Source organism: Gemmobacter caeni (assembly GCF_003054195.1).
GTDB lineage: Bacteria > Pseudomonadota > Alphaproteobacteria > Rhodobacterales > Rhodobacteraceae > Gemmobacter > Gemmobacter caeni.
This window is the reverse complement of the sequence record NZ_QBKP01000021.1, coordinates 1-52904: the sequence shown is the minus strand read 5'-3', so window position 1 is coordinate 52904 and position 52904 is coordinate 1. Positions and strand designations below refer to the sequence as shown.

Below are 52904 nucleotides of genomic sequence, written 5' to 3'. Positions count from 1 at the left end.
CTCTGGACGCGTTTAGCAGAATTTACCCGCCAGAGGCTTTCGAACTCAAAGAAACTTGCCTTCGGATCAATAAGACTCTTGCGGGCGGGGCCACCTGCGTAACAGCAGCGATCTCCACCGCCGTGACACTACAATCGCACCTGCCCGATGGCACCGATCTCGATGATCCCTTGTTTTCCTCCATATCGTCCCCTCAGGACGAGAGTAAGTTAAATGCCGAAATTTCTGATGCCAGACGAGACTTCCCGGACCAGCCGCTTTGGGGGCTGATCCGTTACAGTCCCTTTAAAAGGTGATCTATCTCGCAAGACATCAGGTATTTGGCGATCTCTCGGCGGGGGCAATGACCATAGCATCATTTCGCGCTTCATCATGTGCAGAGCAATAGGCCCTGCACATGTGAAACAGGATACCCATGTCCGTGCCGTCCTCGACCGATCCCGTGCTGATCGCGAAGGCGAGGATGTCGGGCCACTCCAAAGGAATGGCTCCGGCAAAGCCCGACTTGCTGATACCGCACTCCCGGAAGGCGACAATCAGGTTGCGGTCATTCTCGCCCAGTTCCGGCAGGCCCAGTTCATGCCCAAGACGCAACCTCAGAGCACGATTTGTAACGCCCCGAGGCTGCTTTCTTTTCTCATTCACAGGATCCGCATCGAGCCACCCTGACTGCGCCGCCCAGAGTATTAGGCGGTCGCGTCGATCCGCAAAAAACGGGTACGATCCGCGATAAACTCATTCAGCTGATCAAACGCAGGACGATATGCCTCCAGGAACATGAGAAGATTGTCGTCGGTAAACGACAGCAGATAGCCCTTGTCTGCATCGGACCACGGGATATTCTTCCAGCCCACCACCCCGGCAGCGACCATCTTCATTGCTTCTTGCTCGGCTTGAGCCGATTTGATGCTCCGCTGCCGGTTACGCATCGCATCCACCATTTCATGACGACGACGCCGATAGGTGCGGCTGTCCTGCCCGACCACAGTCATGATGCACGGCACCGCACCTTTCGCTTCCGCATCCACAGTCACAATCCAGCCGCGCTGCGCATCCTCAACGGCAAAGAGCGGCGTGAAGCCATCCGGGCCGACCAGATGGACCTCGGTGCCCTCGTTGCTGGCCAGCACCTTACCCATAGTTGCAAACGTCGTGAAATCCATGATCTTCATCCTTCAGGTTCTGGTTCAAGGGATGGGCGGCACCGGCTGAACCACGACCGGCGCCGCCCGGCTTACCTGCCCGACTGGCCTACATGTCGCAGGCCATGCACTCGGTCAGGAAAGATTTATGCACACTTATATACACACTCCCTTGACGAACGGTCAGAGAGTGTGTATATAAATACACATGAAAGGAGGGGCGATGGAGCTTGAAACGAATTCAAGAAAGCTCCTGAAAGTCTTGAAAGCAGAGGGTTTTGAGGAAGTGTCCAAGAAGGGTTCACACCTCAAGCTTCGGAAAGGGGATCGCACCGTGATCCTGCCGCATCCGAAGAAAGACCTGCCGCTCGGGACCGTCAGGAGCATCTACGAACAGGCCGGGCTTCTTTAGCCCGGCCACCCCATCGCCCCTCTACGAAACAACCACATGGGGTACTGCCATGCGCTACTACATCGCTATCGTTCACCAGGAAGGTGACAGTGCCTTCGGCCTGACCTTCCCCGACCTTCCCGGTTGCCATGCCGCTGCGGACAACTGGGCGGGCATCTCTGCCGCCGCGACCGAGGCTCTCGACCTCTGGTTCGAGGATATGCCGGATGTCGATCCCGCGTCGCTCGACCAGATCCGGGCCCGCGCCGATGTGGCTGAAGCCATTGCCGACGGCGCCGTTTTGCTGCCCGTGCCCTATATCCCGGCCGACACCGCCCCGGAGCGGGTCAATATCTCGATGGAACGTGGCTTGCTGCGCGCCATCGACGAAACCGCCAAGGCACGCGGCATGACCAGATCGTCCTTTCTGGCATCTGCGGCGCGCCGGGAACTGGTAGGCACGGTTTGAGGATCAGGCCCGCATGACCGAGGAAGAGGAAACCGAGTTCCAGATGATGCGCGCAGAGGCTGCAATCTACAAAGCCATTGCCGAGATTTCGCTTCAGAGGCTTCCCCAAGGCCAGGCATTCAGCCTGCTTGAAGCCTTCCGCGCGCATACTATGGCTTCGTCACCAATCCAATCGCTCGGGCCAAGCGCTTCAGAGCGCCTTTACCGCTTGCTTGATGAACTTCAGGGGAAGTATCCGCCGCCATCTCGCGGGTGATCCTCTTCAGTTCACCCAGAAGCTCGTCCACGATTCTCTTCAGCGAACGGTTCACTAGCCTTCCCTCCTGTACGGGCGCATAGGCGCTTCTCGTTGAGGATCAGGCCCGCATGGCGGCGGGCCTGACACCATATCAGACGCGGACGGTCGCGCTGTTGACGCGGAATTCGCCGGTCTGGCCTTTCATGGTCGAGGCGGTGCGCTGACGATCCTTCAGGTTCGCAACCTTCCCGAAGAAATAGGTGATCTGGCCATCGGGATCGGTGATCTTCACCGACACCTCGTCATTGGTGTTGTTCTTGGTCTTGAGGATCGTCAGGCCCGCATCGGTGCCATTGCTCAGGATGGTGAACGCAACCGATCCGCCGTCCAGCGCGCCATTGGCGTGGTAGGTGCGACCGGCCAGCGTGGTCTCGGTCACATCCTCCGAACTGTCGCCCACCTCGCCCCATTCGGTGATGCTGCCGACGGCAGTATAGGTCAGTGCCGCGAAACCCGCCTGATCGACGGTCGCGGGCACGGCGGCGGAAACGGCGACGGTGCCGCCGATATAGGTGATGAGTGCCATGGAAATCAGCCTTTCGATTTGCCCGCAGCGGGCGATTCAGGTTGGGAGGAAAGTGTCGGGGCGACCTTGGGCGCCTCGGGCGGCTCCACAGGGTCGGGATCGAACTGGAGGGTGAGCGCACCCGACAGTTCCTGACCGCGCAGGAAGGCCACGTTGTCAGCACAGCGCAGCACATCATTGGTTGTCACGAGTTCGCCCTGCCTCGGAACCACATGGCCAGTCGGCAGCGGGATCGGACGCAGACCGGGATTGAGGATCTTCGCCATGATCACGCCCCCAGCAGCATGGCCACGAGGCCGGTTCCGGTGACATTGATCGTGCCCTGCAAATAGGCCGAGATGCTGTCGAGCGGTACCAGGCGGGATGCACCGGCAGGGATGGAGCCGACCGCATATCCGGCAGAAACATCGACATTGCCGATGCCCGGTGCCGGAACCACGGTTCCGTCAGCCCCGTCGATGATGCAGGAAACGGCACCAGCCGTAGGGTTGCGCAGGATGAGAATCTGCCCGGTGCCCGCCTCGTACGCGAAGGTGTTGCTGGAGGTCAGCGTCACCTCGGTCACGTTGCGGGCACCGGGACCGCCCATCGTCGTCTTCGTGATGGTTGCCATGTGGAGCCTTTCGGACATGGAAAAGCCCCGCCGGATGGCAGGGCCGGATTAACCCGCTGATCCTGCGGGCCAGGAGGTTCGTGGTCAGAGCAGCTGACCCGCCAGTGTGCGCTGCCAGGTCACGCGAAAGTCGGCTGTGATGGTGGCGATCTTCTGTTCGCCCTCACCGTTGAGGGTGAAAGTCACTTTTTCGGGCAGCAGCATGATGCCCTGCGCGGCGAAAAACGGGCAGAGACAGGCCTCGATAGCGTCGGCGTCGTCATCCAGATCGGCCTCCGGATCTGCACCGCCCAGCCGCTTCACCACGACCTGCAACAGCGTGGACCGGGAGAAATGTGACAGGGATTCGGGCTGAACGTTTTCCTGCGCGGTCACCACACCCAGCACCGGCAGGACATCGGCCGAGATATTCCCTGCCCAGGCCGAGATTTGCGTGACATCCCCCATGCGAGGATCAGCCGCGAGGGCCTGCCGGGCCAAGGCCCGAAAATCGGAACGACGGCTCATTCGATGATCCTCTCCAGTTCGCAGATGACATGCGCGTCTGATGCGGTTGATCCTGAGGGCACCACGTTGAACACGGCGTAGATCTTACCGTTGCCCGGGGCGATCCGGTCTCCTGTGGCAAGCTCGGGCGCCAGATTGTGCCGCACCCGCCAGCTGGGCGAGGTGATCAGCACAGGATGGCCATCCGGATCGATGGCCTCGACCGGCGTTTCCCGAAAGATCGATTGCACGTCACGGGGCACCCCGCCCTTCGGCGTATAGGCAACCGGGGCGCCCAGCGTTTCCGCCAGCACCCCGGCCATGCCGTCAAACACGCTCGCCATGTCAGCTGTTCAGCCGGATACGGCCCGTGGTTTCCCCGGCACCGCTGCCGACAGCCGACACGGCCTTGCCGATCAGCGTGTTACCGCTGGAGGTCGTGGTGCAATACTTGTTGGTATTGTCCCAGTAGATCGCGGCGCCCACCGTCCAGGCCTGCGACCCGACCTTCAGGATATCAACGACGCCTTCGAGCTGCGTCTCGACATCCGCACCGCTGACCGCATCGTGGACAGCAACGCCGAAGATGGTCCCGACCAGAAGGCCTGCGCCCGAGGCCACGTCATAGGGCGCGGGAAGCGTGATCCGCTCGCCGCGCTGCACATAGTTCTTCATGTTCCGATCCTTTCGGTTGGCGATTGCACCCGGCATTCATGCAGGGCGAATGACGAAGGGCGGCCCGAAAGCCGCCCTTTCGTCAGGTCATGTCGTCGCCCGATCAGGCGCCGGCGTTCTTGTAGCCGCCGCGGAAATCAATGGCGCCGCAGCCGAAGTCGTGTTCCAGCGAGAACTTGGTACCCTGCACACCGAAGGGATCTTCCATGCGGAAGCGCGGCGCTGCGTAGCCTTCCAGCAGGCCCCATTCGAAGCACGGCGCCTCATCGACCGAGGCGAAGACATACCAGGCGTTGCCGGTGATCTTGGCGGTGATGACCGGCGACATGACCCCCGAGAACGGGTTCACGTTGCCCGCCTGCTGTGCCTGAATCGGCGCGAGGATCTGCTGCGCCTCGGTTTCCTTGTCCGGCCCGCACAGCAGGATCGCGGCGGTCAGTTCCAGTTCGGCACCATCCAGCGACTTGCGTTTGCGCAAAGCGGCGCGCGCAAGGCTCAGCGAGGCGATGTTGATCGCCGCCGCCGTCCCGGCCTTGGTGCCATCGGTCGTATTGAACACCTGCCGGGTGGTTTCGAGCAGCGTCGGACCATCGGCATTCGAACCGCCCAGCATCATGGTGTAGAAGGTCCGGTCTTCGAACCGCGCCACCGCATTGCCCCGGTCGTTCAGCACCTGCATGATGCCGTCGAGGCTGTCATTGACCAGCAGTTGCCGCGACAGCAGCACCTGCACACCATAGGCCAAAACCTTGGTCTTTTCCTTCGACTCGCTGAAGCTGCCCGCCTTCAGCTCGCCCGCCTCGGGGCTGACCGGCTGAAGATCCGGGAAGTCACCCACGCGCACGGTGGTGTGGTCGCGGAAATCCACATAGGTCCGCTGCCGGGCGATGCGGCGGTAGGTCGGCTGTGCCTGCGCATAGCGCGCGGCCAGCGAACGGTTCATCGCGTTTTCCAGCAGCGCCGGGAAATCGCTGGTCGAATGGAATGCCATACGCAGCGTTTCCTCGCGCCCCGCGAAATGCCCCGGCACCCGGCGCTGGCTCAGCCGTTCGGCCGCCATTTCGACGATGGAGAAATCCATATACTGCCGCGACACGTCCGCCGGTTCGGCGCGGGTCAGGCGGGCGACAAGCGCACCTTCCATGCCCAGACGGCGGGTTTCGGTTTCATCGCGGCCGCGTTCGGTCACCCGCATCGGGCCGGGCGCCGGTTCGCGCTGCGCCATGGTCGCCATGAACCGCGACCCGGCCATATCGGCCGCCGTGCCGTCATTGATCAGCGCGGTCACATCCGCGTCGGTCAGGCGACCGGCCTCCACGAACGGACGCGCCATGCTCTGGATCATGGTGACGCGGTTGCGCTCCGCCATGATTGCCGCCTGCGGATCGGGCGCGGGCGACGGCGGGGTCTGGATTTGCGTCGGCGCCGGGGTCTGTACCGGCGCGGTGGGGTTGGTCGGATCGGGCATCACATGCTCCATGGTTGCGGCCACCGGGGCCGGGACACCGCCGGGGGCGGCAGGGTTGCGGGGCGCGGCAGTGCCACGGCCCGGAGATTTGTCGCGCATCATCGCGGCATAGGCGGTCATGTCGCGCTGCATGCGGGCGCGCAGCGCATCGTCGAAGCTGGGCGGGGCTGCGTTCGCGTCAGTGCCATCGGCCACCGCATCTGCGAATCCCGCCTCGATGGCGGCCGAGGCGCTGTAGAAGGTTTCGGCATTCATGATGGCAAGAACGGCTTCGATGCTCTGGCCCGACCGATCTGCATAGACCTGGGCGTAGACCCGGGCCAACATGTCGAGGAAATCGGCCTGCGCACGGTGATCCTCTGCCCCGCCATAGGCATAGCCGGAGGGGTTGTGCAGCATGATGAACGACCCGGCGGTCATCTCGCGCTGCGCGGCCCCCATCAGAAGAAGCGAGGCCGCCGAGGATGCCTGCCCCTCGACAATGACACGGCAGCCGCCGGGATGGCCTTGCAGCGCCGTGCGGATCGCCTCGCCCGCCACCGGATCGCCGCCGCCAGAATTCAGGCGCACGGTGATACGCCCCTCACCCATGACCAGAAGCGCCTCGCGGACCATGGCCGGGCAGAAGAAGATCTCTTCCTCCCAGGCCCATCCCGCCGCCTCATCCGACATCACATAGCCCGACAGCACCAGCTCGCCGCCGATGATCAGGTCCGCCCCGCGTCGTCTCATACCACAGTTCCTTCGGGATTGGCCTTGGCCCGGCTTTCGCGGGCGGTCGGCAGGTTGCTTGCCCCGGTCGGGGCTAGGTTCGCATCGCTGTCCTTCTGCGCATCTTCCGCGCGCTCGCGCCGGATGCGCTCGGGGTCGAGCCCGAGCGTGCGCTGGACGTTCTGACGACTGTTCACGCCCCCATCGATCTGCTTCAGAAAGGCGTCGATTTCATCATTCGGGTCGATCAGCGGGCGCCGCGGCGGCGTATGGTTCAGCCGAATGACCTCGGCGGGCAGCACGCGCTGCATGGCCCAGGACTCCCGGACCCAACGCTCGACCCCCATGCAGAACTGCATGATGACCATGCGTTGCCAGCGTTCGACATTGCGGTCCATCTCCATCCGCCCCATGCGGCCACTGGAGAAATTGGTCCCGCTCAGATCCCCCGTCAGGGATTCACGGGTGATCCCGATGCCCATGGCAACGGCCCCCAGTGCCTCGCGCATGAAGGGCTGATAATCGTCGACCTTGGGCGGGGTCGTGAAATTGACCGACGTCCCTTCCGGCGTGCCCACCACGGCGCCGGGCTCCAGCGCCTCAAGCCCCTTGAGCCGCTTCGAGGGATCGACGCCGGAATCCTTGTCATAGGTCACGACAGCCGCCAGCAGTGCCGCCATCTTCTGCTTCAGGATCTGGGCTTCCTGATAATCGCTGATCTCGCCCATTGTCATCATGACCGGCGCCAGCCACGGCACACCGCGCAGCTGGCCGGGCCGGTCGAACCGCCGGATGTGCAGCACATCCTGCCACGGCACGCGGCGCGACGTCAGCTTCAGCCCCCGCATCCGCGCCGCGCCGGGATGTTCGTCAAACAGGTGATAGGCCTCGATATCGCCGATGGGGCTGTATTCGACGCCCTCGATCACCTCGTTCGCGCCCCAGCTGGTGACGGTATCGTCCAGATGATCCGCCTCCAGCAGCTCGACCTGAAAGCCCAACGGCAGATCGCGGGCGTATTTCCCGCGCCGGATGCGGCGGCGGGCCAGCACCTCGCCATCGGTGAAGACGGTGCCGATCACCACTTCCTGCATGGCGTAGAGGTCCAGCTCGCCCCGTGCATCCAGCGCAGGGGTAAGCAGGTGTTCCGACAACACCGCCCCTATTTGCGCCTGCACCTCAGCAGTCTCATGCACCACCGATGGCACGATCCCGGTGCCCACCACATTCGAGATCACCACCTCGCGCGCCCGCGCCGCGTAGGGGCGATTCCGCACCATGTCGCGGCTCAGCTGGCGCAGACGCGCCCTTACCCCGAATGCGGCAGCATCGGCATCTGTCGCCGGCGCCTTCCATCCCGCTGCGCGTCGGCCCCGCGAAGCGGCGTCATAATTCATCGCCAGTTTCGCGGCCGAGCGGGCGAGAGCCCGGCGCCGCCCGGCTTCCGGAGCAAATTCGCCAACCAGCGCGTCCAGAGTGGCTCCGATCCATCCCATGATCAGAGGCCCCGCCCGGTCGTGACATAGCCGACGACGAAGCCGCCAGCGCCCTGCGCCTCCGCGATCTGCGCGGTCAGCGATGCGATTGCGGCGGCCATCTCCGCGTCAGTGCGGTACTCGACCCGCTCGCCGTTCAGCTGCACCGATTTCACGCCCTTGGCGCGGGCCCGGATCAGAGCATCACGCATCTGGACCAGTTCAGCCTGATCAATCGCCATGGGTTCCCCTCACCTTCTCAGCCAGTTGATGTATTGCGGCGCAGCATCCTCGCTGGCCTCTGGTGGGGGCGCGGCCTGCCCCGTCCAGGTCGCAAACGGGTTGACTTCACCCAGCACCGCCCAGCCGGGCGGATCGTCCGGGTTCAGCCGGTTGATGCCGCGATGCTCGGCAATGGCCTGCGCCTGCACCGACAGGTCGAGGGTTTCGTTGCGCCCGGCACCCGGCCGTTTGCTGTAGCCATCGATGCCGCGCCGCTCGGCCAGCATTTCCTCGATCCGCTCTTTCTCGATCGACGCCGCGAACAGATAGGCGCCGGGGCCATGATCCAGCCGCGCCGCCGCGGCCAGAACGGTATCCTTCAGCCGATCCACTGCCATGTTCAGCAGCTTGATCGACCGCGCCTTCTTGCCTTGTGACCCGCGTTCCGGCGAAACATGCCAGACCCGATCCGACAGCTTGAACCCGCCCCGCCCGATGGACAGGAACCACAACGCGCCCTTGCCTTCGCGCTTGCGGCGCCGCCAGAACTTCTCGGCATTGTCAGACCAGCCGGTCGGGCCGTTGAAATCCACCACTGCAACGCAAGGCTTCAGACTCCAGTCTTCACCTTCCACCGCATATGACCGTTCCATCAGATCGGTCAGGACCTCGGCATCCTCGACATATTTACCGGGGTTGATCGCACGGTAGCGCCCTTCCGCATCCCGCGCTTTCGGCGCCGTTTCCGGCGGCTGCACCAAATCGAACCGATCCAGCGCCATGCGCTTGCCGTCCAGTCCCCATGCGGTGATCAGAACCGCGAACCACGACCCGTTCGTATCCACCGACACCGTGATGAACCGCGTCCAGGACGGACAGGTCATCGCGCCCAGTTCCACCGCAGTCTCGCGCAACGCGGCGGCGGTCAGATCCTGCTCATCGCCATCGGGCCGCGCATAGGGCACCCCGATATCGGTGTAATGCACCCGCGCGAAATCGCTGTCATCCTGCGACACCTCGAATGCGCGGCGGGCCGTCTCGTATCGCTCGACCAGTTCATCCCAACCGCTGAACGCGGCCGCCGCGCCATTCAGCGCATAGCTGGCGACCGGGGTCTGGCGGATGCGCGGATCGTCGATGCGCACCAGCAATCGGTGCCCGCGCGCGTCCACCAGCGCGTTGCCCTCCGCATCGAACGGTCGCGCCTCGTGCAACCATCCGCCGCGCCCCAGTGCCGCGAGGGTGTTGAGGCGCGCCTTTTCGCGGTGGCTGATCCGGTGCCCGCAATCGGGACACTGCATCTTTGCCGTGGCGCCGGCGGCCCCCGGCTCCAGTGTCTCATCATAGACCAGCCTGTCGAAGCGCGGTTCGAACAGCTCGGCACAGTTGGGGCATTCCCAGAACCACCGGCCCCGCGTCCCCTCGTTGTAGATCTTGCAAATCCCGTTCGTCACGGGCGGCAGCCGGTGCGGCGCGGTCTTGTCAAACTCCCAGACCTGTTCGGGATCGACCGGAAAGGCCGGCGTGCTTTCCACGAACACGCATCCCCGGCTCATGAAGGTCCGGATGCGCTGGAGCGCCATCCCATGCGGCGAACCCTCAGGCGAGTCCTTCGGCCCCAGTTTCTGCGGCATGTGGTCGTAATCGGTCAGCAGCACCATCCGCTGCGACCGGCTGGAAAGCTGGTTCGGCACAGGATAGCCGATGGTCAGGCGCATTCCCTTGAACCGCTTGCGGGCAAAGGTACTGTCATCCCGCGCCGTGCCCAACCGATCCCGCAAGAAGCGGCTGTTCATCAACGCCGGGTCCAGCTTTTCCTCAACCCAGGCATCCGCATCCGTCTTGGTCATGTGGATGATCTGCACCGGCGACGGCGCGCACATGATCGCATGCGTCGAAACTGACAGCAGCATCTGGCTCTTGCCGCTCTGTGACGGCCCGACAAAGCAGACGGTCTTGAACCGGCGCGACTGGCTCATGTCCTGCGGCTCGACCGTGTAGGGCGCGACCGTCCGGTCATAGTCCTGCCAGTTGCCCTGCACCGGCACCTTCAGATACTGCTCTGCCGCATCCGTCACCGAAATCCGGCTGGGCGGGTCCAGCAATGGCAGGGAATCTGCCAGCAGTTCCTCCGGCGTGATGAATGGCGGCAACGGCGGGATACGGGCCAGGAGCCCGATCCCCCGGTCAGACATCGCCACCATCAGACGCTCAGCTCACCCTGCCGGGCATTGATCGGGACAACTGATCCCGGTCGCCGCACCAGATCCTCCAGCGCCGTCTTGATATCGTCGCGCAGCTCGTCAGTCCGGGCCACGACCTGCGCCACCTGTTCCGCTGACAGGCCGAACTTCATCTCCAGAAAATCCGGCAGGGTATCGAGGCTGTTGCCGATCTTGACCAGAGACTCTTCGAAAACCGCCCGCACCCTGTCTGTGCGGATCAGATCCCCGCGCTGCTCTGCCAGGCGGTTCCGGGCATATTCTGCCTCGGACCATGCCCGCACTTCTGCCGCTGACATGCCCGCTTCAGCCTCGGCCTGATCATCGTCGAGGTTCCGGAAGGCCAGCGCAGCCTGCGCTGCGATCTGGTCGCCGCGCTGCTTGGCCGCGCGGATCTTCTCATTCCGCGCCGCGCGCCATGCCCAGCAATGCGACAGCCGGAATTCATAGGACACGCCGTTCTGCCCTTCGGACAGCACCGGCATGCCCTGACCGATCCACTTGGTGATCGTGTTTTCGGTCACATCGAAAGCGCGGGAAAGCTGCCCCCGGTTCAGCACGCCATCCTCCACCCCGTCGGGCAGCGGCCATGCCGAAACGTCCAGCACCTCCCCATCCGACAGAGTGATGAGGTCAGACACAGTTTTTCCTTTCAAGAACAACAACAAGCACGGTAACATGCACCCATGCCGAAAAATTCCCGACCAAAAGTAACGGGGTGCGAATTACCCGCGTGAGGGAGATGCCCCGGAAGGACCCGAGGGCTTAGCCGAACCGCTTTGCGAGCATCTGCCCGAAGGTCCGGCCCAGATGGTCCGCCATCCGCGCAGCGAACAGCCGCTCAGCATGCTCATAAAACCCGAGGCGCTGCTGATAGACCGGCACCTTCGGCGTGAAGATCGCCACGATGCCGATGCGGCCCTGCCCATCCTTTTTGTAAATCCCCGGCGTCAGGCCCGACTGCGGCACGAAGTAGCTGTCCCGCCGCTTGCGCGCCCGCCGCCACGACGCGTCGGTCATGTTCGTGGCCCCGTCCCTCTGGGCCTTCAGGGCAGATTGCACCTGATTGCGCTCCGGTCGCGCCCAGTTGCCAAATTGATCCAGCCGGGCATTGTCGGCCGGAATGATCGCCTGAATGACGCCCTCATGGACGAGGCTGCGCGACAGCTGCGCCTCGAACCCGGTCTGAGGCCTTGGCCCACCCTCCTCCTGCACCCGCAGATAGTGACGCCGCGACGCCGAGGGCTTCAGCTGCACCGCGGCTTCCAGTCTGGATGTGCTGGCATTCACCACCATGAACGCATTCTTCGTCCACGGCGTCGGCCGGTCGAACACCACATCCATCCGGTCACCCAGATCCTTGTGGATCTCGGCCGCCATATCGTCCAGCGCCCAGACCGTCGCGATCCGCAGATCCCTGTCTGCAAGCTGCTGCATCGCAAAGCTGAAGGTGCTGGTGTCAAGGGTTACACTAAAGTCCATGCAGCCCCCTGAAACGCGAAGCGCCCGAGAGGGGTTTCCTCCGGGCGCATCTGTGGATCATGTCAATATGACTACATCCGGTGGAGTTAAGGCGTCAAGACACTTTCGGCATGGTATCTGCCATACGGTCCAGCGCCTCGGTCAGTGCAGCCCTCGCCCAGTCCCTCGACTCGCCATAAACCGACCAGCCGCAGGCATCCAGAATGGCGCTCACGGTCTCGCCGCGCAGGCAGACACGATCCACCAGTTCGGCCACGGTCAGAGGCGTGCGCTTGCGCTTGCTCTGGCGCACCACCACCAGCGCCCAGCCATCCCCGACCGCTGACCGCATGGCTGCAATCGCCGCGCCCTCATCCAGGATGATATCCATCACACCATCGCCACCCCGACCGCTGCGCCCGGTTAGCATGGTCTCGACCGACCGGCCCTTCAGGCCCACCGCCGAATGCCGCTCCACCAGCGCCGCATAGGCCCGGCCTGCGCCCTTCTGGCGCTGAGTGAACGGATCATCGCCACCAGCTCGCCTCGCCTGCCGGGCCATTTCGTCGAACACATCGGCCGCCCGCGCCGCATCCCTGCCCCGGAAGCCACCGTGCTGCGGCGCCCAGCCCTCATCGGTCAGTTGCATCGCCACCGGCGCCACCCGCACCATGCGACCCCGTGCCGGGGCGAGCGGCATATCCGGACCGCAAGTCTCGGGCGCCACCGCCCGCGCCTTCAGCGTGGCCAGCCGGTCCCCCTCGCACATGATCGGATCAGCCATCCCCATGGCCGAGGCAATGGCCCGCACCACCTCTGTCCGCCGCGCCACCATCCGCAGCACCGTTGCCTCGATTTCCCGTTCCAGCATCGCGTTTCCCATATCTTGTGCCTTTGCTCGGCTGTTTTTCATCATCTTGAATGGTCTGTTTTAAGAATGGGACGTCTGGGACGACAAAGAGATTTTACGGGACGACAGAGGCGACAAGGGCAAGTGAGGAAACAACGCGATATCAAATAGATACCAGACGCACGGGACGTGCGGGACGTCTGGGACGACAGTTCCGCGCTACGCATGAAAGCAGCATCACTGCATTCATCCGCCGACCCGCACCCTTCTCGCACATCACACGCGCGCCCGCGCAGCGTCGTCCCAGACGTCCCGCACGTCCCACACCGCACCGCAAGCCCATGATTTCGCTGATCATCCCCCGGACCCCTTGTTCCGTCGCGTCGTCCCTGACCTGTGCCCCGGACGTCCCGGACGTCCCGTAATTCGACGGAAGCGGGGTGCGGGGCATCACAACAGCGCATCGGACTGCCGACCTGCCTGACGCAATGCCATGCTGTTCTGGTGGGTCTCGAACCGGCTGCGGAAAGGCTCCAGCAGACCGATGCCGTCATAGTAGGCATCTGACGACTTGCGCCTGCTGAAGGTCTGCCCTGTCACCGGACTTCGCCATTTGCCCTGCTTTGCGGTCAGCGAATTGTAGATCGTGCGTGGCTTCCACGCGCCGCGCCCAGTCTCATCGAGCCAGTATGCGAAAGCCTCTTGCAGATCCTTGGCGCGCATCGAATGCGACGGATCCCCCGTCACCGCGCAGATCTGTACGAGGAAGGTGGCAAGCGGGTCGCTGTCCTCGCGATACTCGGCCGTCGCGGCGCGCACCTGATCCGGGATTTGCAGACCATGGGCGAGATACTCCCGCAGACCATCTACCAGCCAGTTGAATATGCCGTCCCGCTCTTCCCAGAGCTTCCGACCCAGATCCGGGTCACGTTCTTCAGCCGGGATCTGAACTTCAAACGGTATCAGCATGACACGGCGCCAGATTCCGTCATCGCCACCCCTGATCTCTGGGCGATGGTTCCCGGACATGGTGAGCTTGAAGAACGGATAGACGGTGATGAAGTTCTCGTTCAGTGACCGCACCATGATCGGTTCGCCGCCCGTGAGTTCCTTGATCAGACCCTCTTGCAGCTGTTGCCCCTGATCCGGCTCTGACGTCCGCACGAAGCGCGCGCCGATCAAGGGCACAAGGTCCGGAGTGGCATCGCCACCGCCGCGCCGGCTACGGCCCGTGATGCTCTCGATCTTGGCCGAGGCAGCATAATCACCGAAGATCTTCGCCATCAGATCGACCAGCACCGATTTGCCATTGGCACCGGACCCATAGAAGAAGGCGAACACCTGCTCTGCGGTCAGCCCGGTCATCGAATAACCGAACCAGCGCTGAAGGAAGGCCCTCATCTCTTTCGATGGCTGGATCCGCGCAAGGAATTCCAGAAACCGGGGGCAACCCGCCTTCGGGTCCAGATTGACCGGCATCATCTTCGTCAGCAGCTGGTCGCGGTGGTGGTCGAACCGCTCGACAGTCACCTTCGGCGGCGGCTCGAACTGACCGCCATCATCCTCGCCGGGCTCTGTCCGAAACCGCAGCACCCCGCCCTGCGTGTTGATCACCAGCGGATCGCGATCGAGATCATCGAGCGGCCGGGCAATCATCGCCCCGGCCTCACTGATCATGTTGTTGATCGTGTTGCTGTTGCCGGCGTTCTTCGCATGGGTCAGGCGCCGCCCGATCGACTTGTCGCGCCGATCCTTGATGTCCTTTGCCGCCTGGACGAGCTTTTGCAGGCGGATTGCCTCCATGATCTGATCATCGGTGCGGTCGGACCTCGGGATCACGCCCAACTCGTCCAGAACGGACTGTGCTTCCTCGGCTTCGGACAGGATCTCCATCTCCGACTCCGGAAGGGTCATATACTCGATCTCGGCCTCGATCAGCTCCGTCATGCCATGCGCACGGCGGCGCACCGCGATCTCGTCCGGATCGGGCTCAAACCGGCATTGCGCCCAGACAAACCATCCGACGCGCGGCACATGCACCAGATCCTCCCCGTGATGGATGATGTAGCGCTCGCCATTGCCTCGATCATTCAAGGCCAGCTCTGCACAGCGGGCGACGGGCGGGAGGTCCGGAGTGTCATCTTCAGGGGGTGCGGGGTCGCGGGGCGGCACGGCATCATCCTGTTCCGCCTCCGGCGCCACCAGCCCTTCCGGCATGTCCACATCCTCGGCCGAGGCCATGATCTGGCGCACCTTGTCGAGATTATCCGTCACTGCCTGCCTCCCGGATCGCGGCCTCGAGGGCGCGCAGATCCTGTTCGTAGTGCCCGGCCCAGGGACCGGGTTCGCCTTTGACCTTCGACCCGCGCGACCAGAGACTGCGGTAAAACCGCAGCTTCCGGGGCAGATCGGCTATCGGGATGCGCTCCGACCATCCGGCCTTGCACATCAGGGCCGTGCCGGTTTCTCGGCACAGCGTGATTTCGAGGGGCGCCGTCACGGCACCGGGCCGGATACCTTCGGCCCTTCCATCAGCACATCATTGAGATCCACGCCGGCGGGGCACGGCACCACCTGGCCGCGCAGGCCGGGGCGCAGCGCCATAGCGCGGCGGATACCGGACAGCAGCTGGGCACGCGTCAGGCGCGGTTCGGAATCGCCGTCCTGGACGAAGATCAGCCGTTCGACGCCAGCGGGCGGCACGAAGGCCTCGGTATCGCCCAGATCGGGCAGCCCGGCGTATTTCATGCCCTGCCCCAGCTGACGCTGGCCCGCCATATTGCCGAGGCTCACCCCGGCCCAATAGGAGGCACCCGGCGGTTCATCGGCCAGCAGCGCGGTCAGCGTCGTCTCGATCCCCTCGCCCATGATCAGCACCCGGCCCGGCGGCGTCAGCCGAAGCGAACCGCCCTTGACCGACCCCAGCGACTTCTTGACCTTCAGCCGATCACCGGAAACCGGGTGCAGTATCTCGGGTTTGCCCTTCGGCCGGGACGTGTCGAACCAGGTGCGATGCACACCGATGAACCGCCCGTCCGGCCCCTGAATGGCGGCCAGCATCGCCGGGCCCCGATGCGCCTCGACCCATTTCCGATCGACCTGCACCATATAGCCGAGCGAGGGGTGAAACCGCAGGCACACCGGCAAGCGCGGGAATCGCGCGCGCGGGATGCCCCGCAGCGCGAGATAATCATGCACCGGGCTATCCTGCGCCGGCTGCCCCTGTTCCCAGATCTCGCGCGCCTCGCGCCGGGCCTGTTCCCGCGCGGCGGCGGCTTTGGCATCGTTCCGTGCCTTGTTCTCGGCCGCCTGCCGCTCGCGCTGGCGGCGTTCCTCGGGGCTGACGCCTTCCACCGATCCGCACAGCCATTCCAGTGCGGCCGGGAAAGACGTGCCCATCACGAACATAACCAGATCGACATTGCCGCCCTTGCCACCGCATCGGCGACACTGGAACACCCGCTTCTGGGTGTTGATCCCGAACCGATCGGTGCCGCCGCAACGCGGGCATGGCCCGATCATCTCGCGCCCGGCGCGTTGCAGGCCCTGTATGGCCAGCCGGTTGGCGACCTCGGCCATATCCATGGCCGCTGCCTCGGCCGGGCGTGGATCATCGCGGGTCATGCCATATCGCCCAAAAAGGTCCGGCCTGCCTCGGTGATGTCATAAACCGTCAACCGGCCAAATTTGGCATTGCTGGCAGAGACCAGCCCGCGCTTGACCAATTGCCCTCGGACAGATGGGCTGATCCCGGCATAGCGATCCCACTCATCCGAGGTCAGCGGCACAAATGTTTCGCGGTTACGCCGCCAGAAACAGGTCAGCGCCTCGCGGGTGGAATTGGCGGTCATAGCCATCAGACACCCCCCGCATAAATATGCACCGGCACATTGTGATCGAGCGCCCAGGTGACATCCCGCGCCACCATGGGGCAGCGCTGCCAGCCGCGGATATCCGGCACCACAATGACGCCGCAGGCGTTCAGGTAGGGCGCCGACCAGCTCGCCCAGAACTCCACATCCAGCGGATTGACCGCTGCCTCTTTCACCGTCGGGGCGGCATGCATGGCCTCAGCCCGCAGCACCGTTGGGCAGATCGCGCTGACCCGCGCGCAGATCAGCCGCAGCACCTCGCGCGCGGCCAGCGTCGACATCATGGTCGAGCGGTCGATCTGCCATTTGCGGCGCTGCCCGGCATGTGCATCATAGGGTGCCGCCACATAGGCGATGCCACTGCAATGCCGCGCCACCTGCGCCGGGTCGGACCCGACCCGCACAAGGGCCGAGGCCGATCCTTGCGGCGCCATCACGCGCCGCCAATCCACCGGATGATTGCCTGCCATACCTTGCCTCGCGCTCTGTCGTCGCTTAGGCCGCAGCCGGCGCCACGACCTCTGCCATGGCGCGCAGCACCAGCAACAGATCGGCTTGCCCGTCGATCGTCACGCGATCACGGTCATCCCGGATCACGGCGGTCAGGGCGCGAAACCGGCCGACCACCGCAGCCGAATCCAGCCCCAGATCCAGCGCCACCTGCCCCGCCTTGGTGCCAGAGGTCAGTTGCTCGACCATCGCCAGATCGGTGGCGGCATCGAAACCGCCACGGCCGGACAAGCGCGCGACATGGGCCGCAATCTCACGCTGTCGGTCAGCCCCGATCCCCGCGCCGCCAGCCACCGGCGCGGGGATCGGGGCTGACCGACGGGCTACCCCTTCGGCGATCGCACCAACCGGCGCGGCCTCCACCGCCACCGGCACTTCCACGGCCGCATCGGCACCGAGGGTATCGGCAACCGAAGCCTGTTCGGCCACGGGGGCGGGCTGGGCCGCCTTGAATTCTTCTGTTTTGCCGGCGGCGCCCTTGGGCGGGTTCGCCAGCCCATGCAGATACAGAGCCACCGTCTGCGACCGGCGCCCGAGGCGCTTGGCGATCTCTTTCCGCGAAACGCCCTGGGCGTCGAGCCGCTGAATCTCGGCTCGCTCTTGATCACTCAGCGGACCCGTCACCGGCCCGGGCCTCGGCCCTGTCCTTTCCAGATCACCCACGCTGGCACCGGGATCCCCTCCCCCGGTGCCAGCGCTGTCCGCCGCAACAGCGGACACAGGCGGCGTCTCGGGCGCCGCCGGGATGTCATCGCCGCTGTCACGCGCGGCACACGCGGGGGGACTCTCCACGAGACTATGCCGTTGCAGATCCCCCGACCCGCCCAGCATCTCAGCGGCCGCCACGTCGGCGGCCTGATCGGTTTCGCGCTCGACCAGTACGAATTCGGGCGGAGGATCGAACCTCCGGAAATGGCCCGGCATGGCGTAATGCGTGGTGATGATCACCACCTCGCCCGGCGTCATGTCGATGGTGGTCTCGGCCTCGCCCTGATTGACCGGCAGACCGGACAGGATGCTGACTCCCTTATGGATAATGGCAAAGGCCTGTTGCAGCTCGACAAGCTCAGCCAGCGAAAGCGCACTCAAATTCATTTGAATCCCCCATTCGGTTCGATCAGCGCCTGCGCGGCGTCCACCGCATCGGCCAGGTGACGGAGTTGCGCGCCCATGCCGGGCGCCAGAAAGTCGTTCCAAAGGACAGCGGGTCCAACCAGTGGCCCCGGCTCACCCCGGTGCCAGATCAGCTGCGCCGCGCCCTCGGCCAGCAGCACGGTGGCGGTGCAATCGCCGACCGGAAGGTCACGCCGACAGGTCACTGTCACCAGTTGCGCCGCAATGCTGCCGATCGGCCGAAAGCCCATCACCCTCTCTCCCCGCCGAAGCGCTGGCCCGAGGGGAACACCCCGAACCAGCGCGCCGGGACAACAGAGAGAAACCGGGAAAGCGCCCGGCGCGCATCCGCCCGACCCGGGCGAATGGGAATGAAAAAGGGTGCGGCGGCATCGCGCCGCACCAGTCGCTCACCATGCGGACAGGCAATGTGAGCAGGCAACGAAGGGCGTGGCGTCATGGCACCACCCCGAACAGCTGGGCTGCGACAAACCGCGCCGCAGGCATCAGCACATTCATGGCGGCAGTCGCAACAGTCGCGGCCAGCATGAGCCAGATCGCCCAGCCGGGTTCGCGCTCTACCTCGGAGACGACGACAGCGGGCTGATCCTCCAGCGCCTCGATCGCCTGCGCCCACAACCGCAAATCAGAGGCGCGGACGCCCAGTTCCAGCACCTGATCCGGCTGGATCAGCGCCGCCGTCACCCGCATCCTCTGCGCCAACTCAAGGCGCGTCCGGCAGGGCCGCGCGAACGTGATGGTGGCCCGGCTCATTTCCCGAATTCCTCAGGCCACATGTCGATCGCATCCAGAACCTTGTCGCCGGTCGGGCAGCTGAAACCATCGAACCAGTTGCACGCGGTCTGATACGTCACGCCGAACATGACTGCGCAGGCCTCGCGCGTGCCGCAGCGCCGCGCGACCAGATCGGCCCACCAGACGATCCGTTCATGCCGGGTGATCACCGGCGCCACGCTCACCCGACGCATGGCCGATGCCGACCGGCGCCGGTCAAATCCCTTGGTTTGGGACATTTGACCCCGGCGCGGGGCATGATCGGCAGGTGCGATTTTACGGAGTGGGGACGATGACATCAGGCACAAACCTCATGCAGATTGCCGAAAACAGGCCTCTCTTGATTGAATACTTTCGGCACGGCGCTCAGCCCTCCCGACGGAAGGCCGGAGGGATAAACTCCCAGAGCTCCAGCCCGACACGGCCGATCTCTGGCCCGAGCGATGACAATGGCCTAACGGGATATGATCTGCGCGGCGGGGTTCCACAGTTTGTGCAAGCGCATTCGCTGGCGTGCTGCCCGGCCAGAACCTCTGCCAGATCAAGCTGCGATTGCGCCGAAACCAGCAGACGCAAAACCGATCCATCTTCCATTGAGAATGACAGGATGGCCATGCCGCAGTCTCCGCAGACCACGGTCAGGCCACGCCAGCACGCTGGAACCGGGAGGGGAAAAGCAGATGGCTGAGGCATCAGGCAACATCCTCAGCATCATCGATGTAATCACCTTCAAAACTGATCAACAGCGCGAACCGCTGATTGCCATCACACACGCTATATTTGACGCTGCAGGTACCACCTCCGGATGATTCCCGGGCGATTTCACAAGCTTCCTTCACCATTTTTGGGAGAGACCCTGCCATGATTTCCGTTTCAGACATCGTTAAGATCCTCGATCAGATTCCGGTCTGGAAAACTCTCAAAGCCCTGCCCGGCCGCATCGAGGCGCTTGAACGGCGCGTCGCGGAACTGGAAGGCGCAAAGCTGTTGCCCGGCAAACTGCCCGGCGAACCTTGCCCCGCCTGCGGCATGCCCGGCCTCAGACGGACCAGCAGCAAGGTATCCTCCGGTCCGTTTGGCGTTCTCGGCGCCAGGGATGAAGAATGGACCTGCGAGAGCTGCGGCGAGATCGATCACCGTGACAACGTCCGGTGACGGGAAATGCGCCAGTTCATGAACTACTTCCCCGAGATCTGGGGTTGGACGGCTGCGGTCGTCTCGACCGTCTCCGCAGGCACATCCGGTTACTATGCTTGGCGGGCGCATGCCCGAAAACGCCCGATCTGCGAAGTGACTGTCGCTGCCGATACACCATGGGCTGGCTGGTCCAGCATCAGGATCGAGATAACCAATCCGGCCCCCGCCCGTGTGGCGATCAACCGTATTTCGATCCCTTTGTATGAACGTGGCAGGCTGGTTGACCCCGCCGACCTCAAGACCCCGCGAGATACGACCATACGCAATGATTGGCTTCATATCGTCCGCACATCCACGGAGAACGTATTCCCGGACCACCCACCCGAAATTGCCGGCGCACGCAGCCTTCAGCTGGATCCGGGCATCCCGGTCGAGGCCAATGCCGCCAAACGGCAGACGATCACCGTTCTTGCCCCTCCCGGAAAGAATGGCGTCAGCGGCCTGCCCGGTTGCTTTGCCATCACCTTTCGATGGTTCGACAAACGAAACAGCCCGAAAAGCGTGAAGGCGAAGACGTGAACCGTGCGCGCGCCACTTCGAGAGAGGGATCACCGCTACCAGAAGCGGTCGAGCACAAGCATGACCACCGCGATGGAAAGAAGGACCACCGCCACCAGAAACGGGATGGCGATCACGACATCCGAGGCCCCCGCCGCATTTGCAATAGCGCTTACGGTGCTGAAGGCACTGGCGAGGGCGGAAAGGATAGCTCCTTTGACGGGAAGATCCTCTGGCAAACACATCTTGAGCCTCAGGGGTTGGGGGTTGGCACTGCATCAGGCGACATCCTTTTCGGGGTCTTCCGCGACGGGGGGCGGGTTCTCGGCCATGTAGGCATAGATGCGGTCGCCCACGGCGTAGGTCGGGCTGGAGGTGCCAGCCTTCCATGCCTCCCAGACGCCCCAGCCCGCACCGTAAGCGGCGCGCAGCACCGCCTGCGGTTTGCGGCCAACGGCCAACGCATAGGCTTCGATATCACGGATGAGCTGTTCCATAGGCCCATTAATGGGATTGTTTTCTCATCTCGTCAAGAGACAACATTCCCATTTATACCCGCGCGATGCGCGGGATAATGATCCCATGAATAGTGAAGAGCCTGATAAGTTCGTTGAGGGGTTGCGTCGATACTTCGACGAAAACCCAGAAGTGAAGCCCGCAACGGTCGGCGTTCGCGCGGGCCTGAGCCAATGGGCCATCGCAAAGATGCTCAGCGGTGCGACCAAGTCACCGAAGCATCAAACCGCTGAAAAGATTGCCAAAGCCATAGGCATGTCGGTCGAAGAGGTTGCCGGGCACTCATTCGATGCCGCTGACCTATCGATGGAAGTCACCAGCACACCACTAATCGACGTCTGGAACGTGGCCGCCAGTGCGGGCAACGGGATGATCGCGCCAGACCATGAAATTGTGACCGAGCGCCTCGCCTTCCCGCCGGACTTTCTGGCTCGCCTGACCAAGACCAACCCGCGCCATCTGGCGATCATCGGCGTCAAGGGCGACAGCATGTCCCCCACTCTGAACGACGACGACATCGTGATGCTGGACACCAGCAAGTGCAATCTCGACTGGGATGGCATCTTCGTGCTGCGCTTCGGCGATGCACTGCATGTCAAGCGGATCGCGCGCGGCCGGGGCGATACCATCCAGATCATATCCGACAATCAGAATTACCGAGCGCAGGAACTCCCCCGCGACGAAGTGCACCCCGTTGGGCGAGTAATATGGTTCGGAAAAAAAGTCTAACGGCTGATCCAGTTTACAAGGGAGACGAATATGACAAAAAAACTCACATTTCTGAGTTTTACAGTGATTAGCGCGGGCCTTCTGGCGGCCTGCATGCCCGTTCTGAAAACAAAGGAGCGCTTCACTCCGACAAACGCGCAGGTAGCGGAGGCTCAGACCCAGACTGCGTATAACATGAAAGATCCGTCATCGGCACAGTTCCGCAATCTGCGGGGCATTCGAGGCAAGACGAGCAAGGGTCAGTCCATGTCTTATATTTGCGGCGAGATCAACGGCAAGAATTCATTCGGTGGCTATGTGGGCTTTACACCCTTCATCTATGATCTGGAAACCAAGGCCGCGCGCATTGCTATTCGCGACATGAACGGCATCAACATCTTTGATCTGGCAGATATAAACAGCCGGTGCTGATGCTCACATGGCTGCGGGAGTTATTCACCGCAGCCAAAAAGACCGCCTACCGAAATAAGGAACCTTGCCGATGGTACCTGGTGAGACGGAATATCCCCGGCTAGGCAGCTACTGCTACTCGATACTGAACAAAGGCTAAAATGACGCTGACTGAGTTTATTGTGGTTTTGGCTATTGCTCTCTACGCGATGGTGGGCGGGGCATTTATCAATGCTGCAATCACCACCCCAGTGAGATGTTTGCAGGTACTCAACTGGATGTGGCCCGAGGTTATTTCAACGTTTCTGCTTACCGGCGCCGGATTCATTGCAGCAGGAGCTGGCATGGCAGCCATGAACTTCGAAATCGGTATTGGTATATTTGCGGTAGGATCGGCTCATTTGTCTTTATTCATCTTGTTTCTATATGCTCGCAGGATCGCGAGAGCGGCACTTGCCCCAGATGAGCAAGAAGGACAACGATAGCGACAATTGCAATTGCTTTAACGGCGCTCCGCATTCGATTATCCAGAGCTCTTCACACTGAAGCAGGAATGCGACCGCAACCGACCTTCGGTTACCGGATACCATATCTGCACCACTTCTCCCGCTTCGTTCACTTCTGCCATCATCTCCCGTCTCCCTCCAGCCACTTTCCGCTCAGATCGTGGCTAGGCTGAACACCGGATGCGGAAACATCGCGCCCATCTGCGTCCACCAGCCGCAACCCGCATGCCGCCGCCGCGCGCACCAGGCTGTCCCGCGTCAGCAGCGGGTGCGCCTCGATATCCAGCCCATCTAGAGACAGCCCGATTTCTGCGATCACAAACGCGTCAGCCACCAGCGGCCTGATGGTCACACTAAACACCCCCTGCAATTCCTTTCCGTCATGCGTCAGCACCTTGGTGCCATATGCGATGACGGGCCGGCCATCCGCCGACGGTGGCGTCACGATCCGCACCCGATTCCAGTCCTTATACTTATCGGTCATTTCTTTCCTCCAGCGCCCGCCCCCTTGGCGGCCATTTTCGTCCGGCGGCACCCTGCCGCAGGGTGATTCTGGCATAGGCCGCCAATGGGCTCAAGATTGAAATGGGATTACTTTCTCACCAATGCTTGACATGGGATTTAATTCCCACCATCTTGCCTTCATCCAACGATGGAGGCCCTAATGCCCGACGAACCCGACGATCAGATCGCTGCCGCCTGCACCACAGCGCAGGTGTCTGACGCCGACACCCGCTTCAACCTGATGCAGGCGCTTTGTTCGCGCGCCGTATTCGGTTCGGTATCCGATATCCCCGAGGTCACGGAGCCGGTCACCGTCGCCGAAGCCAACGACTTCGCCACCACCCATCTGGGCGTGGTGAATGTCCGCCAACTGCATTCACTGCGCGATCTGTGCTGGCTGCGCCTGATCGCCGCCCGGACGCCGGAACAGCGGCTCAGCCTCGAACGCCTGATCAATGCCTTCGGCGTGGCCATCGGCATGACGCGCCATGAAGAGGCGGCACGCATCATCCAGAACAACTGTGCCGCCCGTGAGACCAGCCGCCGACAGGCGGAGAAAGATCGCGCTTTGGACCGCTGGCGCGGGTTCGGGGTGGCGGTGAGTGCCTCCGCCCGCACCTGACCTTTCTCTCTTCCACCTTGCCTTGCAACCCGATGGAGGCCCCCCGTGACCATTATCCCCTATCCTTCCACCCACCACGGCCGGACGCCGCTCTTGCAGCGCGATGCCATGGCGATCTGCGCCGCGCCCGGTGATCATGCCCATCGGCCCAGCCTGTACGCGATGGCATGGCTCACCCTGAAATCCGCCCGTGGTCAGATCGTGCATCAGCACCGCCTGCGGGCCAGTCACATGATCGACCACAGCGCCGGGGGCGAGGCGGCATGATGGACGGCCGGTTTCCCCGTAATCCTCCGCGGGCCGAGGTGGTGCCCCTGCGCCCCGGCCTGTCCCGCCTGACGCTCGCCTGGGCGAACGCCTGCCGCGATGATCCGCAGGTAGCCGCGCTCGCCGTGACCTGCGGCGCCCTGCGCCCGGTACATGCGCGTGGCGACAACTGGGTGCTGGAGGGGCTGACCTCGGGCGGCAGTGTCGTGCATGCCTGCATCACGGCTGACGATCACCTGTCGATCTTCCGGCACGGCCCCGACGGCGATCCGGTTGCCCTGCGCCTGCCGCTGACCGATGCGCTGCCGGAGGCATCGTGATGCAGGCCCATCATCATGCCGCCGTTGTGCTGGCGGTGCTGACCTTCGCGGCGGGCATGCTCACCCTCGCAACCGGCCTGCCCCAACCCGCCCCGCGCACCTGCATCAGCTCGGGGTGGTGAAATGGCCGATACGCCCACGACGCCCGAGACCGAGCTGACCGATTACCGCGAGACCCTGCTGGCCATCGCACGGCACACGCCCACCTGTTCGCCTGAATCGGACGAGGCCTTCAGCCAGCAAGCTTGGAACGGCCTGTTCCGCGATATGCAACGCCTCGCCCGCGTGACCCTGACCCGTTACGGCCACAAGCCCTGAGTTTCTGGCCCTGACGCCCGGCAAAACGTGCCGGTTCTGCCCCTCTTAGAAATGGATTTGACCATGGCCGAGATTACTTGGGTGGCGCTGTCGCGCCTATACCTCCATCCGCTCAACAGCCGCTCCGAGCCGCCCCCCGCGGAAATCGAATTGCTGTCCGAAAGCATCCGTACTGCCGGGCTGTTGCAAAACCTGATGGGTTATGCCGACCCCGAGGGCGGCTTTGCCGAGGGCAACGATCTGCAATCCCGTCGCATCGGCATCGTCGCCGGCGGGCGCCGCCTGCGCGCGCTTCAGCTGCTGCATGGACCGGGACGCGGCGATGTCGAGGTGCCGGTGCTGATTACCGGCGACGCCGCCACCGCTGCCGAATGGGCAGGCACCGAAAACACCGCCCGCGCCGCGCTGAATCCGGCAGATGAGGTGGTGGCTTATCGCCGGATGCGCGCGCAGGGTGCCAGTCCCACCGCTATCGCCAGCGCCTTTGCGGTGCGCGAACGGCATGTGCTGGGCCGCCTGAAACTGGCGCTGTTGCCGGATGAGGCGCTGGACGCGCTGCGCGCCGGGCAGATCTCGATCGACCAGGCCGAGGCGCTGACTGTTGCCCAAAGCGATGACGCCGTTGCCGCCATGATCCCGCGCATCCTGAAGGCGGTCAACGGATGGAACACCATGCGCCCCGAGCAGATCCGCCGCGAGTTGAACCCCGAGGCGGTGCCGGCGTCCGACCGCCGCGCCCGCTTCGTCGGCCTCGACACCTATGCGGATCGCGGTGGGCGCATCCAGTCCGACCTGTTTTCCGACAGCACCGTGTTGCTGGACCCGGCGTTGCTGGACCTGCTGTTCGCCGAAAAACTCGAATCCGCCCGCGCGGAGATCTGCGCCGAGGGCTGGGCCGAGGTCCATGCGTTTTCCGCCGCCTATCCCGACTACGAGCTGCTCCGCGAACGCTGCGGCGCGCGCCTCGAACGGGTGCCCGTGGCCCTGCCCGAGGCCGATGCCGAGGAACTGGACGAGCTGATGGCCCGCGCCGAGGCAGAGGAACTCGGCCGCGAGGATCTCGCCCGCATGGACGAGTTGACGACGCGGGCCGCGGGCGATTTTGACGACGCCGACCGCACCCGGGCTACGGCCTTTATCCATGTCAGCAATGGCGGCGATGTCATCATGGACGGCGCGTGGCTGCCGCGTGAGGCGAACGAGGGCGAGGCAGGCGGCAGCGAGGCCATCACCGGCAAGGCCGAAGCCATCCCGCAGAACCTCCGCGACGATCTGCGGATCATCCAGACGCTGGCTCTGCAAACCGCCCTCTTGGAAAAACCCGAGCTGGTACTGGATCTTCTGGCCGTCACCCTCACTGCCGATGTCTGGCCATGGTATCGCCCGCTGGCACTCAGCCCGACGGCGCAGACCCTCACCCCGTCCAAGCCTGACGAAACCCATATCGACGCGCGTCTGGCACGGGCCATCCCGACGGATGATCGCACCGGCAAGGCCGATCTGACGATCGGCCTGCTGTCTGATGTTCAGAGCCTGGGCCGCAAGGCGCGCAATGCGGCGATCACCGCCGCCCTTGCCCGTACCATGCACACGGCGGGCAGCGATTTCGGCAAGGCCCTCGCCGCCCGCCTGCGGGTCAACCCGCGCAACGTGTGGCATCCGACGGCCGAGAACTATTTCAAACGCCTGCCGATGGGCATGCTGGATCAGATCCGCGATGAACTGCTGCCGCATATGGCGGACGAGGCGCAAAGGTTCCGCGAGCTGAAGAAAGCTGCCAAGGCGGCGGAACTGCACCGCATCATCCATGACGCGGATTACCGCGAGGCCCTCGGCCTCTCGCGCGACCAGAACGCCGCGATCGACCGCTGGTTGCCACCCGAACTGCGCCTGCCCGATGCCGAAGGCCCGGCCGCGATCGAGGAGGATGCGGCATGAGCTACGATTTCATCCTTCCCGCCCGCATAATGTTCCACATGCAGCGCGTGATCGCCGCGCCGATGGCCTCGACCCGCGTCTACCTGTCCGGCGTGCGGATCGAGCCGATCGCCGCTGGAGGCGCTTTCATGGTCGCCACCGATGGGGTCGCCATGCTGATCCACCGCGCGCGCCATGCGACCGCGACACGGGCTGCGACCATTGCGGTGCAGGAACCGTGGCTGCCCGACGCATATGATGAATGGGGGGAACGGCTGGAAACAAACTGGGCCGCGCAGCATATCCGTATCCCGCCCGAAATATCCGACCATCCGGTCGCTGCCGGAATCGTCTATGGCGGCCGGGAAGAGCCGGTGATGCATGTCATCGCGGAAGAGATCTCTGGGGCATTCCCGGATTGGCGGAAGGCCGTCAGTGCGGATTTCCTTGACCCCTCTTACACGAGTAACAGGGTCCACGCGAGAAAGGGGCATTGGCCCGACTGCTTCGACCCTCGTGTAGTTTCTGAAACCTGTTCTCTCTGGCGCGGGGTGCAGATCTCGCGCCGGGGCGACGGCATGCCATGGCTGATCACCATGGAAGATGACCCCGATACCTTGGCCGTGATTTCTCCCCGGTCCCTGCCCCGACCTGAAACCCCGGTGTTGACCGACATGCTGACCGCCATCGGTCGCGCGGATCTGCTGGAAGGCGGTGCGGTATGAGCTGCTGTGACGACGCCAAGAACCAGCGTCTCTATCGCGCGGTCACCCAGACCGGATATGCCGTCTACTGTGCGAAATGCGGCCGGAACCATCCCGCCACCAGTCAGGAGGTCACCCGCATCCTCGCGGGTGGACAGACCGATGACTGACGACTGGCGCGGCGAACACCTGATCCGGGGCCGCGTGCCCAGCAAGGCCGAGCGGCAGACCGCTGGCATGAGTGCAGTCAGCAGTCTGTCCCACGAGCTGCGTCGCCGCGCCGGCATCCCGGTCGCGGCAAAGCGGGAGCATGACAAGTTCGTCACCCGGGTTTTCCGCGACATCCACCAGATCGAGCGCATGGCGACCGAGGCAGGCATCACCGCGCGACCACAGGAGGGCTGAGAGGTGATCCTGACGCTTACATATCTCTTCATCGCTTCAGGCTGCCATGATGCGGGCATGCCATTCTGGCAGGCGCTGTGCTGGCCGGAAGCCGTTGGCAAGTTGCTGGCCCGTGCGGTTGGGGTGGAACTGAAAGAGCGTGACGTTGATCCACCATATCGCGGCGGGACAAAACAGCCTCGTGCCGCCGCGCCAACGACCCCACCACCACCGAAACCGAAGGGCTGACACATGGGAAGACATGAAACCATCCGCCCGCCATTCACGCCGGAAACCCTTGCAGAAAGGTGGGGCGTAACCGCAAATGCTGTGCGCAAGAAATGCGCGTCCGGCGAGCTGGAGCATTTCCGGTTCGGCAAACTTTACCGCATCCCGGCCCGCGTTGTTGAGGAGATTGAACAGTGCCAGACATCAGCATCGGCAGGCTCAGAGGCGGATACTGTGTCTTCTGGACCGGCACCGATGGCAAGAGAGCCCGGCATCAGCTTAAGGCACGCACCCGAGCGGAAGCGGAAGCCGAGGCCATTGACGTCTATCGGCTGAAGCACTTCGCCCAGGCGCAAACCGGGGCAACGGTGGCAGAGCTTTGGGATGAATACCGGCGCGATCTGGGCGACAAGCCCACCGCCAAGACCATGGGCTACACCGGCAAAGCGGTTCTCACTCACTTCGGCCATTACCGCCCGGACCAGATCACGACCGAGCTTTGCCGCACCTATGCCCGCGCCCGTATGGCAGCAGGAATCTCGCAAGGCGCGGTGCATACCGAGTTGGGACATCTGCGCAGCACAATGACATGGGCAGAGCGAAACCGGATGATCGAGGCCGCGCCGCATATCGAACGGCCAGCCAAGCCGACACCGAAAGAGCGGTTCATCAGGAAAGACGAAGTGGCGCGGCTGATCGACCATGCCGAGGCTCCGCATATCGCACTGGCCATTCACCTGCTGTTCGCAACGGCAGGGCGGGTTTCGGCCGTGCTGCAACTGACCTGGGATCGCGTCGATATGGAACGCGGGGTGATCAACCTGCGGCTGGATGATGCCCGGACGCGGAAAGGCCGCGCCATCGTCCCGATCAACCGGGGCCTGCTGGCGGCGCTTCAGACCGCACGGGATGCTGCCCTCTCAGACCATGTTGTCGAATGGGGCGGCAAGCCGGTTGCCAGCATACGCAAAGGTTTCGAGGCCGCAGTGAAACGCGCCGGCCTCGAAGATGTCACGCTGCACACGATCCGGCATTCGGCCGCCGTCGCCATGGTTTCGTCCGGCATCCCGATCACCCAGGTCGCGCAGTATCTGGGCCATAGCAACACGACCATCACCTATTCGACCTATGGCCGGTTTGCACCGGATCATCTGGCCAATGCAGCGGAAGTGTTGGATTTCGTCAGACTTCGAGCCAGAAAGTAGGTTCAATGAACTCCGGGGCACTTCGCAAAAGCAGAAAAGCCCCGGAATTTTCCGAGGCTTTTCAAGCTATTGATGGTGGGCGATAACGGATTTGAACCGCTGACATCTTCGATGTGAACGAAGCGCTCTACCGCTGAGCTAATCGCCCGATAGGCCGGTGTTTAGCCTCAGTCTTCGGCCTCTGCAACCCCCTCTGTCACATCTTTTTTGTCCGAAGTTTTTCCACCGCCGCGCTTGAGTTTGATCACGATCATCTCGTCACCGGCCGTGCCCTTCTGGCGGCCGATCTTGGCCTTGCCCAGCGGCGGCAGGTTCAGATCCTGCCCCTGCGACAGCGCCTCGCCGATCCGGGCCAGCGCGGCCTCGACGACGCTTTTCACCACCGGCTTCTTCGCGCCCGTCGCGGCGGCAACCTCGGCCACAAGGCGCTGCACTTTCAGCGTCTCACCCGCGGGCCTGGCAGCGGGCGCAGCCGTGGTCACCGCATCGGGCGCGGCAGTTTCGGCGGCCGCCCTGGGTGCTGCCTTTGCCTTCGCGACGGCGGCGGGCTTGCGTGTCGCGGTGCCGGTGCTCTTGGTGCGTTTGGGTGCCGCCTTGGCAGCGTCAGAGGGTTTCGTGGCCATATTTTCCCCATGGACTCGACTTGTGCCGCGACAATAGGGCAGAATTTCTGTTCTGGAAACATGTGGCAGGAACCGTTCGCCACAAGGCAACAATATTGCCAGAAAAAAGGGCGCGGTTTCCCGCGCCCTTTTGGGTTCAGTGGGCAACCTGCCCGGTCTGCGGCCCGGCCTTGGCGGCCGCTGCGGCAGCGGCAGCCTCCTCGGCGGCCTCGTCCCATTCCACCGGCTCGGGTGCACGCACCAGCGCCTGTGCCAGGACCTCGCGCACATGGGTCACGGGAATGATCTTGAGCCCTTCCTTCACATTGTCAGGAATCTCGGCCAGATCCTTCTCGTTCTCCTCGGGAATCAGCACGGTCTTGATGCCGCCCCTGAGCGCCGCCAGCAGTTTCTCCTTCAGACCCCCGATGGCGCTGGCATTGCCGCGCAGCGTCACCTCGCCGGTCATCGCGATGTCCTTGCGGACCGGGATGCCGGTCAGGACCGAGACGATGGCCGTCACCATGGCCAGACCGGCCGAAGGCCCGTCTTTCGGCGTGGCACCGTCAGGAACGTGAACGTGGATGTCGAGCGATTCGAACTTCGGCGGCTTCACCCCGATATCGGGGCTGATCGAGCGCACATAGCTCGACGCCGCGTCGATCGATTCCTTCATCACATCGCCCAGTTTCCCGGTCGTCTTCATCCGGCCCTTGCCCGGCAGCTTCAGTGCCTCGATCTGCAACAGATCGCCGCCCACGCTGGTCCAGGCCAGCCCCGTCACCACGCCCACCTGATCTTCCTTCTCGGCCAGACCATAGCGGAAACGCTGCACGCCCAGATACTCACCCACCTTCTCGGGCGTCACCTCGACGGTTTTCGTCTTCTTCTTGAGAATGTCGGTCACCGCCTTGCGGGCAAGTTTCGCGATCTCGCGCTCAAGATTCCGCACACCCGCCTCACGGGTGTAGTAGCGGATCACGTCGTTCAGCGCCGGATCGGTGATGCTGAACTCGCCCTTCTTCAGACCGTTCGCCTCCACCTGCTTGGGCAGCAGATGCTGGCGCGCGATCTCGCGCTTTTCATCCTCGGTATAGCCGGCCAGAGAAATGATCTCCATCCGGTCCAGCAGCGGCCCCGGCATGTTGTAGCTGTTGGCCGTGGTCAGGAACATCACGTTGGACAGGTCGTATTCCACCTCAAGATAGTGGTCGACGAAGGTCGCGTTCTGTTCCGGGTCCAGCACCTCCAGCATGGCCGACGCCGGATCACCCCGGAAATCCTGGCCCATCTTGTCGATTTCATCGAGCAGGATCAGCGGGTTGGTCGTCTTGGCCTTTTTCAGCGCCTGGATGATCTTGCCGGGCATCGATCCGATATAGGTGCGCCGGTGACCGCGGATTTCCGATTCGTCGCGCACCCCGCCAAGGGAAATGCGGATGAACTCGCGCCCAGTCGCCTTGGCGACCGAACGCCCCAGCGAGGTCTTGCCGACGCCGGGCGGGCCGACGAGGCACAGGATCGGGCCTTTCAGCTTGGTCGAGCGCGCCTGCACCGCCAGATATTCGACGATACGTTCCTTGACCTTCTCAAGCCCGTAGTGGTCGGCATCCAGCACCTTCTGGGCGGCGCCCAGATCCTTCTTGACGCGCGACTTCACGCCCCACGGCACGCCCAGGAGCCAGTCGAGGTAGTTGCGCACCACCGTCGCCTCGGCGCTCATCGGGCTCATGGACTTCAGCTTCTTCAGCTCGCCCTCGGCCTTTTCGCGCGCCTCTTTCGACAGTTCGGTCTTGCGGATGCGTTCTTCCAGCTCGTTCAGCTCGTTCTGGCCGTCCTCGCCGTCACCCAGTTCCTTCTGAATGGCCTTCATCTGCTCATTCAGATAGTACTCGCGCTGCGTGCGCTCCATCTGGCTCTTCACGCGGGACTTGATCTTCTTCTCCACTTGCAGGACCGACATTTCGCCCTGCATGTGGCCATAGACCTTCTCCATCCGCTCACCCACATCGAGCGTTTCCAGAAGCTCCTGCTTCTGGGCGACCGGAACCCCCAGGTGCCCGGCGACAAGGTCAGCCAGACGCGCAGGTTCGCGGGTATCCGAAACGGCGGCCAGCGCCTCTTCGGGGATGTTCTTCTTGATCTTGGCGTAGCGTTCGAATTCCTCGGCCACGGCGCGCAGCAGAGCCTCCACCACGTCGATGTCGCCGGGGGTTTCCTCCAGCGGTGCGATGCGGGCCTCGAAGAACGAGTCGTTCGTCAGGAATTCGGTGATGCGCACCCGCGTCTTGCCCTCGACCAGCACCTTCACGGTGCCATCGGGCAGCTTGAGCAGTTGAAGCACATTCGCCAGCACGCCGGTGCGGTAGATGCCTTCCGCGCTGGGGTCGTCAATTGTCGGGTCCATCTGGCTGGACAGCAGGATCTGGCGGTCTTCGGCCATCACCTCTTCCAGCGCACGCACCGACTTGTCCCGTCCGACGAACAGCGGCACGATCATATGCGGGAACACCACGATGTCGCGCAGCGGCAGGACCGGGAAGCTTTGCGTGTGAATATCGCTCATGCGCGTTTCCTTCCTCTGGCAGGAAGACCCCGGCCCCGACCATCGGCAGCCCTGGCTTCCCCCTCTGGCCTCCATATCTGGGGGGCTGTCATGGAACTGTCAACCGCGGTGCCGGTAACATTGGCCGGATCGGTACCTTTGTGGGGCGACCCGATGCGGGCACCGGAGCGGGTTTACAGCGGGTCGATATCGCCTTCGGCACGCCGGGCGTGGAAATCGGCGACAAAAGCGGCCATCCGGCCTTCGGCAATGGCATCGCGCAGGCCTTGCATCAGCTCCTGATAATAATGCAGGTTGTGCCAGGTCAGCAGCATGCCGGAAATCATCTCACCCGCGCGGAAAACATGGTGCAGATAGGCCCGGCTGTAGCTGCGGCAGGCCGGGCAGGTGCAGTTTTCGTCCAGCGGGCGCGGGTCATCCTGATGGCGGGCATTCTTGATATTGACCTGCCCGCGCCGGGTCCAGGCCTGACCTGTACGGCCAGAGCGGGAGGGCAGCACGCAATCCATCATGTCGATGCCACGTTCCACCGCCCCCACGATGTCATCGGGCTTGCCCACGCCCATCAGATAGCGCGGCTTGTCCTCGGGCAGATAGCCCGGCGCATAGTCCAGAACACCCAACATCGCCTCCTGCCCCTCGCCCACGGCAAGGCCACCCACGGCATAGCCGTCAAAGCCGATGGATTTCAGTGCCGCAGCGCTTTCCTCGCGCAGTTCGGGCGTCACGCCCCCCTGCATGATGCCGAACAGCGCATGGCCCGGCCGGTCACCGAAAGCGTCGCGCGAGCGCTGCGCCCACCGCATCGACAGGCGCATGGATTTCGCCACCTCGTCCTCGGTCGCGGGCAGCGCCGGGCATTCGTCGAAACACATCACGATGTCCGAGCCGAGCAGGCGCTGGATTTCCATGCTGCGTTCCGGTGTCAGCATGTGTTTGGAACCGTCGACATGGCTGGAGAAGCGCACGCCCTCTTCGGTCAGCTTGCGCAGGCTGGCGAGGCTCATCACCTGAAAGCCGCCGGAATCCGTCAGAATCGGGCGGTCCCAGTTCATGAACTTGTGCAAGCCCCCCAGACGCGCGATGCGTTCGGCGGTGGGGCGCAGCATCAGATGGTAGGTGTTGCCCAGAAGAATGTCGGCCCCTGTCGCGCGCACCGATTCCGGCAGCATGGCCTTCACCGTTGCTGCGGTGCCGACCGGCATGAAGGCGGGGGTGCGGATCTCGCCGCGTGGGGTGGAGATCACGCCGGTGCGGGCGCGGCCATTGGTGGCGTGCAGCTGAAAGCCGAATCTTTGCGTCATGGTCCTGTCCTTCGGTCCAGCGCGCTTGATGCCGGGAAATGCGGCAAAAGCCAAGCCTGACGCGGGGTGTCGGCCGGATCGGGGGCCAGCCCCCATCGCGCGTGCCGCGCGATTCCCCCGGGATATTTGCGGACAGAAAATGATCCGGGTCAGCTTTGCCCGTGATAGAGGCGGTTGTAGGCGGAGGGGGCGTAGCCCTCGGTCGAGGTTTCGCGGTGCCCGGCCTGCGCGAGCCATGCAGCAGCGGGTTCGACACCCCAGCCGGGGGCGTCGGTGACTTCGATCTGACCGTCGGTGACGCGGAAGGGATCGCCCTCGAACAGCCCGCGTTGCCACGGGTAGTAATCATCGCCCTCAATGGAAAATTCGAGGTATTTCCCGGCATTGGGCACTGCACGCAACAGATGCGCGGTGGCGATGGTGACCAGCGACAGGTTCGCGGCATGGGGTGTGCAGGGCAGGCCCACGTGGGCGGCCATCCGCGCGACATCGAGCGTGCGGGTGAGGCCGCCAAGATACAGGATGTCCGGCTGCACCACATCCACCGCCGGAGCTGCGACGATGCGCTGCCACTGGGCCATGTCGCAATCCTGCTCGCCGCCGGTCACGTCGATCTCCAGCGCCTCGGTCACCGCGCGAGTGGCGTCGATATCCCACCAGGCAACGGGCTCCTCGTAATGGGCGACGCCATTATCTTCCAGCCTGCGGCCCACTTCGATGGCGCGCGGCAGGCTGAAGCCGGAATTGGCATCGACCAGCATATCAATACCCTGCCCCAGACGCGCGGCGACGGTGGGAATGATGACCTCGGTCCGCCCCTCCCACTGGTCACGGTCAGCACCGCATTCCGCCCCGATGCGCCATTTCGCGGCGGTGAAGCCCTGTTCGCCACAAAGGCGCGCCAGACGTTCCGCCTCCAGATCCGGCTGGATATCGCGGCGCATGGAACTGGCGTAAAGCCGCACCCTGCCCGGCCGCCCGCCGATCAGCACCGCCACCGGCTGTTCCGCCACCCGCCCCCGCAGATCCCAGAGCGCGGTATCCAGCCCCGCCAGCGCGCGTTGCAGATAGCTGCCGGGGTATTTGTGTTCCATCGTCAGGATGTGGGTGCCCAGTTCAGCCGCCTCGGCCACCGGCCAGCCAAGCGCCCAGGGCGCGATCTGGCGGTGGAAGATCGCGGCAGTGATGTCGGCGTTATAGGGCGCGCATTGCCCCCAGCCGAAAGAGCCATCCTGCGCGGTCACCCGCACGAAACAGACGAATTCGTTGGAAAAGGTTTCCAGCCGGGCGATGGTGAGCATCTTCCCCTCCACAGGCGCGTCAGGGCCAGCATGCGCGAGGCGCGCGGGCTTGCCTAGAGCGTTTCGGGAAAATCTGGCCTGTCCCCGCCCTCAAAAGAAAGGCCCGGCGCGAGGCCGGACCAGTCAGGGGTTAGGGCAAGATCAGCGAATGCCGGCCTTTTCCAGACGCGGCAGAACCTCGTCGCGGAAATAGGGGAATTCCTTGATGTAATCGACGAAGCTGAGCGTGGTGCCTGCAAAGCCCGTTTCGTGCAGCTTCACGATGCCTGCCGCCACCTGATCGGGGGTTCCGACCAGCGGGAAGCCACCATGGCCCATGGCAAACAGGTGCTTGATCTGCGCCAGCAGGTCATGCGGGAAGCTGTGGGCATGGGCGAATTGCAGGTTCACCAGATTGTCCACGGCTTCCTTGTCGCAATTCTCGACCGCCGTGTAATGCAGCCAGTCCTGCGCTTCCTTCTCGGTCGGGCGGCAGATCACATGGCTGAATGTCAGCACCTCGACCTTGCGGCCCTTGGCGGCGGCCTGCGCCTTCAAATCGGCAATTTCGCCCTTTGACCGCTCAAGGTCGATGGCCGGGGTGAACAGGAAATCGGCGTTGTCGGTGGCGAAAGCGCGGCCTTGCGGGCTGCCCGCCGCATTGAGAATCGGCACAGAACCGCGCTGCGGCTTGGGATCGCCCTTCACGCGCTTTGCCTTGAAATACTTGCCGTTCCAGTCGAAATGCTCATCCGAGGACCAGAGCTTCTTCACCAGATCGAACCATTCCTGCGCATAGCCGTAGCGGGTTTCGTGATCGTCGGGCAGGTCCAGACCCAGCGCCTCGTATTCCGGCTTGTTCCAGCCCGCGACGATATTCAGCCCGGCGCGTCCATGGCCGATCTGGTCGATGGTGGCGATCTGTTTCGCCACGACGACCGGATGGTTGGCGGTGGTGTGGATGGTGGAAAAGACGGCGATGTTCTTCGTCGAGGCCAGCAGACCCGCCGCCCAGGTCATCGTTTCCAGCACGCCACCGTGAAAATCGGTCTCGCCGCCGTAGCCGATCCAGCGGGCGATGGGCAGCATGAAGTCGATGCCGGCGGCATCGAGCATCTTCGCCAGTTCAAGATTGTTGTCCCAGGAATTGTCCCAGCGTTCGGCAATCTTCGTCGGTGTCATGCCCGACGAGCAGTTGGTCGAGAAAGTGCCAAGGCGAAAGCGATCGCCCGAGAGCATCGGGTGTTGCGGCATGTCAGCGGTCCCTGTTGGTTTAGGATTTATTTTATGATTGAAAGTCTATCTTAAAATCGCATTGCGTCAACGGTTTTGCCGCCCCATGCTGCGGGTATGGATGACGGAAAACCAATGGCGAAGAAAACCCTTCAAACTCAAAGCGATGACGCCGACACCCGGTTGGACCTGCGCTGGCACCTTGCCGCCAGCGCCGCCGAAGTCGATGCGACCGAGCTGGAGTTTGCCCTGATGCGCGCCTTCGAGGGATTCGGGCGCTGGCAGTCGGAATGCCTCGCCTCGGTCTGCGACGTGGCGGCAACCGGGCCGGAAAACGCCATGCTGCACATCATCCGCATGAATGACCGGCCCAAAAGTCTGAAGGACCTCGCCCGGCTGATGAACCGCGACGACGTGCCGAACATGCAATATTCGCTGCGCAAGCTGATCGGCGCCGGTCTGGTGGAGCGCAAGGGCTCGGGCCGTGCGGGCGTCACCTACGAGGTGACGGACCAGGGCCGCCAGGTGACCGATGATTACGGCACGCTGCGCCGCCGTCTGCTGATCGAGGCGATCGGCAATGTGCCGGGTTTCGCCGCCCGTCTGGCCGAAGCCGCGCGCACGCTGAACCTGCTGTCAGGCATCTATGAGGAAGCCGCGCGGGCTGCCGCCACCCACCGGCACTGAAACCGGCACAGAAAAGGCCCGCCGGGTTTCCCCGACGGGCCTGCGCATGATCCCGAAAAGATCAGAGCTTGGCAGCAACCGCTTCCCAGTTGACCAGCTTGTCAAGGAAGTTGGTCAGATAGGCCGGGCGCTTGTTGCGGAAGTCGATGTAGTAGGAATGTTCCCACACGTCGCAGCCCAGCAGCGCGGTCTGGCCGAAGCAAAGCGGGTTCACGCCGTTTTCGGTCTTGGTGACCTTCAGCGAACCGTCCTTGTCCTTCACCAGCCAGGCCCAGCCCGAGCCGAACTGGCCCGCGCCGGCGGCGGCGAAGTCTTCCTTGAACTTGGCGACCGAGCCGAAGGCCTCGACCAGCGCACTCTCCAGCGCGCCGGGGATCTTCTTGTCTTCGCCCGGACCCATCACTTCCCAGAACAGGTTGTGGTTCCAGTGCTGCGAGGCATTGTTGAAGATGCCGTTCTGCGCCACGGCGCCGGCCTGATAGGTGCCCTTCACGATGTCTTCGAGCGATTTCGATTCCCACTCGGTGCCCGCGATCAGCTTGTTGCCGTTGTCGACATAAGCTTTGTGGTGCAGGTCGTGGTGGTACTCCAGCGTCTCTTTCGACATGCCGAGCGCGGCCAGCGCGTCATGGGCATAGGGAAGATCGGGAAGCGTGAAAGCCATGGGAGTCACTCCTGTTCGAGAAGATTGCCGTCGGGGCCAATAAGGCCCCCCAAAGGAACAAGGTCAAGGGGCACCTCCCGGTTCCCGACAAAAACCCTGTCCTTCATCCGGCGGGAGGGTGGATCACTTCTTGCGCTTCTTCGGCGCGTCCGCGCGAACCTCGCACTGGCCGCGCGAGGTAAAGCGATTGTCAAAGCCCCGCGGAATCACGGAAAGGCGAATTTCATTGGTCGCCTTGATGAGCGTTCCGGTAAAGGCAAGGCTGGCGTTGCGGGCATTCCGTCCCTTGGCGCCACGCACTTCCCATTTAAACGTGGCCTGACGGTCATCGTCCTGCGTGACCTTGGCACTCACCGAACCGCCGGTGACCTTTTGGGTAAGCCCGTCGGCCACCACCGCCACACCTGTTCCCGGAACCATCTGGATGATCATGTCCGGCGGAATGGGAGAGCCCTTGGTTTGCTTGCCAGTCGTGCAATAAACCGTCACCGGGTCCGCCGCATGCGCCCCCCCGGCAAAGCCGGAAATCAGGGCGACCGCGGCCGCAATACCGAATATTTTCCGCATGTTACTCTCCATATACCCTTGAAACAGTCGTGCTTGGCCTGAAAGGAAGATTATTTCTTGCGTTTCTTCGCAGGTTCGTCCTTCAGCACCTTACAGGTACCGCGCACATTGGTGGAATTGTCGTAACCACGCGGGGCACCAAACAGGGAGACCTTGCGGCGATCCTTGCTGAAGGTGGCGGTGTACATGATGGTACCCGTCCGGGCCGATTTGCTCCCGCGCACACGCACATCCCAGGTGACGGTATCGCCATCCGCCTTCAGTTTGGCCGGGATCGGCTTCTTCCCGACAAAGTGCGCGATGACGCCATCGTAGACCTGCGCGCTGCCCTGCGCTTCATCCAGGATGAAAAGGATTTCCGGCATCACCCATTCGTAATTTGACACTTTCTGCGTGCAAATCAACGCCTGCGGCGCGGCCTGAGCCGCCCCTGCGGCCAGCAACATGACGCTCGCCGCAATACCAAACACGTTACGCATGACTTACTCCCAAGTCTGAAACACGGCACCACAGTCGCCCCGCCGTACGGGCGCCTCGCACCGGCGTGCCGGTGCAGAAGGACATCACTTCTTCGGGCGCTTGCCGGGCTTGTCGCGAACCACCTCGCAATGCCCACGATAGGAATAGCTGCCCGGATAGGCTTCGGGCACGATGGTCAGGCGCAGGCTGCCATCCTTGCGGCCGATCCTGGCCTCGTAGCGCAGATCGGACCGGGCGGAGCGGTTGTCACGCACGCCTTTCAGCGTCCAGCGCAGCACAAGATCTTTCGGCGTGTCACGCACCACCTGCGCCGTTACCCCTGAACCGCCGGTAACCGAATGGATCAGCGGGTCCATGGCCAGCACAACCTTGTTGGCAGGATCGAACATGATCAACAGCGGGTTCTTGGCAAGAGCAAGCCGGTTTTTCGCCGTCACCTCGCAGCCATAGATCACGGGGGGTGTTGCGGCCCGGGCGTGATTTGCCTGCAGGGCCGCGCAGAGGCTGATCATCAGCCCGACAAAACGTCTTGAAAACAATCTGGTAACTCCGGGGCATACACGCGCCTACAACCTGTAGCGCATGAATGCCCCGGATCTGTCAACTGCAAAGTGAGCGGGTCAGAACAGCTCTGCGCCCTTGGTGGCGGAATGCGACAGAAGGCCCATCACATAGCCCGCGACCGAGCGGAAGCAGACGAGGCTGTAGCCCGTCTCATCCGCCCAGAAGGCGCCCGCCACCTGCGCCAAGCGGGTCCGGCGCAACTCGCCCGGCGCCAGCGTCGCGTGATCAACCGGCGCGAGCTTCATCAGCACCTCGGCCGCCTGCGTGCCTTCAATCCGGAACACCGCGCGCGCGTCCGACACATCCACAGCCAGATGATGCTGTCCGGCCAGCTTTTCTGCCAGCGTGGCCAGCGCGGCTTTCACCTCGGTATAGGGGACGATCAGCAGATATTCGTCAGGGCTCATCCAGCCTGCGGCCTTGTCACCCGCCACCTCGATCCGGCGCTGCGCGGGAAGCGCGGTGCCGGTGACGGCGGTCACCGCCGCCGCCAGACCCGGTACATCAGGCTTGGCGCGCAGGGTGATCATGCCCAGCGGGCCGATTTCCCGGACAGAGGCGAAGCCGTCGAAGCGGGCACCGCCCAGGGCGCTTGCGACCTTAGACATTCTGCTTTTCCCCTTCCTTGTCGTAGAACACCGGGTCCACGATCTTCACCTGCATGGTCGAACCGTCGAGCTTCGTCATCTCGATGGTCTCGCCCAGCCGCGTCAGGCCCCCTTTCACCAGACCCATGGCAATGCCCTTGCCCAGCGTCGGCGAGAAATAGGTGGAGGTTACGCGGCCCTGCGTATTGCGCTGGCCATTGGCGTTGAAGCCTGGCGCCGGCGCGTAAGAGCCATCGGGGATGACCGATCCGTCCAGCGTTTCCAGACCCACCAGCTTCCAGCGGTCGGGATTGGCCAGATAGGGCCGTTCCTGCCCGCGCTTGCCCAGATAATCGGCCTTCTTCTTCGAAATCGCCCAGCCGAGGTTCAGGTCTTGCGGGATCACCGTGCCATCGGTTTCGTCGCCGATCATGATGAAGCCCTTTTCGGCGCGCAGGACGTGCAGCCCCTCGGTGCCGTAAGGCATCATGCCGAACTCGGCCCCCGCCGCCAGCAGCGCATCCCAGAAGGCGCGGCCTTCGCTGGCCGGCACCGCGATCTCATAGGACAATTCGCCCGAGAACGAGATGCGATAGACCCGTGCGTTGAAGCCGCCCAGCGTGCCGTCGGCCCATTGCATGAAGGGCAAGGTCTCTTTCGAGACATCCATGCCGCCCAGCTTCTCCAGCACCTTGCGGGCGTTGGGTCCAACCACGGCGATCTGGGCATATTGCTCGGTGACATTGGCGGTATAGACCTGCCAATCCCACCATTCGCATTGCAGCCAGTCTTCCATCCAGGCGTGGATGCGATCCGACCCGCCCGAGGTGGTGTGGCAAAGCCAGGTATCCTCGTCGATGCGCGCAACCACGCCGTCATCGGACAGGAAGCCCTGTTCGTTGCACATCAGGCCATAGCGGCATTTGCCCACCGGCAGGTTCGACATGACATTGGTATACAGCATGTCGAGGAACTTGCCTGCATCCGGCCCCTTGACGATGATCTTGCCAAGGGTCGAGGCATCCAGAAGGCCCACATTGGTGCGGGTGTTCTTCACCTCGCGGTGCACCGCCTGTTCATGGGTTTCGCCCGCGCGCGGATAGCAATAGGGGCGCTGCCACAGGCCGACGGGTTCCATATAGGCGTTCTGGGACAGGTGCCAGGCGTGGATCGGCGTCGTGCGCAGCGGCTGGAAGATCTCGCCCCGCGCCTCGCCCGCCAACGCGCCGATGGTCACGGGCGTATAGGGCGGGCGGAAGGTCGTGGTGCCAACCTGCGGCACCGGGGCCGACAGGCTGTCGGCCAGAACCGCCAGACCGTTGATATTGCTGAGCTTGCCCTGATCGGTTGCCATGCCCAGCGTGGTGTAACGCTTGGTATGTTCGACCGAGGTATAGCCCTCACGCGCGGCCAGTTGCACGTCGCTGACCTTGACGTCGTTCTGGTAATCCAGCCACATCTTCATGCGCAGATCGACCGGCGCACCCTGTGGCATGATCCAGACCGGCTCCATCGCCGCTTCCTGCGGGGCGGTGGCCACGGGGGCCATACCGCCACCAGCGGCGTCAGTGGCGTCCAGCAGCACATCGGCGGCTGACAGCGCCCCCGAGGCCGCACCAGCGGTCACCACCAGCGCAGCACCATCATGGTTCAGCGGCGGTCGGGCCTTGTCGGGGGCGAATTGCGCCTGCGCCTCGTCCCAGCGCAGCTTGCCGCCGCAATGGCTCCACAGGTGGACGACCGGCGACCAACCGCCCGACATGGCGACGGCATCACAGGCAATCTCTTCCAGAACCGAGCCTTGGCCGACCTGCGCGCAGATGGCGACGCCGGTGACGCGCTTGCCGCCCTTCACCTTGGCGATGGCCTTGCCCGCCTCGACCCGGATGCCCATGGCGCGGGCCTTCGCGGGCAGTTCACCCGTCACGCTGGCACGGGCGTCCAGCACCACCGGCACCTCCAGCCCCGCCTCTTTCAGCGCGATGGCGGTGCGATAGGCGTCATCATTGTTGGTCACGATCACAGTGCGGTCGCCGGGCGCGACGGCCCAGTTGATCAGGTAATCGCGCACCGCCGCCGCAAGCATGACGCCCGGAATGTCATTGCCCGCGAAGGACAGCGGGCGTTCGATGGCGCCAGTCGCCGCGATGATCTGCCCGGCGCGCAGACGCCACAGACGATGACGCGGACGCCCGTCGCCCGGCGTATGATCGGCGACCTTCTCGTCGCAAAGCACATAGCCGTGGTCATAAGACCCCGCGGCCATGCAACGGCTGCGGAGCGTCACATTCTCCATGCTTTCAAGGGCCTGGACGGCGTTCTTCACCCAGACCTCTGCGGGCTGGCCCTCAATCTCGATACCATCGACCGGCGCGCGGCCACCCCAATGGGCGGTCTGCTCCACCAGCCAGACGCGCTTGCCCGCCTTCGCAGCCGTCAGCGCCGCCTGAATACCGGCAATCCCGCCGCCTACCACGAGGATGTCGCAGAAGGCATAGGCCTGTTCGTAACGGTCCGCGTCACGGTCCTTCGGCACCTGACCCAGACCCGCCGACTGGCGGACCACAGGTTCAAAGATGTGCTTCCACGCGAAACGCGGGTGGATGAAGGTCTTGTAATAGAACCCGGCAGGCAGGAAGCGGCTGGCATAGTTGTTCACCACACCGACGTCGAGTTCCAGGCTCGGCCAGTGGTTCTGCGAGGTGCAGGTCAGGCCATCGAACAGCTCGGTCGTGGTGGTGCGCTGGTTCGGCTCGAACCGGCCGCCCTGCCCCATGTTGACCAGAGCGTTCGGCTCTTCCGCGCCCGAGGCCACGATGCCGCGCGGACGGTGATATTTGAACGACCGGCCAACCAGCATCTGATCATTGGCCAGCAGCGCCGCGGCCAGCGTGTCGCCGCCAAAGCCCTTCAGGCGCTTGCCGTTGAAGGTGAATTCGCAAGGCGCCGTCCGGTCGATCAGACGGCCGCCCTTCGCAAGACGGGTGCTCATTTGGTGCCCTTCCAGTCCGGCCGCTTGGCCTTGATCTTCTCGACGATTTCGGCGGGCGGCTCGGTGGTCTGGGCGGAATAGGTACCGAAGACCTCCAGCGTAGCGGTGCAGCGCGCCGCGAGGAACCACTTGCCGCAGCCATAGGCATGGCGCCAGCGTTCAAAATGCACGCCCTTCGGATTCTTGCGGGCGAACATGTAGGCTTCGAATTCCTCGCCGGTGGACCCGGGGCCGAAGCGTTTCAGATGCGCCTCGCCACCGGGCGAGAGTTCGGTTTCCTCGGCCTTCACGCCGCAATAGGGGCATTCAAGGATCAGCATGTGCGGGCCTCGTGTTTGCGGGAACCCCGGGGGCGCAGCCCCCGGACCCCCGGGATATTTTCAGACAGAAAATGACACATCAGTGCGCCACCCCGGCCGCCACCGACTCGTCGATGAACTGGCCTTCGCGGAAGCGCCACATGTTGAACTCGGCCGCGAGCGGGCCGGGTTCGCCCTTGGCCATCAGCTCGGCCATGGCCCAGCCGGAGCCGGGGATCGCCTTGAAGCCGCCGGTGCCCCAGCCGCAGTTGATGAAGCAGTTGCCGAGCGGGGTTTTCGAGATGATGGGCGAGCGGTCGCCGGTCATGTCGACGATGCCGCCCCATTGCCGCAGCATCTTGAGCCGCGAAATCATCGGGAAGGTTTCAACCAGCGCGCGGAGTGTTTCCTCGATATGGTGGAAGCTGCCGCGCTGGGTGAAGTTGTTGAACCCGTCGGTGCCGCCGCCGATGACCATTTCGCCCTTGTCGGATTGCGACATGTAGCCGTGGACGGTGTTGGCCATGACCACCACATCCATGCAGGGCTTGATCGGTTCCGACACCAGCGCCTGAAGCGCGAGGCTTTCGACCGGCAGGCGGAAGCCCGCCATATCGGCCACCTGCCCCGAATGCCCGGCGACGACGATGCCGAGTTTCCGGGTGCCGATGAAGCCCTTGGTGGTTTCAACGCCCGTCACCTGCCCGTTTTCGGACCGGACGCCCGTGACCTCGCATTGCTGGATGATATCCATGCCCATGGCCGAACAGGCGCGGGCATAGCCCCAGGCCACGGCATCGTGCCGCGCCGTGCCGCCACGCGCCTGATAGAGCGCGCCGAGAACCGGGTAGCGCGGGCCGTCGATATTGATGATCGGCACCAGCTCCTTCACTTTTTCCGGTCCGATCCATTCGGTCTTGACGCCTTGCAGGTTGTTGGCGTGCACCGTGCGCAGGTAGCCGCGCACCTCATGATGGGTCTGCGCCAGCATCAGGAGGCCGCGCGGGCTGAACATCACGTTGTAGTTCAGATCCTGGCTCAGATCTTCGTAAAGGCTCAGCGCCTTGTTGTAGATCGCCGCCGACGGGTCCTGGAGATAGTTCGACCGGATGATGGTCGTATTCCGCCCGGTGTTGCCACCGCCCAGCCAGCCCTTTTCCAGAATCGCCACATTGGTGATCCCGTAGTTCTTGCCAAGATAATAGGCGGTGGCGAGGCCATGCCCCCCCGCACCGATGATAATGGCGTCATAGGCGGGTTTGGGCGCGGGCGCGCGCCAGGCTTTTTCCCATCCCTGGTGATAGCGCAAAGCCTCGCGGGCGATGGCAAAGACCGAATAGCGTTTCATGGGTTGTCAAACTCCCGTCCCGGGTATGGTGCAGTCATGCCCTGACGGCGGAAAATATCCGCCTGCCGAAGCGGCACAATGGGGAAAATTGCGACATCATGTCGACCCCCTGTCGCCGGGCTGGCGGCATTTCGGGCTTTTGCCGCGCGGGACGAGGCACTACATGGGTTGGGAAGGCGCCACAGGGGCGCGGGAGAGGCGTCGCATGTGGACTTTCTGGCTGATGGCGGGGGCTTTGGCGCTGGGCAGCGGCATCGCCTTGCTGATGGGCTTCCGGCGCGGTGCGGGCGCGGCGGCGGAGGTTCCGGCCTCGGCGCTGGATGTGCAGCTGTATCGCGACCAGCTGGCGGGGATCGAACGCGACGCCGCGCGCGGGACAATCGCGGCAGAAGAAGCCGGGCGTCTGCGCACCGAAATCTCGCGTCGCCTGCTGGAGGCTGACCGGCAGAGCCGCGCCGCCGGAACCACCCGCCTTGCCGAAGGGCCGCGTCTGGGCTTGCCGGTGGTTGTGCTGGCACTGGCCGGGGCCGGTGCGCTTTACTGGAGCCTGGGCGCGCCGGGCTATCCCGACATGCCGATGGCCGCGCGGCTGGCCATGTCGGAAAAGCTGCAGGAGAACCGCCCGTCGCAGGCCGTGGCCGAGGCAGATGCGCCCGCGCCGGTGCAGCCGCAGGGCGCGGATGCCGAATATCTGTCGCTGATGGAAAAGCTTCGCAGCACCGTGGCCGAACGGCCCGACGACATTCGCGGCCAGCGCCTGCTGGCGGAAAACGAGGCCCGGCTGGGCGATTACCGCGCGGCCTATGCCGCGCAACGCGAGGTGATCCGGCTGGCGGGGGATGCCGCCACCGCCGAGGATTATGCGCTGCTGGGGGAAATGCTGGTTTATGCGGCGGGGGGCTATGTCTCGCCCGAAGCCGAGGCCGCGCTGACCGAGGCGCTGCGCCGCGATCCGAAGAATACGGCGGCGCTGTATCTTTCCGGCCTGATGTTCGCGCAGGTCGACCGGGCGGACCGCACCTTTGCCCTGTGGCGTAGCGCGCTTGAGTCTGCGGCACCGGATTCGCCCTGGGTGAAACCGCTTCAGGAACAGATCGGTGACATGGCCGCGCGCGCCGGTGTCCGGTATCAGCCGCCCGGCGCCGCTGCTGGCCCGATGGCGGGCATGATGCCTGGCCCTGGCGCCGGGGATGTCGCCGCAGCGGCCGAGATGTCGGCCGAGGACCGGCAGGCGATGATCGAAGGTATGGTCGAGCGGCTGAACGAACGGCTGGCGACCGAGGGTGGCAGCGCCGACGAATGGGCGCGCCTGATCGGGGCGCTGGGGGTGCTGGGCCAGACCGACCGCGCGCGCGCGATCTGGACCGAGGCGCAGGGTCGCTTTGCCAGCATGCCCGAAGATCTGGCGAAGGTGCGCGCCGCCGCCGTGCAGGCCGGGGTGGCGGAATGAGCTTCGAGGATGCCGCCGATTTCACCGCCACCCTGCCCCGCATGGGGGCGCTGGCGGGGCTTGATCTGGGCACCAAGACCATCGGTGTGGCTTTTTCCGACGTGATGCGCGGCGTGGCGACGCCAGACCGCACGATCCGGCGCAAGAAATTCACGCTGGATGCCGAGGCGCTTCTGAAGCTGCTGGCAACGCGGCAGACGGTCGGCATTGTGATCGGCCTTCCGCGCAACATGGATGGCAGCGAAGGCCCGCGCGCGCAATCGACCCGCGCCTTCATCCGCAATCTGGAAAAGCTGACGCCGCTTCCGGTGCTGTTCTGGGATGAACGCCTGTCCACCGTGGCCGCCGAACGCGCGCTGCTGGAGGCGGATACGTCGCGCAAGCGTCGCTCCGAGGTGATCGACCATGTGGCGGCCGGGTTTATCCTGCAAGGGGCGCTGGACCGGCTGGCGCATCTGCGGCGGGAGGCCGAACGTGACGGATGAGATCTGGAAACGGGCCGAAGTCGACAGCCCCTGCGTCAAGATCTGCGTGATCCACCCGGAAGCGCGGCTTTGCGTCGGCTGTTATCGCAGCATTGACGAGATCGGCGCCTGGTCACGGATGACACCCGAGGCACGACGCGCCGTGATGGCAGACCTGCCCGCGCGGGCGCCCCGGCTGGTCAGGCGGCGCGGCGGGCGCGCCGGGCGACTGGAAGGCTGACCCGGCAACTGACCCGGCCCTTGGCGGCATCGAGCCGCCGCGTGCCGACTGCCGTGGAAGGCGCCAGCGTTGCGTATCACTCTGGCATGAGCCAGCTTGCGACATCCGGCATGAGCGGCCGGAAATAGGCGATGATCCGGCCTTCCGGCGGGGCCTTGGCACCCGCCGCCCAGGGGGCGACTCCATGCAGCAGGTGCCGGTGCATCAACACCGCCTGACCGGGCCGGGACGGCACGGCGACCCGGCGGCAGGTTTCAAAACACTGCCTGCGCGCAGCGACATAGGCATCGGTGATATCCACCTCAGCCCATCGCGCGGGCGGATGCGGCGCCAGCGCTGCGGCCAGCGCGGCTTGCAGGATGCGGTGGCTGCCCTCCCACACCACCAGCGGCGCGGCCTCGGGGTCGGTTTCGTTCAGGGCCATGCCCAGAATCCAGTGATGCGGCTCGGCGATGCGGCGGCGTTTCGCGGCATCGGCCAGAAGCCCGTCCAGATGCGCGGCATCACGGTCGCGGCGGAAGGCGAAGGCGGCGGGCGTTTCCGCCTCGGACGGCTGCGGATAGCCGGGGCGCATGACGGAAAGCTGCGCCGGATGCAGCGGCTCGGGCGCAAGGCCCACCGCCTGCCACGGGAAACCGGCGCCACCCATGGCGCCATCCGGTCCGTTCGGCAAGGCATCGACGCCGACAAACCATGTGCCGCCACAGCGCCATGGCTCGGCACTGTCACGCAGCACGGCTTCGGCCACCGGACGGGCCGCTGCCGCCCAGTTGGCGATTGCCGGATCGGGACCGATCCGGTGCCAGCCGCGCGCGCCTACCACCCCGCTGCCTTGCGCAGCATGTTCACCGCGACCACGAGGATAAACAGGGCGAAGGCACGCTTCAGCGGTTTGGCATCCATCGCATGGGCGATGCGCACCCCGATGGGCGTGGTGATCAGCGTCATCGCCACGATCACGGCAAAAGCGGGGAAGTTGATCGCACCCAGGGTGCCGGGCGGCGCCTGATCGACATGCAGCGTCAGGAAGCCGATGGCCGAGGGGACCGAGATGATCAGCCCGAAACCCGCTGCTGTGGCGACCGCGCGATGGATCGGCAGGTTGTAAAGCGTCATCATCGGGACCCCGAAGGTGCCGCCGCCAATCCCCATCAGCACCGAGAAGAACCCAAGCCCGCCCCCCAGCACCGGCCGCAGGCCGCCGCGCGGCATTTCCGGCCCCAGCCGCCAGTCCGCGCGCCCGAATGCCATATAAAGTCCGGCAATCAGGCCAAGACAGCCGAAGATCGCCTGAAGCGTGACGGATTTCAGGCGGCTCGCCAGCAGGAAGCCCGCCACCGACCCGACCGCGATGTAGATTGCCCAGCCCTTCAGGATTTCCCAGTCCACTGCGCCCTTGCGGTTATGGGCCAGCACCGAGCGAACCGAAGTGACGATGATCGTGGCCAGCGAGGTCGCCAGACAGACCTGCATCAGTTGCGGACCGCCATAGCCCAGATGCGAGAAGGCGTAATAGAAGGCGGGCACCAGAACGATCCCTCCGCCGACCCCCAGAAGGCCCGCGATGATCCCGGCGAAACCGCCGATCACGACAAGCAGCGCCAGCATCGGCAACAGAGTATAGATGTCGGGCATGGGGCACCTTCCGCCTTGGATCGGCCCGACGCTAGCCGCAAGGCGCGGAAGGTTCCAGAGGTGCATTGTGCAGCGGCGCAGAAAAGGTTAGAGAGGGAGTCACTTTTTCTAACGGTTTTCCCATGTCCGCGTCATCCTTCCTGCGCCCGGCACTCGTGCTCGGGCTTTTGTCCGCCGTTGGCCCCTTCGCCATCGACATGTATCTGCCTGCCATGCCCGAGATCGGGCAAAGCCTGAATGCCAGCGTGCCCGCCATGCAGGCCACGATCACCAGCTATTTCCTCGCCTTCGGCGTGGCGCAGCTGATCTATGGCCCCTGGGCGGATCAGGCGGGACGCAAGCTGCCGCTTTATGCGGGGCTGGCGATCTTTCTGATCGGCTCGGTCCTGTGCACGCTGGCCCCCTCGACCGAAGCGCTGATTGCCGGGCGCTTCGTGCAGGGTCTTGGCGGTGCGGCGGTGATGGTGGTGCCGCGCGCGGTGATCCGCGACATGACGACGGGGCACGAGGCGACACGGCTGATGGCGGCCATCATGCTGGTGATTTCCGTCTCGCCCTTCCTTGCACCGCTGGCAGGCGCCGGTCTGATGATGCTGGCGGGCTGGCGCGCGATCTTCGGCGTTCTGGTGGTGGCCACGCTGATCAGCCTCGCGATGACGCGCTTCCTGCTGGCCGAGACCCTGCCGCCCTCTGCGCGACAGCCCGTCTCGGTTTCGGCCATGCTGCGCGGCACGCGGCATCTGCTGACGCATCGCGGCTTCATGGCGCTGACCTTCCTGGGCGGCTTTGGCATGGCGAGCTTTTTCGTCTTCATCGCCTCAGCCTCTTTCGTCTATGCGGCGGCCTTCGGCCTGACGCCCACGCAATTCTCGCTGGCTTTCGCGCTGAATGCGGTGGGATTCTTCGGCGCCTCGCAGATGGCGGCGCGGCTGGGCATGCGCTTTGGCGCGCAGACGGTCATGGTGCGGGCGACCACCGGCTTTGCCGTGTTCACCATCGGGCTGTTCCTGCTGGCGCTGGCAGGGATTTCCGGCCTCTGGCTAACCATCGGCGGGCTGTTCCTCGCCAATGCCTGCCTCGGGCTGGTGATCCCCACCGCCATGGTGGTGGCGCTGGAGGAACACGGACCGATTGCCGGTCTCGCCTCGTCGCTGGGGGGCACGATGCAGATGCTGGCCGGGGGCGTGATGATCGCGGTTTCCGCGCCGTTCTTCGATGGCACGGTGCTGCCGATGCTGGCAGCCATCGCGCTCTGCGGTGCGCTGGCTTTCTTGCTGGCACTGGTGGTGGCGCGGCTGCCCGCGCCCGAGGCTCAGCCCTCGGCCTGAACGGCCATTGCGCGCTGCACCTCGGACAATGCAGCATCCAGCAGGTCAAGCCCCGCACCGGGGCGCGAGGCCCCTTCCGACAGCACGCGGCGCCAGCCGCGTGCGCCGGGCAGGCCGGTGAACAGGCCAAGCATATGCCGCGTCACCTGATGCAGCCGCCCGCCCGCCGCAAGATGCGCCGCGATATAGGGCTTCATCGCCGCGACCACCGCCGCACGGTCCGGCGCATGATCTTCGCCCCACAGCGCATCCACTCCGATCAGCGCGTTTCCCGGATCGTGATAGGCGGCACGCCCGATCATCACCCCGTCCAGCCCCTCGGCCAGCAGCGCACCCGCCTGTTCCAGCGTGGCAATGCCGCCGTTGATGCAGATGGTCAGTTCCGGGAACCGCCGCTTCATAGCCAACACCAGCGGGTAATCGAGCGGCGGGATCTCGCGGTTTTCCCTGGGGCTGAGACCCTGAAGCCAGGCTTTGCGGGCATGGACCACGAAATGCGTAACCCCGGCCCCGGCGACGGTTTCGATGAAGCGCGGCAGGATCTCCTCCGGCAGCTGGTCATCGACACCGATCCGGCATTTCACCGTCACCGGCACATCGCTTTCCGCCGCCATGGCGCGCATGCAATCCGCCACCAGCGCCGGGCGCTCCATCAGCACCGCACCGAAACAGCCCGATTGCACCCGATCCGACGGACAGCCACAGTTCAGGTTGATCTCGTCATAGCCCCAGCCCTGCGCAATGGCGGTGGCCCGTGCAAGTTCGCCCGGATCGGACCCGCCGAGTTGCAGGGCGACAGGATGTTCCTCGGCGCTGAAATCCAGGAGCCGTGCCTTCGGCCCGTGCAGGATCGCCGGCGCGGTGACCATCTCGGTGTAAAGCATCGCCCGCCGCGTCATCAGCCGGTGGAAAAACCGGCAATGCCGGTCCGTCCAGTCCATCATGGGCGCAACGGACAGGCGGGAGGCCGTAGATAAATATTGTTTTTCTATTTTATCAGTCACTTATCTTCGCCTTGCCTTCGCCTCGTTCCGGCCTGTTCTGTACCAAATACGCCGATTTCGACGCTGAACTTGGCACAATGTACCAAATAGAATTCCCATGTACCAAGTCCGGAGGTCATCATGGGTTCGATCAGTATACGCAAGCGAAAGGATGGCAGCAGCAGATACCTTGCGCGCGTGCGAGTGATGCGAGAAGGAACCTCCTATCATGAGACAAAGACCTTTGACAGGCGCCCTGCCGCAACCGCCTAGATAAAGAACCGCGAGAAAGAGCTAGCAAAGCCTGGTGCGCTGGAAGGGCTGAACGTATCTGACCCTTCGCTGTCCAAAGCGATTGAGTGCTACACCGAAAAAACGGGGAAGGACATCGGTCGCACAAAGGCCCAGGTCCTCAGGACCATAGCCACCTACCCGATCGCCGATCTGCCCTGCTCCACCATCAAGTCGAAGGATATCATCGAGTTCCTTCAGTCTCTGCCCGGACAACCTCAAACCGTCGGGAACTACGCCAGCCATCTCGCCTCCATATTCGCCATAGCACGGCCGATGTGGGACTTTCGGCTGGATGATCGGGAGATGAGAGACGCGATCACCGTCGCGCGCCGTATGGGGATCATCTCGCGTTCCGCGCAGCGGAACCGCAGGCCCACCCTCGATGAACTCGACCGGCTGCTGGCTCACTTCATTGATCGGCGCCAGAGAACGCCTCAGGCCATGCCCATGCACAAGGTGATCGTGTTCGCTCTCTTCTCGACGCGCCGACAGGCAGAGATCACCCGACTCACCTGGGATGATTTCCAGAAGGAACACAAACGCGTTCTGGTCCGTGACATGAAGCATCCCGGCGAGAAGCTCGGAAACGATACCTGGGTCGATCTGCCCGAGGAAGCCATTCGGATCATCGACAGCATGCGCAAGAGCAAGGCTGAGATCTTCCCCTACTCTCCGGACGCGATCACGGCCAACTTCACCCGCGCTTGCAAGCTGCTCGGAATCGAAGATCTGCACTTCCACGATCTGCGCCACGAAGGCATTTCTCGGCTGTTCGAAAGGGGCTGGAACATTCCTCATGTCGCAGCGGTCAGCGGACACAGGTCATGGGTTAGCCTGAAACGCTATACGCACATCCGCGAAACCGGTGACAAATATGCAAACTGGCCGGGCTTGCAGCTCGCAACCGGCGACACATGATGCGCCAGTGCGTCAATCTCATCGAAAGGACCCGCGCATCACCCTAGGTTCTGCCAAGTACAGACATCAACTTTCATAGCCGCTGAATGCTGTGATAGAGGCAGGTTAGCGATATGCCGTCCATCCTATTGGCACCCTATTCATCCATGAACTTTCTCTGGTAGCGCTCCTCCGGCGAAACCCACTGCTCGATGAATGATAGCGGATCGAGATCGCCGAGCATCGAGCGCGCCAAACGTAGCCGGGTTTCCAGATGCACGCGCCGCTCTCCGTCCACCATCTGCATACGCTTTTCGGCCTCGACGGAGAGCGCCTTGGTCCAATCCGCCATGATATCCGAAAGCTGTTGAAGGCTCTCGGAGCGGGCCTTCGCCTCACTGCGCTTATCCTCTTCGCCGAACCCGCCGGGAGCGGTCAGCGCCTGAAGGTCGCCCCTCCGGATCAGAAGTTGCAGCGCGCAAAGATCGAAGAGCGGGAGACCGTCCGCCACGACCGGAAATATGGTCAGTATGGGCATGGTACCATCTGGTCGCCGCTCCGACCGACAATTGCGTACCTGGTCGCCATCCCGATCGGGCTGGTTCTGACGGAGATGACCGAGCGAGCGACTATGCGTTACCAAAATGGGAAGTACGTTCGTGAAAGCACGCTCGATCGACGACAGGGGCGGTCGATTTTGCAATCACACAGTTGGACGACAGAACAGGACCTGCCGTGCGAGAGGTGGTTCGGTTGCTCTGAACAGGTTCCGGGCGTTTTCTAAGTGGTTTTCCGCCTCGGTTATGCCGCCGCCGCTTCGGGTGTCGGCGGGTTG

Annotated in this window: 71 protein-coding genes and 1 tRNA gene (1 of these 72 running past the window's edge); 26 read left to right on the top strand and 46 right to left on the bottom strand. The window is 63.9% G+C overall.

Annotated features, from left to right (window positions below):
- Positions 1 to 296 carry the 3' end of a hypothetical protein gene (locus C8N34_RS26050; RefSeq protein WP_145693803.1) on the top strand. 562 nt of this gene lie to the left of the window's left edge, so the window shows 296 of its 858 coding nt (coding positions 563-858); its start codon lies off the left edge, out of view; the stop codon is at positions 294 to 296.
- A gap of 16 nt (positions 297 to 312) precedes the next feature.
- Here C8N34_RS26050 and C8N34_RS22235 read toward each other — a convergent pair whose 3' ends face one another.
- Together C8N34_RS22235 and C8N34_RS22230 are read right to left on the bottom strand one after the other, a co-directional pair.
- Positions 313 to 594 (bottom strand): hypothetical protein, encoded by a 282-nt coding sequence (locus C8N34_RS22235; protein ID WP_054304553.1) that lies wholly within the window; start codon positions 592 to 594, stop codon positions 313 to 315.
- Between the two features lie 92 nt (positions 595 to 686).
- Complete coding sequence (locus C8N34_RS22230; protein ID WP_145693801.1) at positions 687 to 1163, bottom strand: hypothetical protein; 477 nt, start codon at positions 1161 to 1163, stop codon at positions 687 to 689.
- A gap of 202 nt (positions 1164 to 1365) precedes the next feature.
- Between C8N34_RS22230 and C8N34_RS22225 the strand changes: the two genes are divergently transcribed.
- The 3 genes from C8N34_RS22225 to C8N34_RS22215 are packed head-to-tail and all read left to right on the top strand — an operon-like array spanning position 1366 to position 2258.
- Positions 1366 to 1554, top strand: a complete 189-nt coding sequence (locus tag C8N34_RS22225; RefSeq protein WP_054304555.1) for a type II toxin-antitoxin system HicA family toxin — start codon at positions 1366 to 1368, stop codon at positions 1552 to 1554.
- A 49-nt stretch (positions 1555 to 1603) separates the two neighbouring features.
- Entirely contained in the window at positions 1604 to 2002 is a 399-nt protein-coding gene (locus C8N34_RS22220; protein WP_108130550.1) for a type II toxin-antitoxin system HicB family antitoxin, read from the top strand.
- Positions 2003 to 2015: 13 nt separating this feature from the next.
- Positions 2016 to 2258, top strand: a complete 243-nt coding sequence (locus C8N34_RS22215) for a hypothetical protein (RefSeq protein ID WP_108130549.1) — start codon at positions 2016 to 2018, stop codon at positions 2256 to 2258.
- Positions 2259 to 2391: 133 nt separating this feature from the next.
- On the opposite strand, the gene C8N34_RS22210 is transcribed toward C8N34_RS22215, so the two are convergent.
- The 23 genes from C8N34_RS22210 to C8N34_RS26045 all read right to left on the bottom strand — a co-directional run bounded on the left by C8N34_RS22210 (position 2392) and on the right by C8N34_RS26045 (position 20180).
- Complete coding sequence (locus C8N34_RS22210; protein ID WP_108130548.1) at positions 2392 to 2826, bottom strand: hypothetical protein; 435 nt, start codon at positions 2824 to 2826, stop codon at positions 2392 to 2394.
- A 5-nt stretch (positions 2827 to 2831) separates the two neighbouring features.
- Complete coding sequence (locus C8N34_RS22205; RefSeq protein ID WP_145693799.1) at positions 2832 to 3092, bottom strand: hypothetical protein; 261 nt, start codon at positions 3090 to 3092, stop codon at positions 2832 to 2834.
- A 2-nt stretch (positions 3093 to 3094) separates the two neighbouring features.
- Positions 3095 to 3439 (bottom strand): hypothetical protein, encoded by a 345-nt coding sequence (locus C8N34_RS22200; protein ID WP_054304560.1) that lies wholly within the window; start codon positions 3437 to 3439, stop codon positions 3095 to 3097.
- 84 nt (positions 3440 to 3523) lie between these two features.
- Positions 3524 to 3946 (bottom strand): hypothetical protein, encoded by a 423-nt coding sequence (locus tag C8N34_RS22195; RefSeq protein WP_054304561.1) that lies wholly within the window; start codon positions 3944 to 3946, stop codon positions 3524 to 3526.
- Positions 3943 to 4269: a head-tail joining protein gene (locus C8N34_RS22190; RefSeq protein WP_242013888.1), complete on the bottom strand. Its 327-nt coding sequence runs from the start codon at positions 4267 to 4269 to the stop codon at positions 3943 to 3945. Before C8N34_RS22190 ends, C8N34_RS22195 begins: the two co-directional genes overlap by 4 nt.
- A 1-nt stretch (position 4270) precedes the next feature.
- On the bottom strand, positions 4271 to 4600 hold the full coding sequence (locus C8N34_RS22185; RefSeq protein WP_108130547.1) for a DUF2190 family protein: 330 nt from the start codon (positions 4598 to 4600) through the stop codon (positions 4271 to 4273).
- A gap of 103 nt (positions 4601 to 4703) precedes the next feature.
- Positions 4704 to 6800 (bottom strand): head maturation protease, ClpP-related, encoded by a 2097-nt coding sequence (locus C8N34_RS22180; protein WP_108130546.1) that lies wholly within the window; start codon positions 6798 to 6800, stop codon positions 4704 to 4706.
- A complete protein-coding gene (locus tag C8N34_RS22175) occupies positions 6797 to 8275 on the bottom strand; it encodes a phage portal protein (RefSeq protein ID WP_108130545.1) in 1479 nt (492 codons plus the stop codon). The genes C8N34_RS22180 and C8N34_RS22175 overlap by 4 nt, the downstream gene beginning before the upstream one ends.
- Before the next feature lie 2 nt (positions 8276 to 8277).
- Entirely contained in the window at positions 8278 to 8496 is a 219-nt protein-coding gene (locus tag C8N34_RS22170; protein WP_054304566.1) for a phage head-tail joining protein, read from the bottom strand.
- Between the two features lie 9 nt (positions 8497 to 8505).
- On the bottom strand, positions 8506 to 10680 hold the full coding sequence (locus C8N34_RS22165) for a terminase gpA endonuclease subunit (protein ID WP_108130544.1): 2175 nt from the start codon (positions 10678 to 10680) through the stop codon (positions 8506 to 8508).
- Positions 10680 to 11339, bottom strand: a complete 660-nt coding sequence (locus C8N34_RS22160) for a DUF1441 family protein (protein WP_108130543.1) — start codon at positions 11337 to 11339, stop codon at positions 10680 to 10682. Before C8N34_RS22160 ends, C8N34_RS22165 begins: the two co-directional genes overlap by 1 nt.
- A 124-nt stretch (positions 11340 to 11463) precedes the next feature.
- Entirely contained in the window at positions 11464 to 12180 is a 717-nt protein-coding gene (locus C8N34_RS22155; protein WP_108130542.1) for a hypothetical protein, read from the bottom strand.
- A gap of 94 nt (positions 12181 to 12274) precedes the next feature.
- Positions 12275 to 13030: a hypothetical protein gene (locus C8N34_RS22150; RefSeq protein WP_145693797.1), complete on the bottom strand. Its 756-nt coding sequence runs from the start codon at positions 13028 to 13030 to the stop codon at positions 12275 to 12277.
- 429 nt (positions 13031 to 13459) lie between these two features.
- Positions 13460 to 15283, bottom strand: coding sequence for a DNA primase family protein (locus tag C8N34_RS22145; protein WP_242013887.1), 1824 nt, complete (start codon positions 15281 to 15283; stop codon positions 13460 to 13462).
- Entirely contained in the window at positions 15273 to 15509 is a 237-nt protein-coding gene (locus C8N34_RS22140; protein WP_108130540.1) for a hypothetical protein, read from the bottom strand. Before C8N34_RS22140 ends, C8N34_RS22145 begins: the two co-directional genes overlap by 11 nt.
- Entirely contained in the window at positions 15506 to 16633 is a 1128-nt protein-coding gene (locus tag C8N34_RS22135; RefSeq protein ID WP_108130539.1) for a DUF7146 domain-containing protein, read from the bottom strand. Before C8N34_RS22135 ends, C8N34_RS22140 begins: the two co-directional genes overlap by 4 nt.
- Entirely contained in the window at positions 16630 to 16866 is a 237-nt protein-coding gene (locus C8N34_RS22130; protein WP_108130538.1) for a hypothetical protein, read from the bottom strand. Before C8N34_RS22130 ends, C8N34_RS22135 begins: the two co-directional genes overlap by 4 nt.
- On the bottom strand, positions 16866 to 17351 hold the full coding sequence (locus tag C8N34_RS22125; RefSeq protein ID WP_108130537.1) for a DUF1937 family protein: 486 nt from the start codon (positions 17349 to 17351) through the stop codon (positions 16866 to 16868). Before C8N34_RS22125 ends, C8N34_RS22130 begins: the two co-directional genes overlap by 1 nt.
- A gap of 25 nt (positions 17352 to 17376) precedes the next feature.
- Entirely contained in the window at positions 17377 to 18486 is a 1110-nt protein-coding gene (locus C8N34_RS22120; RefSeq protein WP_108130536.1) for a helix-turn-helix domain-containing protein, read from the bottom strand.
- Complete coding sequence (locus C8N34_RS22115; RefSeq protein ID WP_108130535.1) at positions 18483 to 18755, bottom strand: hypothetical protein; 273 nt, start codon at positions 18753 to 18755, stop codon at positions 18483 to 18485. Before C8N34_RS22115 ends, C8N34_RS22120 begins: the two co-directional genes overlap by 4 nt.
- A 205-nt stretch (positions 18756 to 18960) precedes the next feature.
- The gene (locus C8N34_RS22110; protein ID WP_108130534.1) at positions 18961 to 19278 is read right to left on the bottom strand and encodes a hypothetical protein; all 318 of its coding nucleotides are present in this window, start codon (positions 19276 to 19278) and stop codon (positions 18961 to 18963) included.
- Entirely contained in the window at positions 19275 to 19538 is a 264-nt protein-coding gene (locus C8N34_RS22105; RefSeq protein ID WP_108130533.1) for a hypothetical protein, read from the bottom strand. Before C8N34_RS22105 ends, C8N34_RS22110 begins: the two co-directional genes overlap by 4 nt.
- A gap of 453 nt (positions 19539 to 19991) precedes the next feature.
- Positions 19992 to 20180 carry a hypothetical protein gene (locus C8N34_RS26045; RefSeq protein ID WP_145693795.1) on the bottom strand — a complete coding sequence of 63 codons (189 nt, stop codon included), beginning with the start codon at positions 20178 to 20180 and terminating at the stop codon, positions 19992 to 19994.
- On the opposite strand from C8N34_RS26045, the gene C8N34_RS22100 reads away from it, so the two are divergent.
- Positions 20161 to 20454, top strand: a complete 294-nt coding sequence (locus C8N34_RS22100; RefSeq protein ID WP_108130532.1) for a hypothetical protein — start codon at positions 20161 to 20163, stop codon at positions 20452 to 20454. The two genes, C8N34_RS26045 and C8N34_RS22100, sit on opposite strands and share 20 nt — an antisense overlap.
- Positions 20455 to 20460: 6 nt before the next feature.
- Positions 20461 to 21015 (top strand): hypothetical protein, encoded by a 555-nt coding sequence (locus tag C8N34_RS22095; RefSeq protein WP_108130531.1) that lies wholly within the window; start codon positions 20461 to 20463, stop codon positions 21013 to 21015.
- Positions 21016 to 21050: 35 nt separating this feature from the next.
- Here C8N34_RS22095 and C8N34_RS22090 read toward each other — a convergent pair whose 3' ends face one another.
- Complete coding sequence (locus C8N34_RS22090; protein WP_145693793.1) at positions 21051 to 21239, bottom strand: hypothetical protein; 189 nt, start codon at positions 21237 to 21239, stop codon at positions 21051 to 21053.
- Positions 21240 to 21272: 33 nt separating this feature from the next.
- Positions 21273 to 21491 carry a hypothetical protein gene (locus C8N34_RS22085; protein WP_108130529.1) on the bottom strand — a complete coding sequence of 73 codons (219 nt, stop codon included), beginning with the start codon at positions 21489 to 21491 and terminating at the stop codon, positions 21273 to 21275.
- An 85-nt stretch (positions 21492 to 21576) separates the two neighbouring features.
- Here C8N34_RS22085 and C8N34_RS22080 point away from each other — a divergent pair, with 85 nt between their 5' ends.
- From C8N34_RS22080 to C8N34_RS26035, 3 genes are all read left to right on the top strand, one after another.
- Positions 21577 to 22239, top strand: a complete 663-nt coding sequence (locus C8N34_RS22080; protein ID WP_158640783.1) for a S24 family peptidase — start codon at positions 21577 to 21579, stop codon at positions 22237 to 22239.
- 30 nt (positions 22240 to 22269) lie between these two features.
- Positions 22270 to 22650, top strand: coding sequence for a hypothetical protein (locus C8N34_RS26040; RefSeq protein ID WP_145693791.1), 381 nt, complete (start codon positions 22270 to 22272; stop codon positions 22648 to 22650).
- A 140-nt stretch (positions 22651 to 22790) separates the two neighbouring features.
- A complete protein-coding gene (locus tag C8N34_RS26035; protein WP_145693789.1) occupies positions 22791 to 23114 on the top strand; it encodes a hypothetical protein in 324 nt (107 codons plus the stop codon).
- A gap of 142 nt (positions 23115 to 23256) precedes the next feature.
- Here the strand turns inward: C8N34_RS26035 and C8N34_RS22075 are convergent, their stop codons facing one another.
- Positions 23257 to 23619, bottom strand: coding sequence for a hypothetical protein (locus C8N34_RS22075; RefSeq protein ID WP_108130527.1), 363 nt, complete (start codon positions 23617 to 23619; stop codon positions 23257 to 23259).
- Positions 23620 to 23799: 180 nt separating this feature from the next.
- Here C8N34_RS22075 and C8N34_RS22070 point away from each other — a divergent pair, with 180 nt between their 5' ends.
- From C8N34_RS22070 to C8N34_RS22040, 11 genes are all read left to right on the top strand, one after another.
- Positions 23800 to 24261, top strand: coding sequence for a hypothetical protein (locus C8N34_RS22070; RefSeq protein WP_108130526.1), 462 nt, complete (start codon positions 23800 to 23802; stop codon positions 24259 to 24261).
- Between the two features lie 45 nt (positions 24262 to 24306).
- On the top strand, positions 24307 to 24528 hold the full coding sequence (locus C8N34_RS26030) for a hypothetical protein (RefSeq protein ID WP_145693786.1): 222 nt from the start codon (positions 24307 to 24309) through the stop codon (positions 24526 to 24528).
- On the top strand, positions 24525 to 24848 hold the full coding sequence (locus C8N34_RS22065; protein ID WP_108130525.1) for a hypothetical protein: 324 nt from the start codon (positions 24525 to 24527) through the stop codon (positions 24846 to 24848). The genes C8N34_RS26030 and C8N34_RS22065 overlap by 4 nt, the downstream gene beginning before the upstream one ends.
- Positions 24848 to 24970, top strand: coding sequence for a hypothetical protein (locus C8N34_RS27195; RefSeq protein ID WP_277878395.1), 123 nt, complete (start codon positions 24848 to 24850; stop codon positions 24968 to 24970). Before C8N34_RS22065 ends, C8N34_RS27195 begins: the two co-directional genes overlap by 1 nt.
- Position 24971: 1 nt before the next feature.
- A complete protein-coding gene (locus C8N34_RS22060) occupies positions 24972 to 25166 on the top strand; it encodes a hypothetical protein (RefSeq protein WP_108130524.1) in 195 nt (64 codons plus the stop codon).
- A 63-nt stretch (positions 25167 to 25229) separates the two neighbouring features.
- Positions 25230 to 27104, top strand: coding sequence for a ParB/RepB/Spo0J family partition protein (locus C8N34_RS22055; RefSeq protein ID WP_158640782.1), 1875 nt, complete (start codon positions 25230 to 25232; stop codon positions 27102 to 27104).
- The gene (locus tag C8N34_RS22050) at positions 27101 to 27808 is read left to right on the top strand and encodes a hypothetical protein (protein ID WP_108130522.1); all 708 of its coding nucleotides are present in this window, start codon (positions 27101 to 27103) and stop codon (positions 27806 to 27808) included. The genes C8N34_RS22055 and C8N34_RS22050 overlap by 4 nt, the downstream gene beginning before the upstream one ends.
- The gene (locus tag C8N34_RS26480; protein WP_158640781.1) at positions 27805 to 27957 is read left to right on the top strand and encodes a hypothetical protein; all 153 of its coding nucleotides are present in this window, start codon (positions 27805 to 27807) and stop codon (positions 27955 to 27957) included. The genes C8N34_RS22050 and C8N34_RS26480 overlap by 4 nt, the downstream gene beginning before the upstream one ends.
- Entirely contained in the window at positions 27950 to 28192 is a 243-nt protein-coding gene (locus tag C8N34_RS22045; RefSeq protein WP_108130521.1) for a hypothetical protein, read from the top strand. The genes C8N34_RS26480 and C8N34_RS22045 overlap by 8 nt, the downstream gene beginning before the upstream one ends.
- Positions 28193 to 28195: 3 nt before the next feature.
- Positions 28196 to 28420, top strand: coding sequence for a hypothetical protein (locus tag C8N34_RS26025; protein WP_145693781.1), 225 nt, complete (start codon positions 28196 to 28198; stop codon positions 28418 to 28420).
- A gap of 173 nt (positions 28421 to 28593) precedes the next feature.
- On the top strand, positions 28594 to 29604 hold the full coding sequence (locus C8N34_RS22040; RefSeq protein ID WP_108130520.1) for a tyrosine-type recombinase/integrase: 1011 nt from the start codon (positions 28594 to 28596) through the stop codon (positions 29602 to 29604).
- A 73-nt stretch (positions 29605 to 29677) separates the two neighbouring features.
- Here C8N34_RS22040 and C8N34_RS22035 read toward each other — a convergent pair.
- From C8N34_RS22035 to C8N34_RS22010, 6 genes are all read right to left on the bottom strand, one after another.
- Positions 29678 to 29752: transfer RNA gene (locus C8N34_RS22035), tRNA-Val, on the bottom strand.
- Between the two features lie 19 nt (positions 29753 to 29771).
- Positions 29772 to 30227, bottom strand: coding sequence for an HU family DNA-binding protein (locus C8N34_RS22030; protein WP_108130519.1), 456 nt, complete (start codon positions 30225 to 30227; stop codon positions 29772 to 29774).
- A 136-nt stretch (positions 30228 to 30363) separates the two neighbouring features.
- A complete protein-coding gene (gene lon / locus C8N34_RS22025; RefSeq protein WP_054303755.1) occupies positions 30364 to 32772 on the bottom strand; it encodes an endopeptidase La in 2409 nt (802 codons plus the stop codon).
- 173 nt (positions 32773 to 32945) lie between these two features.
- Positions 32946 to 34076 carry a tRNA guanosine(34) transglycosylase Tgt gene (gene tgt, locus C8N34_RS22020; RefSeq protein WP_108130518.1) on the bottom strand — a complete coding sequence of 377 codons (1131 nt, stop codon included), beginning with the start codon at positions 34074 to 34076 and terminating at the stop codon, positions 32946 to 32948.
- A gap of 149 nt (positions 34077 to 34225) precedes the next feature.
- On the bottom strand, positions 34226 to 35377 hold the full coding sequence (locus C8N34_RS22015) for a mandelate racemase/muconate lactonizing enzyme family protein (RefSeq protein ID WP_108130517.1): 1152 nt from the start codon (positions 35375 to 35377) through the stop codon (positions 34226 to 34228).
- Between the two features lie 141 nt (positions 35378 to 35518).
- Positions 35519 to 36610: an LLM class flavin-dependent oxidoreductase gene (locus tag C8N34_RS22010; RefSeq protein ID WP_054303758.1), complete on the bottom strand. Its 1092-nt coding sequence runs from the start codon at positions 36608 to 36610 to the stop codon at positions 35519 to 35521.
- 114 nt (positions 36611 to 36724) lie between these two features.
- On the opposite strand from C8N34_RS22010, the gene C8N34_RS22005 reads away from it, so the two are divergent.
- A complete protein-coding gene (locus tag C8N34_RS22005; protein ID WP_199750752.1) occupies positions 36725 to 37276 on the top strand; it encodes a winged helix DNA-binding protein in 552 nt (183 codons plus the stop codon).
- 61 nt (positions 37277 to 37337) lie between these two features.
- Here the strand turns inward: C8N34_RS22005 and C8N34_RS22000 are convergent, their stop codons facing one another.
- The 8 genes from C8N34_RS22000 to C8N34_RS21965 form a co-directional block, all read right to left on the bottom strand.
- A complete protein-coding gene (locus C8N34_RS22000) occupies positions 37338 to 37940 on the bottom strand; it encodes a superoxide dismutase (protein WP_108130515.1) in 603 nt (200 codons plus the stop codon).
- 123 nt (positions 37941 to 38063) lie between these two features.
- Positions 38064 to 38507 (bottom strand): hypothetical protein, encoded by a 444-nt coding sequence (locus C8N34_RS21995; protein ID WP_108130514.1) that lies wholly within the window; start codon positions 38505 to 38507, stop codon positions 38064 to 38066.
- A gap of 50 nt (positions 38508 to 38557) precedes the next feature.
- Positions 38558 to 38986: a hypothetical protein gene (locus C8N34_RS21990; protein ID WP_145693779.1), complete on the bottom strand. Its 429-nt coding sequence runs from the start codon at positions 38984 to 38986 to the stop codon at positions 38558 to 38560.
- Between the two features lie 84 nt (positions 38987 to 39070).
- Positions 39071 to 39526 carry a hypothetical protein gene (locus C8N34_RS21985; RefSeq protein WP_145693776.1) on the bottom strand — a complete coding sequence of 152 codons (456 nt, stop codon included), beginning with the start codon at positions 39524 to 39526 and terminating at the stop codon, positions 39071 to 39073.
- An 81-nt stretch (positions 39527 to 39607) separates the two neighbouring features.
- Positions 39608 to 40159 carry a sarcosine oxidase subunit gamma gene (locus C8N34_RS21980; protein WP_054303763.1) on the bottom strand — a complete coding sequence of 184 codons (552 nt, stop codon included), beginning with the start codon at positions 40157 to 40159 and terminating at the stop codon, positions 39608 to 39610.
- Positions 40152 to 43130 (bottom strand): sarcosine oxidase subunit alpha family protein, encoded by a 2979-nt coding sequence (locus C8N34_RS21975; RefSeq protein ID WP_108130513.1) that lies wholly within the window; start codon positions 43128 to 43130, stop codon positions 40152 to 40154. The genes C8N34_RS21980 and C8N34_RS21975 overlap by 8 nt, the downstream gene beginning before the upstream one ends.
- Positions 43127 to 43450, bottom strand: a complete 324-nt coding sequence (locus tag C8N34_RS21970) for a sarcosine oxidase subunit delta (protein WP_054303765.1) — start codon at positions 43448 to 43450, stop codon at positions 43127 to 43129. The genes C8N34_RS21975 and C8N34_RS21970 overlap by 4 nt, the downstream gene beginning before the upstream one ends.
- 79 nt (positions 43451 to 43529) lie before the next feature.
- The gene (locus tag C8N34_RS21965; protein WP_108130512.1) at positions 43530 to 44777 is read right to left on the bottom strand and encodes a sarcosine oxidase subunit beta family protein; all 1248 of its coding nucleotides are present in this window, start codon (positions 44775 to 44777) and stop codon (positions 43530 to 43532) included.
- 205 nt (positions 44778 to 44982) lie between these two features.
- Between C8N34_RS21965 and ccmI the strand changes: the two genes are divergently transcribed.
- Genes ccmI through C8N34_RS21950 form a run of 3 tightly spaced genes read left to right on the top strand, consistent with a single transcriptional unit; the run spans position 44983 to position 46932 of the window.
- On the top strand, positions 44983 to 46227 hold the full coding sequence (gene ccmI / locus C8N34_RS21960; protein ID WP_108130511.1) for a c-type cytochrome biogenesis protein CcmI: 1245 nt from the start codon (positions 44983 to 44985) through the stop codon (positions 46225 to 46227).
- Entirely contained in the window at positions 46224 to 46712 is a 489-nt protein-coding gene (ruvX, locus tag C8N34_RS21955) for a Holliday junction resolvase RuvX (RefSeq protein WP_108130510.1), read from the top strand. Before ccmI ends, ruvX begins: the two co-directional genes overlap by 4 nt.
- On the top strand, positions 46702 to 46932 hold the full coding sequence (locus tag C8N34_RS21950) for a DUF1289 domain-containing protein (RefSeq protein ID WP_054303769.1): 231 nt from the start codon (positions 46702 to 46704) through the stop codon (positions 46930 to 46932). Before ruvX ends, C8N34_RS21950 begins: the two co-directional genes overlap by 11 nt.
- A 76-nt stretch (positions 46933 to 47008) precedes the next feature.
- On the opposite strand, the gene C8N34_RS21945 is transcribed toward C8N34_RS21950, so the two are convergent.
- Positions 47009 to 47755 (bottom strand): phytanoyl-CoA dioxygenase family protein, encoded by a 747-nt coding sequence (locus tag C8N34_RS21945; protein ID WP_108130509.1) that lies wholly within the window; start codon positions 47753 to 47755, stop codon positions 47009 to 47011.
- Positions 47749 to 48567 (bottom strand): sulfite exporter TauE/SafE family protein, encoded by an 819-nt coding sequence (locus tag C8N34_RS21940; protein WP_054303771.1) that lies wholly within the window; start codon positions 48565 to 48567, stop codon positions 47749 to 47751. Before C8N34_RS21940 ends, C8N34_RS21945 begins: the two co-directional genes overlap by 7 nt.
- Before the next feature lie 122 nt (positions 48568 to 48689).
- On the opposite strand from C8N34_RS21940, the gene C8N34_RS21935 reads away from it, so the two are divergent.
- On the top strand, positions 48690 to 49895 hold the full coding sequence (locus C8N34_RS21935; protein ID WP_108130508.1) for a multidrug effflux MFS transporter: 1206 nt from the start codon (positions 48690 to 48692) through the stop codon (positions 49893 to 49895).
- Here C8N34_RS21935 and dusA read toward each other — a convergent pair.
- Positions 49880 to 50899 carry a tRNA dihydrouridine(20/20a) synthase DusA gene (gene dusA / locus C8N34_RS21930; RefSeq protein ID WP_108130507.1) on the bottom strand — a complete coding sequence of 340 codons (1020 nt, stop codon included), beginning with the start codon at positions 50897 to 50899 and terminating at the stop codon, positions 49880 to 49882. The genes C8N34_RS21935 and dusA overlap by 16 nt on opposite strands.
- Positions 50900 to 51475: 576 nt before the next feature.
- Here dusA and C8N34_RS26985 point away from each other — a divergent pair.
- Complete coding sequence (locus C8N34_RS26985; RefSeq protein ID WP_242013885.1) at positions 51476 to 52090, top strand: site-specific integrase; 615 nt, start codon at positions 51476 to 51478, stop codon at positions 52088 to 52090.
- A gap of 136 nt (positions 52091 to 52226) precedes the next feature.
- Here the strand turns inward: C8N34_RS26985 and C8N34_RS21920 are convergent, their stop codons facing one another.
- The gene (locus tag C8N34_RS21920; RefSeq protein ID WP_108130506.1) at positions 52227 to 52607 is read right to left on the bottom strand and encodes a hypothetical protein; all 381 of its coding nucleotides are present in this window, start codon (positions 52605 to 52607) and stop codon (positions 52227 to 52229) included.
- Positions 52608 to 52904 lie beyond the last annotated feature (297 nt).

Coding starts and splice junctions, on each gene's coding strand:
- C8N34_RS22230 (WP_145693801.1), bottom strand. CDS start 1,163: ATGGATTTCACGACGTTTGCAACTATGGGTAAGGTGCTGGCCAGCAAC.
- C8N34_RS22225 (WP_054304555.1), top strand. CDS start 1,366: ATGGAGCTTGAAACGAATTCAAGAAAGCTCCTGAAAGTCTTGAAAGCA.
- C8N34_RS22220 (WP_108130550.1), top strand. CDS start 1,604: ATGCGCTACTACATCGCTATCGTTCACCAGGAAGGTGACAGTGCCTTC.
- C8N34_RS22215 (WP_108130549.1), top strand. CDS start 2,016: ATGACCGAGGAAGAGGAAACCGAGTTCCAGATGATGCGCGCAGAGGCT.
- C8N34_RS22210 (WP_108130548.1), bottom strand. CDS start 2,826: ATGGCACTCATCACCTATATCGGCGGCACCGTCGCCGTTTCCGCCGCC.
- C8N34_RS22205 (WP_145693799.1), bottom strand. CDS start 3,092: ATGGCGAAGATCCTCAATCCCGGTCTGCGTCCGATCCCGCTGCCGACT.
- C8N34_RS22200 (WP_054304560.1), bottom strand. CDS start 3,439: ATGGCAACCATCACGAAGACGACGATGGGCGGTCCCGGTGCCCGCAAC.
- C8N34_RS22195 (WP_054304561.1), bottom strand. CDS start 3,946: ATGAGCCGTCGTTCCGATTTTCGGGCCTTGGCCCGGCAGGCCCTCGCG.
- C8N34_RS22190 (WP_242013888.1), bottom strand. CDS start 4,269: ATGGCGAGCGTGTTTGACGGCATGGCCGGGGTGCTGGCGGAAACGCTG.
- C8N34_RS22185 (WP_108130547.1), bottom strand. CDS start 4,600: ATGAAGAACTATGTGCAGCGCGGCGAGCGGATCACGCTTCCCGCGCCC.
- C8N34_RS22180 (WP_108130546.1), bottom strand. CDS start 6,800: ATGAGACGACGCGGGGCGGACCTGATCATCGGCGGCGAGCTGGTGCTG.
- C8N34_RS22175 (WP_108130545.1), bottom strand. CDS start 8,275: ATGGGATGGATCGGAGCCACTCTGGACGCGCTGGTTGGCGAATTTGCT.
- C8N34_RS22170 (WP_054304566.1), bottom strand. CDS start 8,496: ATGGCGATTGATCAGGCTGAACTGGTCCAGATGCGTGATGCTCTGATC.
- C8N34_RS22165 (WP_108130544.1), bottom strand. CDS start 10,680: ATGGTGGCGATGTCTGACCGGGGGATCGGGCTCCTGGCCCGTATCCCG.
- C8N34_RS22155 (WP_108130542.1), bottom strand. CDS start 12,180: ATGGACTTTAGTGTAACCCTTGACACCAGCACCTTCAGCTTTGCGATG.
- C8N34_RS22150 (WP_145693797.1), bottom strand. CDS start 13,030: ATGCTGGAACGGGAAATCGAGGCAACGGTGCTGCGGATGGTGGCGCGG.
- C8N34_RS22135 (WP_108130539.1), bottom strand. CDS start 16,633: ATGACCCGCGATGATCCACGCCCGGCCGAGGCAGCGGCCATGGATATG.
- C8N34_RS22130 (WP_108130538.1), bottom strand. CDS start 16,866: ATGGCTATGACCGCCAATTCCACCCGCGAGGCGCTGACCTGTTTCTGG.
- C8N34_RS22125 (WP_108130537.1), bottom strand. CDS start 17,351: ATGGCAGGCAATCATCCGGTGGATTGGCGGCGCGTGATGGCGCCGCAA.
- C8N34_RS22120 (WP_108130536.1), bottom strand. CDS start 18,486: ATGAATTTGAGTGCGCTTTCGCTGGCTGAGCTTGTCGAGCTGCAACAG.
- C8N34_RS22115 (WP_108130535.1), bottom strand. CDS start 18,755: ATGGGCTTTCGGCCGATCGGCAGCATTGCGGCGCAACTGGTGACAGTG.
- C8N34_RS22110 (WP_108130534.1), bottom strand. CDS start 19,278: ATGAGCCGGGCCACCATCACGTTCGCGCGGCCCTGCCGGACGCGCCTT.
- C8N34_RS22105 (WP_108130533.1), bottom strand. CDS start 19,538: ATGTCCCAAACCAAGGGATTTGACCGGCGCCGGTCGGCATCGGCCATG.
- C8N34_RS22100 (WP_108130532.1), top strand. CDS start 20,161: ATGATTTCCGTTTCAGACATCGTTAAGATCCTCGATCAGATTCCGGTC.
- C8N34_RS26045 (WP_145693795.1), bottom strand. CDS start 20,180: ATGTCTGAAACGGAAATCATGGCAGGGTCTCTCCCAAAAATGGTGAAG.
- C8N34_RS22095 (WP_108130531.1), top strand. CDS start 20,461: ATGCGCCAGTTCATGAACTACTTCCCCGAGATCTGGGGTTGGACGGCT.
- C8N34_RS22090 (WP_145693793.1), bottom strand. CDS start 21,239: ATGTGTTTGCCAGAGGATCTTCCCGTCAAAGGAGCTATCCTTTCCGCC.
- C8N34_RS22085 (WP_108130529.1), bottom strand. CDS start 21,491: ATGGAACAGCTCATCCGTGATATCGAAGCCTATGCGTTGGCCGTTGGC.
- C8N34_RS22080 (WP_158640783.1), top strand. CDS start 21,577: ATGAATAGTGAAGAGCCTGATAAGTTCGTTGAGGGGTTGCGTCGATAC.
- C8N34_RS26040 (WP_145693791.1), top strand. CDS start 22,270: ATGACAAAAAAACTCACATTTCTGAGTTTTACAGTGATTAGCGCGGGC.
- C8N34_RS26035 (WP_145693789.1), top strand. CDS start 22,791: ATGACGCTGACTGAGTTTATTGTGGTTTTGGCTATTGCTCTCTACGCG.
- C8N34_RS22075 (WP_108130527.1), bottom strand. CDS start 23,619: ATGACCGATAAGTATAAGGACTGGAATCGGGTGCGGATCGTGACGCCA.
- C8N34_RS22070 (WP_108130526.1), top strand. CDS start 23,800: ATGCCCGACGAACCCGACGATCAGATCGCTGCCGCCTGCACCACAGCG.
- C8N34_RS22065 (WP_108130525.1), top strand. CDS start 24,525: ATGATGGACGGCCGGTTTCCCCGTAATCCTCCGCGGGCCGAGGTGGTG.
- C8N34_RS27195 (WP_277878395.1), top strand. CDS start 24,848: ATGCAGGCCCATCATCATGCCGCCGTTGTGCTGGCGGTGCTGACCTTC.
- C8N34_RS22060 (WP_108130524.1), top strand. CDS start 24,972: ATGGCCGATACGCCCACGACGCCCGAGACCGAGCTGACCGATTACCGC.
- C8N34_RS22055 (WP_158640782.1), top strand. CDS start 25,230: ATGGCCGAGATTACTTGGGTGGCGCTGTCGCGCCTATACCTCCATCCG.
- C8N34_RS22050 (WP_108130522.1), top strand. CDS start 27,101: ATGAGCTACGATTTCATCCTTCCCGCCCGCATAATGTTCCACATGCAG.
- C8N34_RS26480 (WP_158640781.1), top strand. CDS start 27,805: ATGAGCTGCTGTGACGACGCCAAGAACCAGCGTCTCTATCGCGCGGTC.
- C8N34_RS22045 (WP_108130521.1), top strand. CDS start 27,950: ATGACTGACGACTGGCGCGGCGAACACCTGATCCGGGGCCGCGTGCCC.
- C8N34_RS22030 (WP_108130519.1), bottom strand. CDS start 30,227: ATGGCCACGAAACCCTCTGACGCTGCCAAGGCGGCACCCAAACGCACC.
- lon (WP_054303755.1), bottom strand. CDS start 32,772: ATGAGCGATATTCACACGCAAAGCTTCCCGGTCCTGCCGCTGCGCGAC.
- tgt (WP_108130518.1), bottom strand. CDS start 34,076: ATGACGCAAAGATTCGGCTTTCAGCTGCACGCCACCAATGGCCGCGCC.
- C8N34_RS22015 (WP_108130517.1), bottom strand. CDS start 35,377: ATGCTCACCATCGCCCGGCTGGAAACCTTTTCCAACGAATTCGTCTGT.
- C8N34_RS22010 (WP_054303758.1), bottom strand. CDS start 36,610: ATGCCGCAACACCCGATGCTCTCGGGCGATCGCTTTCGCCTTGGCACT.
- C8N34_RS22005 (WP_199750752.1), top strand. CDS start 36,725: ATGGCGAAGAAAACCCTTCAAACTCAAAGCGATGACGCCGACACCCGG.
- C8N34_RS22000 (WP_108130515.1), bottom strand. CDS start 37,940: ATGGCTTTCACGCTTCCCGATCTTCCCTATGCCCATGACGCGCTGGCC.
- C8N34_RS21995 (WP_108130514.1), bottom strand. CDS start 38,507: ATGCGGAAAATATTCGGTATTGCGGCCGCGGTCGCCCTGATTTCCGGC.
- C8N34_RS21990 (WP_145693779.1), bottom strand. CDS start 38,986: ATGCGTAACGTGTTTGGTATTGCGGCGAGCGTCATGTTGCTGGCCGCA.
- C8N34_RS21980 (WP_054303763.1), bottom strand. CDS start 40,159: ATGTCTAAGGTCGCAAGCGCCCTGGGCGGTGCCCGCTTCGACGGCTTC.
- C8N34_RS21975 (WP_108130513.1), bottom strand. CDS start 43,130: ATGAGCACCCGTCTTGCGAAGGGCGGCCGTCTGATCGACCGGACGGCG.
- C8N34_RS21970 (WP_054303765.1), bottom strand. CDS start 43,450: ATGCTGATCCTTGAATGCCCCTATTGCGGCGTGAAGGCCGAGGAAACC.
- C8N34_RS21965 (WP_108130512.1), bottom strand. CDS start 44,777: ATGAAACGCTATTCGGTCTTTGCCATCGCCCGCGAGGCTTTGCGCTAT.
- ccmI (WP_108130511.1), top strand. CDS start 44,983: ATGTGGACTTTCTGGCTGATGGCGGGGGCTTTGGCGCTGGGCAGCGGC.
- ruvX (WP_108130510.1), top strand. CDS start 46,224: ATGAGCTTCGAGGATGCCGCCGATTTCACCGCCACCCTGCCCCGCATG.
- C8N34_RS21940 (WP_054303771.1), bottom strand. CDS start 48,567: ATGCCCGACATCTATACTCTGTTGCCGATGCTGGCGCTGCTTGTCGTG.
- C8N34_RS21935 (WP_108130508.1), top strand. CDS start 48,690: ATGTCCGCGTCATCCTTCCTGCGCCCGGCACTCGTGCTCGGGCTTTTG.
- C8N34_RS26985 (WP_242013885.1), top strand. CDS start 51,476: ATGAGAGACGCGATCACCGTCGCGCGCCGTATGGGGATCATCTCGCGT.
- C8N34_RS21920 (WP_108130506.1), bottom strand. CDS start 52,607: ATGCCCATACTGACCATATTTCCGGTCGTGGCGGACGGTCTCCCGCTC.